The organism is Nocardioides marinus (genome assembly GCF_013408145.1).
In the GTDB taxonomy this organism is placed as follows: Bacteria; Actinomycetota; Actinomycetes; order Propionibacteriales; family Nocardioidaceae; genus Nocardioides; species Nocardioides marinus.
The window spans coordinates 1,969,119-2,024,969 of record NZ_JACBZI010000001.1 but is presented as its reverse complement, the minus strand read 5'-3'; the positions used below and the strand labels follow the sequence as shown (position 1 = coordinate 2,024,969).

Here is a 55,851-nt window from a genome sequence, read left to right as displayed (position 1 = left end):
CGTGACGCTGGTCCGGGCGGCGGAGGTGCGGGCGTGAGCTCCCACCTCGAGTTGCCGCGCACCGACACGGTGCGCCACCCCAGGCGCTACCTCCTCGAGCCGCTGCGACCCGTGGCCCGGTGGATCCTGCGGCGCCGGTACGACGTCGTCGTGCACGGCGCGGAGCGGGTCCCGGCCTCGGGGCCGGTCGTGTTCGCGGCCAACCACACCGGCGTCATCGACGGTCCGCTGCTGGCGATCTTCGCGCCGCGACCGGTCCACGCGCTGACCAAGATCGAGATGTTCAGCGGCCGGCTGGGCACCTTCCTGCTGCACGCCGGGCAGGTGCCGCTGGACCGTTTCCAGACCGACGTCGCCGCGGTGCGGTCCTGCCTGCGGGTGCTGCGCGAGGGACGTGCGATCGGCATCTTCCCCGAGGGCCGTCGCGGCTCGGGGGAGCTCGAGAGGTTCCACCGCGGCGCGGCCTACTTCGCACTGGCCGCCGGCGCCACGGTGGTGCCGGTGAGCTTCTTCGGCACCCGCGAGCCGGGTGCGCCCAGCGGCTCGCTCCCGCCCCGCGGGGCCCGCCTGGACGTGGTGGTCGGCCAGCCCGTCGGCGTACCCGCCCAGGCGTGGCCGCGCACCAGGGAACAGGTCGAGGTCACCTCGCGTTCCCTGTGGGAGCACATGCGCGCGGAGCTCGACGCCGCGCGCCGTCTGACAGGTCGAGACCTGCCGGGGCCGTTGCCCCCGGGCGACCTGGAGCGCGACCCCGCGACCGGGGTCGTCCGCCTTCCCGAAGCACCCGACACAGGAGCACCATGACCGAGCAGTCCGACCAGCCCCTCGACGCGACGCCCGGTGGTGACGCTCGGGTGCCCGTGCTGGCCATCGTGGGACGCCCCAACGTCGGCAAGTCCACCCTGGTCAACCGCATCATCGGCCGCCGGGAGGCGGTCGTGGAGGACGTCCCCGGGGTCACCCGCGACCGGGTGCCCTACGAGGCGTCCTGGAACGGCCGCGCGTTCACCGTCGTCGACACCGGAGGCTGGGACCCCGATGCCCGTGGCATGGCGCAGCGGATCGCCGGCCAGGCCGAGATCGCGATCTCGCTGGCCGACGCGGTGCTCTTCGTCGTCGACGCCGCCGTCGGCATCACCGACGCCGACGAGGCGGTCGTGCGGATCCTGCGCAAGGCCGACAAGCCGGTCGTCCTGGCGGCCAACAAGGTCGACGACGCACGCACCGAGGCCGAGGCCTACTCGCTGTGGAACCTGGGGCTGGGGGAGCCCTACCCCGTCTCGGCCCTGCACGGCCGCGGCTCGGGCGACATGCTCGACGCGATCCTCAAGGCTCTGCCGGAGACGCCGCCGGAGTCCGAGGCGGAGGTCGGCGGGCCGCGCCGCATCGCGATCGTCGGCCGCCCGAACGTCGGCAAGTCCTCGCTGCTGAACAAGCTGGCGGGGGAGGACCGGGTCGTCGTCGACAACGTGGCCGGCACCACCGTCGACCCCGTCGACGAGCTGGTCGAGCTCGGGGGACGCACCTGGCGCTTCATCGACACCGCCGGCATCCGCAAGCGCGTGAAGTCCGCCTCTGGGCACGAGTACTACGCCTCGTTGCGCACGGCCACCGCCATCGACCGCGCCGAGGTGGCGGTGCTGGTGCTGGACGCCCAGCAGAACATCTCCGAGCAGGACGTGCGCATCCTGCAGACCGTGCGCGAGGCCGGGCGGGCGCTGGTGATCGCGTTCAACAAGTGGGACCTCGTCGACGAGGAGCGCCGCCACTACCTCGAGCGCGAGATCGAGCGCGAGCTCGTGCAGGTGCAGTGGGCGCCACGGATCAACGTCACCGCCCGCACCGGCTGGCACATCGACCGGCTCGTGCCGGCGCTGGACCGCGCCCTGGAGGGCTGGGAGACCCGGATCGGCACCGGCGCCCTGAACACCTTCCTGGGGCGTCTGGTGGCCGAGCACCCGCACCCGGTGCGCAGCGGCAAGCAGCCCAAGGTGCTCTTCGGGACGCAGGCCACCACCGCGCCGCCGACGTTCATCCTGTTCACCTCCGGCAAGCTCGACGCGGCCTACGAGAGGTACATCGAGCGTCGTCTGCGCGAGGAGTTCGGCTTCATCGGCACCCCGATCATCCTGCAGCAGCGCCCGCGGGAGAAGCGCAAGCGCTGAGCCCGTGCCCCGATTCCGGGGTCGGGAGCACGCTGTTGTAGTGTTCACGCGCCGCGAGGTCGCGATCCGACCGACCGGCGTTCGGGCTGTGGCGCAGCTTGGTAGCGCACCTGACTGGGGGTCAGGGGGTCGCAGGTTCAAATCCTGTCAGCCCGACCGAACCGAAACAGCGTCTGACCTGCGGAAACGCGGGTCAGACGCTGTTCTGTTTCTGGTTGCGTGCAACAAGCGTGCAACAGTGGAACAGTCGTGAGAGGCATCCGCATCTGGCTCCCCTCTGTGTCAAGACACCTTCGGCAGGGGCGTTCTAGGCTGGTCGGAGACGGGCCCCGGAGTGGCTTGTCCGAAGAGCCGGTGTGGGGGTTGTGAGCCGGTCGCGCTGGAGTCAGAGTCGCTACCTCGTTGCCCTCCCGGGCCCGTCGCCTTCGCTCGCATGGCGTCGTCGAGCATGGTCCGATAGACGATGTTCGAGAGCCGTCGCTTCAGTGCACGCATGGCTTCCATCGAGGTCTTGCCGTCGCGCTTGCGGCGGTCGAAGTAGGCGCGGCCTTCGGTGTCGTTGCGCAGCTGGACGGTGGCCATGATGTGCAGCACCCGGTTGATCTGTCGGTTGCCAGCCCGCGATAGCCGATGCCGGACCTGGTCACCGGAGGAGGCGTCGATGGGTGCGGTGCCGTTCCAGGACGCGAAGTGCTCGCGGTTAGGGAAGCGGGTGATGTCGCCGACCTCGACCAGCAGCCGCGCGGCTCCTGAGGGGCCGATGCCGTGCAGGTCCATCAACGTCGTGCCCGTCGCGGCGAGCAGCTCCTTGAGCTCCTTGTCTGCGGCCTTCTTCCGCGCGTAGACCCGCTCCAGGTCAGCGATGAGTTCGGCGGCGACGCGGCGGCGTGCCTTTCCCACGGTGTCGCGCGGACGGACCTTGGCCAGCAGCGCCTTGGCTTGCGCGGCGGAGAGGTCCTTTTTCGCGCCACCGGGGATCAGCTCCAGCAGCAGCTGGTGGAGCTGGGAGATCATCCGCGTGTGGTCATCGCCCAGTGAGCTGCGGCGGTCGACCAGGAGCCGCAGCACCGCGAGCTGCTCGTCGTGGACCACCGGACGCAGCCCGGCCATCCGGGTGCCGACCAGCGCGACGGAGTGGGCGTCGGTGGCGTCGGTCTTGCGTCCCTGACCGGTGGCGAAGACCCGCGCGCGAGCCGACAGCTTCGGCGGCACGTCGACGACCTCGTGCCCCTCGGCGATCAGCCGCATGGCGACGTGGCGACCGATGCCGTTGCAGCCCTCGATGGCCCAGACCCGGTCTGGCCACCGGGTGACGTACTCCAGCATCGAGGTGAAGCCGGCGGCGTCGGTGCCGAACCGGCCACCGCCGAGGACCTCTTCGTCAGCGGCCATGACCTCGATGGTCACCGACCGCTTGTGCGGGTCCATCCCGATCACGACCCGTGCGTCTCTTGCCTTCACTGGCCCTGTCCTCCTGCTCGATCCCTGACGGTTGTCGAGTCGGGAGGGCAACGCTGCTTCGAGCTAGGCAAACCCCTCTTGAGCCTCTCCTGACCCATTGGCGACGCCCGGGCCGCGCAGGCCAAAAGAGAGCCACACGACCAGCGTGGGCAGCCGATGAGAGAGCGACGGCCCGGACGCCTGAACCGAGCCTCGCCAGGCACCGGTCCTGAGGTCAATGGAACAAGCAGCCGATGAGCGGATGGAATTCTAGGCTTGGCTGGCAGCGTTCTAAGAAGGTGACCTTGCCTCGTCGTTCGCCCATGACGTTCGTCCGAGGGTCGCCGTTGGAGGGACGTCGCTCGCCTGCCCCTCCCTAGTGCAGTTTCGGACCGATCGTCGAGTGCGCCAGCAGCCCTTTGGACGAGCAGCCGCTGGTCCCAGCTAGGAGCTGCGACGAAGGGCTCGGTCGCGAATGTCGCGAGCTAGGTCGGCTGCTTCATCAACTGAGAGGGAGTCGTTGTTCCACCTGATCAGGACAGTGCGAGCAGGCCCCACCCAGGTGCAGGCCACCCACTGCAGCCCCTGAGCGTCTCCAGATCCACAACCCAGGGCGCCGGGCACGGTCGAGTCCGGATAGAACTCCACGTTCGTCACCTGTGCGCCAGCCAGGCCGTTGACGACCGCTTGCTCTGCGTCTTCGGTCTCCGCGCTGTTCCCGTTGATGCCGACGAAAAACACGGGAGTCTGGGGAGCGCTGGCGTGCACATAGAACGCCCCTACCACTGAGTCTGTTGCGCCGTCCGAGCCCCTGATGCCCTCGACCACCCGCTGCACCTCGGCTCGTGTCTGCGTCGTGTCGAGCGTGGTCCACCCTCCGCCGTCCTTCGGGAGGCGCAGCTCAGGGACTTCAACCTCGTCTCCATCGCTACCCGCAATAGGACTGGGGCTACCTGCCGCAGGACTGCTCTCGTCCTGTCGAAGTTCGGGTAGCGATAACGCCAAGGCAAGGACCGCGCCCAGTGTTGGGACGGAAACGATGTGCGCCCACCATGGGACGGGTCTATGGGATGCCCAAGCGACCAGAACCATGAGGGCAGCAGCGCCGAAGCACGGTGCGCTTAGTTCACCCGCGTTGTAGGACAGGTTGCCTTCCAGGTGCGGACCCAAGGCCAACAGGAGCACCACCAGGGTCCCAAAGGCCAGCGCTGCGTTGAGCAAGGCAACTTCGCCGAGCGTGTGCGCGGGGCGTTTCGGCTCGTCGGTGATCTGAGGTGGTGCCTTCCACACCTGGGGGTCCGCTCGCTGCTCTCGCTCCATGTCTATCCCATGAGTTGTCGACGTTGATGGCGAAGCCAAATTACCTAGCGCACCCTTAATGACTAGGTTCACGCCCCACCCATATTGCTGACGTCGTTCGGTAGATGAGTTCGTGGCCACTCACAGGAGAACGTCCGACGCTAAAGAGGACCTGTAGCTCACCCGGCAGGTCGATCTGAGCCCGCTTGACCGTTAGCGCGTGCGCTCTTCTGGCTCCCCTCTGTGTCAAGACACGCGTGGCAGGGGCGTTCTAGGCTGGGGTGTGACGGGCCCCGGAGTGGCTTGTCCGAAGAGCCGGTGTTGGGGTTGTGAGCCGGTCGCGCTGGAGTCAGAGTCGCTACCTCGTTGCCCTCCCGGGCCCGTCACCTCAGCAGCCGCCGATGCTCTGACGGCGTCGTCGAGCATGGCGCGGTAGACGATGTTCGAGAGTCGTCGTTTGAGTGCACGCATGGCTTCCATCGGCGTCTTGCCGTCGGCTCGTCGGCGGTCGTAGTAGCGCCGGCCTTCGGTGTCGTTGCGCAGCTGGACGGTGGCCATGATGTGCAGGGTCCGGTTGATCTGCCGGTTGCCGGCCCGGGACAGTCGGTGCCGCACGTTGTCGCCGGAGGAGGCGTCGATGGGTGCGGTGCCGTTCCAGGAAGCGAAGTGGTCGCGGTTGGGGAACCGGGTGATGTCAGCGACCTCGACCAGCAGCCGCGCAGCGCCGGAAGGTCCAATGCCGTGCAGGTCCAGCAGGCTGGTGCCGGTCGCTGCGACGAGTTCCTTCAGTTCCTTGTCCGCGGCCTTCTTCCGCGCATAGACCCGCTCGAGGTCCGTGATCAGCTCGGCCGCGACCCGGCGTCGGGTCTTGCCCACGACGTCGCGTGGACGCACAGTCGCGAGCAGTGTCTTGGCCTGGGCCGCGGACAGGCTCTTCTTGGCCCCACCGGGGATCAGCTCCAGCAGCAGCGCGTGCAACTGGGAGATCATCCGCGTGTGGTCCTCGCCGAGCGAGCGGCGGCGGTCGACCAGCAGCCGCAACACGGCCAGCTGTTCGTCGTTGACCACCGGCCGCAGCCCCGACATGCGGGTGCCGACCAGGGCCACCGAGTGGGCATCGGTGGCGTCGGTCTTGCGGCCCTGCCCGGTCGAGAACACCCGAGCCCGAGCGGACATCTTCGGTGGGACGTCGATGACCTGCTCACCGGCAGCAAGCAGCCGCATCGCGATGTGGTGACCGATGCCGTTGCAGCCCTCAACCGCCCAGACCCGGTCCTCGATGTCGGGCCGGATCTGGTTGACATAGCGCCTCATCGCGGCGAAACCTGCCAAGTCGGTGTCGAACCGACCCCCACCGATCACCGTCTCATCGCCGGTCATCACCTCGATCGTGGCCGACCGCTTGTGCGGATCCATCCCGATCACGACCCGGCCAGAGGCCGTCCCTGCTTTGCTGTTGCATGCGCTCTCCCGATGCTCGATCCCTGCTAACTGATGGGTCATCGAGTCGGGAAGGGCAACGCTACTTCGAGCTGCGGGCAAACCCCTCTGGAGCCTCTTGCCGACTCTGCGATGGCCGGCCCGCGCATGCCAGATGAGAGCCATACGGACCCGATGAATCGGGTGCGTGGGCAGCCGCATTGCGAGCGACGGACCGGCCACCTGGACCGAGCCTCGCCAGACCCGATCCTGGGGTCAATGCAACAAGTAGCCGCCTGGCGTGCGCGCCATCGCGCGACGGTCCTGTCGCACGCACGTTGCACTTTCTCCGCTCTCCCGGCATTGCCGCTGCTCAGCGGCCGTCCACTGACAGGTCACCGACCTGCCACCTGTTGAGGACCCGTCCTGCGCGGCGACCTTGCAGCCTGTCGGCAGGGCGGGTGCAGCCCGGTCGGAGAGATGCTGAACGCCGACGACCGGGCGCGGCTTCAGGGGCACCACCCCGCGGGGCACTGCTGCGGTGTGGAGTGCTGGTGACACGGCATCCGTGTCGTCAACACTCCACACGAGCGTGGCATCCTGGAGAAGCCGCGGTGGACGCTCAGGCGCTGCCTGGCACGATGAGGACATGGAGCCGGTCGACACCACCTTCGCGAGCGCGTCGCTGCGCGAGCACTACGTGCGCGGGGCGATCGGGCTCCCGCTGGTGCTGGCGGCCTTCGTGCTGCTGCCCTGGGCGGCTCCCTGGTCGCTGCTGCTGCTGGTGCCGGGTGTGGTGGCGCTGCGCGGCTGCCCGACGTGCTGGGCGCTGGGCCTGGGGCAGACCCGCGCGGTGTGCGCCCGGCCCGACGGTGCCTGCGGACGCGCCGACGCACGCCAGGACGTCCGCGCATAGCCTTGCCGGCATGACGACATCTCGGGGTCGCCTCGCGGCCGGCCTGCTCCTGACCTGCGCCCTCGCCACCGGATGCGGTGGCGGGGCCGACGACGAGGCCCAGACCTTCGTCCTCGACGACGCCTTCGCCGACGCGAGCGAGGCGACCAGCTATCGCGTGCAGTCCTTCACCGCCCAGGACCTCTCGTCCTCGCTGCTGGGCGTGGACAGCGAGACCGAGATCGACGAGGACCGGCCGGACCTGACCGCCGAGGTCACGCCCGGGTTGAGCCACATGGCGGTGGACCTCTCCGCCGCGATGGCCCCGCTGTCAGGCGACACCGACCTGGGGTTCGAGCTGTGGGTGACCCCCGAGCGGATCACCCTGGACTCCCGGGACTACGCCGCCCTGAAGGAGGCCGACCCCTCGGCCGACCTCGGTCCGTTCGAGCCGGGCGTCTCCTACCTCGACCTGACCGGGGTCGCCGAGGACAGGCCCGAGATCGTCGAGCTGATGCTCGGGCAGGGCGTGACCGACCTGCGCCAGATGTCGGCCGATCTTCCGGAGGTCCTGGACGACGTCGAGCGGGACGGGCAGACCGTCACCGGCACCGCGCCGTACGCCGAGGTCATGGCCGCGATGGGCACGGACGTCGAGCAGACCTCTCGCAGCGTGGCAGGGGGCCTGGCGCTGAACCTGGGCATCGACGTCGACGAGCTGACCGAGCTCTACGTCGAGTTCTACGAGGCGACGCCGGCCGACGTGGTCATCCGGCTGGACGCCGACGACTCGCTGTCCTCGGTCGAGTTCACCGTCGACCTCTCCGACATCTACGTCTCGATCTTCGACCGCCCCGAGATGTTCGACCCGCGGCCCAGCGAGGAGGAGCTGGCCCAGGTCGAGGACCTGGCCAGCGACACCGAGTGGGTCATCACCGTGCTGCAGCGCTTCGAGATCGACGAGGACCTGCAGGTGGAGCCGGCGCCGGCGACCGACGACGACCGCACCGACCAGTGGGTCGCGTTCCTCGACGGCGCCGGGTTCTGAGGGCCCGCGGCCGGGTCGACCACCGGCCACGGGTTCACTGGGGAGCCCACCGGGAGCCGGTCACCGGGACTCCGTGGCACGGGACAGCGGATCAGGTGTGCCCGCCCGACGCGCGGTCAGCCGCCGCCGGGTCGTGCGCCGCGATGACCCGCAGCCCCGGCTCGGCGCCGACCAGGGCGTTCACCGCCCGGGTCGAGGCGCGCTGCTGCCCGGTGGCGCCCGTGCCGGGGACCCGTTCGGTCGCCAGGAGCGAGGGGTCGTAGGTCAGGTCGCCGACGACGAGCAGTGGGTCGGCGTCGGGCCGGCGCACCAGCAGGCTCTGCGAGCCCCGCGAGTGCCCGGGCGTGGGCAGCAGGACGAGCGTGCCGTCGTCGTACAGGTCGGTGCCGGTGGTGAACGGGCCGACCGGGGTGGACAGCGGGGTGGGACGCACCGGTGTGAAGGTCACCGAGGGCGGGGCGACGTGCTCGGGCAGGACGCCGTGCGCAGCCGGCCGGCTCTCGTCGAGCAGGCTCAGCTCGTCGGCGGAGACCAGCACCCGGGCGTGGGGGAGCAGCCCGACGTTGCCGGCATGGTCCTGGTGGAGGTGGGTGAGGACGACGGTGTCGACATCGGCCGGGGTGAGCCCCAGGCCGGCCAACCGCGCGGCGAGGTCGTCGTCGGCGTCGACCACGAACTCGGCCTGCCGGCGGTACGCCCAGCCGAGCAGTCCGCCCGGGTGGTAGCCCGGCTCCATCGACGCCCGGCTCTGCCCGGTGTCGACCAGCAGGACGCCCCGGTCGTGCTCGACGACCACGACGTTGACCGGCAACCAGCCGGTCCACGCCCGCGAGAACGCCGTCCACCACAGCATCGGCCGCCAGGTCCCGGCGACGTTGTCCGGCCGCACACGGACCCGGCCGACCTGCAGGACGCTGACACGTGAGACCCGGGGCACCTGCTCATCCTGCCCCGGACGTGCCCCCACCCGCCCCCGGAACGGGTACGCCGGCCGACCAGCGCTCCTCGCGCTCGGCGTCGCTCTGCTCCCACCACGGCGTGCCCCGCTCACCCAGCGCGACCTTGGCCGCCTGCACCCCGGCGCGGGCCGCGCCCTCCTCGTCGGTGCCCTTGGTGCGACCGACCTCCCGCCGCCAGGCCATCAGCACGCGGGTCAGCTCGGCGCGGCGCTCCTCGGGGATCGCGGGGTCGGTCGCCCGCCACCGCCGACCGTCGATCACGACGTAGTGGCCGTCCGGCGTCCGCTCGGGATCGGTCACGCCGATCTGCTCACGACGGCCCCGGCCCACGGCGTCGGCCGAGGTTGGCGCGTCGGGTCTGCAGCGCGATGCGCACCAGCATGCCTACCGAGCCCAGCACGGCCAGCACGAAGACCGCCAGTGCCATCTGGCTGGTCAGGGACCCCTCGTCGTCGCTGCTCGCCGCGAGGATCGCGGCGGCGAGGATCATCGAGGCCAGGATGACGGCCGCCGCCAGGACGTTCGCCAGCTTGTGCAGGCCCCGCAGGAACTCGTCCTCGTCGATGGCGTCCACCCGCAGCTCGAAGTGCCCGCGCCCCAGGGCGTCGAAGGCCCGGTTGACCCGGCCGGGCAGCTCCTCGACGAACTCCTTGGTCTCGAGGAGCGTGGCCATCATCGCGGCCGGGGTGGTGCGGACCGAGGACTGCATGATCCGGGTGACGTGCCGCTGCAGCGCTTCCCGGGGCTCGAAGGTCGGGTCGAGGGTGGTCGCCACCTGGTCCAGGTTCAGCAGCGCCTTGCCGAGCAGCGCCAGCTCCGGCTCCATCCGCAGACCCGCCTCACCCGCACGCACGGTGAGCTGGAGGACCAGCGAGCCGATCTCCAGCTCACCCAGGCTCGCGTCGGCCGCCCGCCCCACGAGCTCGGCGACCGCGCGTCCCAGCGCGTGCTCGTCGAAGTCCGGCAGCCGCTGGCCGAGACTGATCGCGACCCGGGTCACCTCCTCGGGGCGGGCGTCGGCCAGCGCCAGCAGCAGCTTGACGAGCCTGTCGCGCACGGAGGGGGCGATCCGGGCGATCATCCCGATGTCGAGCAGGACCAGGCGTCCGTCCGGCGTCAACAGCACGTTGCCGGGGTGCGGGTCGGCGTGGAAGACGCCCTGGTCGAGGACCTGGTCGACGTAGGCGGCGAAGAGCTCGTCAGCCAGCGGGGCGCCGTCCAGCTCCATGCGGCCGAGCGGGCCCAGCGAGGTGACCTTGCGGCCCTCGACGTACTCCATCGTGAGGACCCGGCTGGTCGTGAGGTCGGGCACGGGCTCGGGCACGACGATCCGGGCCCGACCCGCGACCAGCTCGCGCATCCGTGTCAGGTTGTCGGCCTCGCGGCGGTAGTCCAGCTCGTCGACGAGCACCTTGCGGAACTCCTCGAGCAGGTCGGCGAACCCGAAGCGCCGCCCGGCATCGGTGTGCCGGTCCAGGAGGGCGGCGAGGTCCGCCAGCACCTCCATGTCGTCGCGGATGCGTTCGCGCACTCCCGGCCGTTGCACCTTGACGACCACCTCCCGACCGTCGCGCAGGCGCGCGCGGTGGACCTGCCCGAGGGACGCGGCGGCCATCGGGACCGGGTCGAACTCGGCGTACACCGACCGCAGCCGCACCTGCAGCTCGCTGCCCACGATGTCCTCGACCTGCTCGAACTCGAACGGCTCGACGTCGTCCTGCAGCCGGGAGAGCGCCTCGACGTACGCCGGGGAGATGAGGTCCACCCGTGAGGACATCAGCTGGCCGAGCTTCACGAACGTCGGACCCATCGCCTCCAGGTCGGCCGCCAGACGCTCCGCGTCTGCCTCGACGCGCTCGGAGGCCGGCTCGTCCTCCAGGACCTCCGACAGGCCGGAGGAGCGGACGAGGTCGCCGCGGCCGTGGCGCACCAGCAACCCCGCGATCTGCCGGTAGCGGGTGAGGTGGGCGGGGGAGAGGGAGAGCGACATGGCCTGATCACCGTAGGGGGGTCCGCTCCGTCGCCCTTCACCCTCTGGTGTGCGTGGCCGCGGGGGGATCGGGTAGGCGCGGCGTGCGGTGCTCGGGACCGTGCAGACGACACCTCAGCGACCTCAGGAGGAACCGTGACCGACTCCCACGAACGGCGGATGTACCTGCGCTTCGCCGCGATGATCGCCACCTCGACGACCGTGATGTTCGTGCTCACCTACACCAACGCCTTCGCATGGGAGCACGTGCGCTGGAGCGAGGAGCGGTTCTACATGGCGGTGTTGATGGGCGGCGCGATGGCGCTGGTGATGCTCGCCTTCATGCGCTCGATGATGTACCGCAACGGCAGGCTGAACCTGGTCATCGTGGGTGTCGCCCTCGCGCTGATGGCCGGCGGTTACACCCTGTCTCGCTCCCAGGCGCTGGTGGACGACACGGCCTACATGAGGGGCATGATCCCCCACCACTCCATCGCGATCCTGACCAGCGAGCGGGCGGGCATCGAGGACGTCCGCGTCCGTGAGCTGGCCGACGGGATCATCGTCGCGCAGCGCAAGGAGATCAAGGAGATGGACTGGCTGATCGCCGACATCGACGAGCACGGCCCCGCCACCACCCAGGAGGAGGCCGAGCAGCGGCCCGTGCCCGACTTCGAGGGCCGCGCCCTGGCGCTGGAGCGGGTCCGCACCGCGGCGGAGCACGTCCTCGCCCGTGTGCCGCTGCGCCCCGAGGGCTGAGAACCGCCCGGCGGACGACCGGGCTTCCACTACGGTGCCGCGCGTGCCCCGACTCAGTGACCCGCTCACCCTGCCCTCCGGTCTGACGCTGCCGCACCGCATCGCCAAGGCGCCGATGACGGAGAACCTGGCGGACTCCGACCACCAGGCGACACCCGCCCTGGAGGCGGTCTACCGTCGCTGGGCCGCCGGTGCCGCTGGGGGCCTGCTGGTGACGGGGAACCTGATGGTCGACCGGCGCTACCTCGAGCGCAGCCGCAACGTGGTGGCCGACGAGCGCCTCGACGTCGCGCGCCTCACGCGGGTCCGGGAGGCCTCGGGCCGCAGCCCGTTGATCGCGCAGCTGAGCCACCCCGGTCGACAGACCAACCGGTTCATCACCGGCCGCCCGCTGGCGCCCAGCGCCGAGGCCGGCGCGGTGCGGATGGCCGGCCTCTTCGCCAAGCCGCGCGCCCTCGAGGAGGGTGAGATCGAGACGATCGTCGCCGGCTTCGGCGCCTCGGCCCGGCGCTGCGAGGAGGCCGGCTTCGAGGGGGTGCAGGTGCACGCGGCCCACGGCTACCTGCTGGCGCAGTTCCTGTCGCCGTACGTCAACCGCCGCAGCGACCGCTGGGGCGGCGACCTCGAGGGTCGCTCGCGGGCGCTGGTCGAGGCGGTGCGGGCGGTGCGCGCAAGCACCGGCGACGGCTTCACCGTCGCCGTGAAGCTGAACTCCTCCGACTTCCGGCACGGCGGATTCACCGAGGACGACGCCGAGCAGGTCGTGCGGATGCTGGTCGAGGAGGGCGTCGACCTGGTCGAGATCTCTGGCGGCACCTACGAGAACCCGGCGCTCTTCGGCGAGGTCGACGAGCTCTCCGAGGAGCGTGGCCCGGCCGGGCACAAGGAGGCCTACTTCGCCGGGTTCGCCCGGCGCGTGCGGGAGACCGCCGGACGGGTGCCGGTGATGCTCACCGGCGGCATCCGCACCCGCGCCACGATGGAGCAGCTGCTCGAGGACGGCGGGGTCGACCTCATCGGGCTCGGCCGGCCGCTGGCCGTCGACCCGGACCTGACCGGTCGGCTGCTGGCCGGGGAGGACGGTCGCCCACTGCCGCGCTACACCCTGCCCACGGTGGCGGGCCTGGCCGGGGAGTCGGAGTGGTACGAGACCCAGATCGCCCGGATGGGACGCGGCAAGGACCCCGACCCCGGGCTGCACGCCGCCACCGCGGCGACGCGCTTCATCGTCGGCGAGGCCGTGCGTGGTCTGTCCGGGCGGCGCGGCCGCCGGGGCTGAGCGGGTTCAGGCGCCCGGGACGATCCGCAGGTCGCGCACGGCGCCGTCGCCCAGCGCGGTCAGCGCTTCCTGGTAGGCCGTGGAGTCGTGGCAGGCGACCGCGCCCTCGACGCTGTCGAACTCGATGATCACGCAGCGCTCCTCGCGCCCCGCCTCGTACGTCGCCGCCGGCAGGCCACGCGCCAGGAAGCGGCCCCCGGCGCCGATGATGGCCGGACCCGCGAGCTCGGCGTACGCCCGGAGCTTCGCCTCGTCCTTGATCTCGAGGTAGCTGCTGACCCAGTAGGCACTCATGGGCCCATCCTGGCGCAGCCACGGACGGGCCCCGCGGCGGGGTCAGTCCGCCGCGGACGTGGGGGCGGGGAGCAGCCCCAGCACCCCGTCCAGCACCTCGTCGAGGACGTCGGTGGTCGCGTCGGCGGTGTCGGTGAGCACGCCGGTGACCGGGGAGAGGGCACCACCGGTCACGTCGTCGACGGTGCCCGTCAACCCCCCGACGACGGGGTCGAGCAGCAGGGAGGCCAGGCCGGGAGTGCGGGAGGGCGGCGGGTCGGTCGGGGGCGCTGTCGGCGAGGGGGACGGTGTGGGGGACCCGCTCGGGGTGCCGGGACCGGGGCCGGGGCCGGTGGTCGGGCCCGAGGTGGGCTGCGGGACCAGGGGCTCCCCGGCCACCGCCACCGACTGGGGGCTGGGGGCGGTCGTCGGCTCCGCGGGTGCGGCCGACGGGGTGGGCGACGTCAGTCCGGGGGCACGGGGGGAGAGGAAGGGCAGGGCCGCGCCGAGCGGCCCACTGGCCACCTGCACGGCCAGGACCGCGGCGGCGCCGGCGGCCGCGATGGCTCCCGCGCCCAGGGCGGCGCTGCGCCACCGGCTACGGCTCACGCGCTCCGGCTCGTAGGTGACCTCGCCGGGATCGGGCAGCAGGTCGTCGAGCGTCAGCACGGGAGCGGCGCCGGCCAGCTCGGCGGCCGCGACGCCGGCAGCGGCGACCAGGGTCGCGTGGACCCCCCGGTCACGGTAGGACGGGTGGACCAGCAGGTGACGGGTCGTGACCGTGCCCTCGGCAGACCCCTCGGAGGGGGCGAGCACGTCGACGTACCCGACGACGGTGCGGGTGGGCCGCGCCGGATCGACCACCACACCGGACCAGGACGGCCGCTCCCGGTGCAGCCAGGCGCCGGCCCGCACGGTGCCCGCGGCGACCTCGGGGGCGACTGAGGGGTCCTCGGCGACGACGTCCTCCAGCAGTCGCCCCACCAGCCCGCGGTCCGCGGGGCGCGGCGGCTCGACCTGCCAGGTGGCAGGCTGCGCAGGGTCGGCGTCGGGGGAGGACATGACCTGCCCATCATGCCGTGTCCGGGGCCTCCCCGTGGGAGGTTGGTCCCGTGGGGAAGCGTGAGGTCCGGCTCATGGACGACGGGCACGTGGTGCTGCTGGACGGGCGGCCGCAGTCCCACGTCGACCTCGACGACCCGACCCGGCTGGTCTTCGACTACGTGCGCCGGCTCGGTGACGTCGTGGACGCCATCGGGGAGCCCGGGGCACCGCTGCGGGTGGTGCACGTCGGCGGGGCGGGGCTGAGCCTGCCGCGCTACGTCGCCGCCACGCGACCGGGATCGCGCCAGACCGTGCTCGAGCCCGACGAGGAGCTGACCGCGCTGGTGCGACGCGAGCTGCCCCTGCCGCCACGCAGCGGCATCAAGGTGCGCCCCGTGGACGGACGGGCCGGGGTGCGTGCGCTCCCTGACGGCCGCGCCGACCTCCTCGTCCTCGACGCGTACGACGACGGGCTGGTGCCGCCCGAGCTGCTGACCGCTCCGGCGCTGGCCGACGTGGCCCGCGTCCTGGCACCGACCGGCGTGGCGCTGCTCAACGTCGTCGACCGGGCTCCCTTCCCGGTGATCCGGTCGACCGTGGCCGGGCTGCGGGCGGTGCTGCCGCAGCTCGCGGCCGGGATGGAGCCCGCGACCCGGCGCGCGCGGCGCCCCGGGAACGTGCTCCTCCTGGCCGGGACCGGCCCGGTCCCCGTGGACGCCTGGCGCGCCCGCTCGAGCACCGGGCTGTCGCCGTACCAGGTGCTGGACGGCGCGCAGGTCTCGTCCAGCTTCGGCGGGGGGACTCCCGCTGCGGACCCCGACACGGCATGCTGACCCGGGTGAAGACGAATCTGACCCGACGCCTGACCCGCCCCTCTGCCCTCCTCGGCGCCGGGCTGCTCGCCGCCTCCGTGACCCTGAGCGGTTGCAGCGGCTCCGACACCGAGGCCTACTGCGACACCCTCAGTGACGCCAAGTCCGACATCGACGCCCTCGAGGCCGGCGACCCCGGCGCCTTCAGCACCGCCTTCGAGGCCTTCGACACCCTCGCCGACGAGGCGCCCAAGGAGGTCGAGGACGACTGGAAGGTCATGCAGGACGGCGTCCAGAAGATCGAGGACGCGTTCGAGGACGCCGGCCTGGCGATGGACGACCTGTCCGAGGTGATGACCGGCAACATCCCCGAGGGCGTGGACCTGGAGAAGCTGCAGGAGCTCGGCACCACGCTCGAGGAGCTCGACAGCGAGGAGTTCAACGACGCCACCGAGGCGATCTCCGAGCACGCCGACGAGGAGTGCGGGATCACCCTCGGCGAGGAGTGAGCACCAGCCTGGCTCAGGCCAGGTCGGGGTGTGCGCGCCCCGCCACGAGCGGCAGGTCGAGGTAGGTCTGCACGCCGGGCGGGGCCGCCACCACGTAGGGGATCGAGTTCACGCAGTGCACGGCCGTGGCCACGATCCCGGGGTTGCGCAGCAGCCCCTCCTCGACGGTCTCGGGCTGCCAGCCCTTGATCGTCACGAACGCAGGTGGGTCGCCCTGCACCTCGACCTCGAAGCGCTCGCCCTCGGGCCCGAAGGTCCACGGCGGGTCCAGGTGCTCCTCGCCCATCAGCCAGTTCACCGCCACCCGCACCACGCAGGTCTCGCCCACCCAGGCCTCCCAGCAGAACCGCTGACCGGCCACCCGGCCCGGCTCGATCGTCCCGATGGGGGAGTCGATGGGGGCGGTCGCCACCGCCACCTCCTGGGAGGTGCGGATCTCGGCGTCGGGGGAGAAGCCGAGCACGTCGAGGCACATCCGCACCGACTGCTTGAAGCCGCCGCTGAGCAGCCCGAGCATCGGACCGCCGGACGCCTCCTCCGGCGTACCCCCGAACATCATGATGTGGCGCACCACGTCGGGGGCGTCGTAGGTGCGGATGTCGGAGAACTCCTCGCCGCGCACGTAGGTCACCGCCGAGGAGAGCGCCGAGAACACCAACGGGTGCAGCTCGGTGATGCCGCCGGGGTTGAGCCCCGTGCCGTGGAGGGACACCCCGGCCTCCAGGGCGGCGGCCTCGACCACGGCCCGGTCCCGCTGGTGGGGGTAGAACCAGCCCACGGGCGTGACGACGTTCTTGCCCGAGCGCAGGATGGCCGCCACCTCCTCGGGGTCCGGCACGAGGGGTGCGTAGACGACCGCGTCGGCCTCCATCGCCAGCACCGCCTCGCGGTCGGAGCTGGCGGCGACGCCGAGCTCCGGGCCGCCGATGATGGTGCCGACGTCGACACCGTCCTTGGCCGCGGAGTGCACCCAGCACCCGACCAGCTCGAGCTCGGGATGCTTCACGACGGCCTCGATCGCGGCTCGTCCCACGCCGCCGGTCGCCCACTGGATCACACGCATGCGCGGCAGCGTGGCAGAGGACGCACGCGAGCGGTAGGGCTGCGCACCGACGCCCGCTACACTTCGCTGGTCATCTGCTCCTGATCGCAAAGGACCCTGAGCTCCCCCGATGGACGGCTCCCAAAGTCGCCCGCTCTTCCTGACCGTCGCCCCTGAGCGACCGTCCCGGGGAGAGCGATGACCGCCCTGCTGCTCCTGCTCGCAGCCCTCCTGCTCGTCGTGGCCTGCGGTGTCTTCGTCGCGGCCGAGTTCGCGCTGGTCACCGTCGACCGCAACAAGGTCGACCAGCTGGCCGCCGACGGGGACGTCGGCGCGGTCGGTGTGCAGCGCGCGCTGCGCTCGCTCTCGACCCAGCTCTCCGGCGCCCAGGTCGGCATCACGCTGACCAACCTGGGCATCGGCTACCTCGCCGAGCCGGCGATCTCCTCGCTGATCGAGGACCCGCTCGCCACGGCCGGCGTGCCGGACGGCGCCGTGACGCCGATCGCGCTGGCCCTCGGCCTGATCATCAGCACGATCCTCACGATGCTCTTCGGCGAGCTGGTGCCCAAGAACTTCGCCATCGCGCTGCCGCTGGCGACCGCGCGCGCCACCCAGCGGCCGATGCGGCTGTTCACCGCGGTCAACACCTACCCCATCCGTTTCCTCAACGGCGCTGCCAACGCGCTCGTACGCCGACTGGGCATCGAGCCGCAGGAGGAGCTGCGCTCCGCGCGCAGCTCGACCGAGCTGGCCTCGTTGATCGCCCGCTCCGCCGACGAGGGCACCCTGGACGCCGACACGGCCGAGCTGATGGAGCGCTCCGTGGAGTTCGGCACCCGCACCGCGGGCGAGATCATGACCCCGCGGATGCGCACCCTCTCCCTGGAGCTCAACGACCGTGCCCAGGCGGTGATCGACCTGACCCGTTCCAGCGGCCACTCGCGGTTCCCGGTGCTCGACGAGGACGACAACGTCGCGGGCACGGTCCACGTCAAGCACGCGGTGGCGCTGCCGGTGCACGAGCGCACCACGACCAAGGTCAAGCACCTGATGGTGCGCCCCATCGTCGTCCCCGACTCCTTGCGCCTCGACCCGCTCCTGCAGCTGCTGCGCGAGGACGGGTTCCAGATGGCCGTGGTGCTCGACGAGTACGGCGGCCACGCGGGCATCGTGACCCTCGAGGACGTCATCGAGGAGATCGTCGGCGACATCTCCGACGAGCACGACCGGCTCGGCTCCCGCGGCCGTCAGCGCCGCGACGGCAGCTGGGTCCTCTCCGGCATGCTCCGCCCCGACGAGGTCGAGGACCTCACCGGCATCGAGCTGCCCGAGGACGAGTCCTACGACACCGTCGGCGGCCTGGTCATGCGCTCGTTGGGCAAGGTGCCCGAGACCGGCGACATCGCGGAGGTCCCCGTGCCCGATCGCAGCGACCCCGACGAGCCGCGCGAGCAGCTCGCGGTGCTGGCCGTCGAGCACATGGACGGCCTGCGGGTCGACCGGGTCTCCCTGCGACTGCTCGACACCCCGACCGGGGGTGAGGACTCATGAGCGACGCCACCGCCCTGGTCATCGCCGTGCTGCTGCTGGCGGCCAACGCCTTCTTCGTGGGCGCCGAGTTCGCCCTCGTCTCCGCCCGCCGCTCCCAGATCGAGCCGCTGGCGCAGTCCGGTTCCCGGATGGCCCGCACCACCTTGACGGCCATGGAGAACGTCTCGCTCATGATGGCCGGCGCCCAGCTGGGCATCACCATCTGCTCGGTCGGACTCGGTGCCGTCGGTGAGCCGGCGGTGGCCCACCTGCTCGAGCCGTTGTTCGAGCGCGCCGGGGTCCCCGAGGCCCTGCTGCACCCGGTGGCCTTCGTGGTCGCGCTGGCGATCGTGGTCTGCGCGCACGTCGTGCTGGGGGAGATGGTCCCCAAGAACATCGCGATCGCCGGACCGGACCGCGCGGCCCTCGTCCTGGGCCCACCGATGCTCGGCGTGGTCACCGTGCTGCGCCCGATCATCGTCGCGCTCAACGCCATCGCCAACGGCACGCTGCGGCTGCTCAAGGTCGAGCCGAAGGACGAGCTGTCCTCGGCCTACACCCGCGAGGAGGTCGCCGCGCTCGTGGAGGAGTCGCGTGGGGAGGGGCTGCTCGAGGACGACGAGTACGACCGGTTGGCCGGGGCGCTCGGCTTCACCGAGAAGACCGTCGCCGCCGTCCTGCTCTCGCCCGACTCGCTCACCACCGTCTCGCGCGGCTCGAGCGCCGCGGACGTCGAGGCGCTGTGCTCGGCCACGGGCTACAGCCGCTTCCCGGTGGCCGCCGACGACGGCGAGCTGCTCGGCTACCTGCACATCAAGGACGTCCTGGAGCCCGACGAGGAGCGGCGCAGCCGCCCGGTGGAGGACAAGTGGGTCCGGCCGTTCGCCCCCGTGGGGCCCGAGGACCTGCTGCACGACGTGCTCGAGCAGCTTCAGCGCCGCGGCGCGCACATGGCCCGGGTCGTGACCCCGGACGGCACCACCGTCGGGCTCGCCACGCTGGAGGACGTCATCGAGGAGCTGGTCGGCGAGATCCGCGACGCGGCGCACCACGACGAGCCGTCCGACGTCGTACCACCTGTGATTGGCTAGGGTCCTGCGCGTGATCGAGCGAGCGACGGCAGGGGTGGACGCCGGGGTGTGGACCCTGCCCAACCTGCTGAGCGCGATCCGGCTCGCCGGGGTGCCGGTCTTCCTGTGGCTGGTGCTGGGACCCGAGGCGGACGGCTGGGCGCTGGCCCTGCTGGTCGTCTCCGGCATCACCGACTGGCTCGACGGCTGGCTGGCCCGCCGGTGGGGGCAGACCTCGGCGCTGGGGCAGGTGCTCGACCCGGTCGCGGACCGCCTCTACATCCTGGCCGTCGTGGTCGGCCTGGCGCTGCGCGACGTCATCCCGTGGTGGCTGGCGGTGTCGCTGCCGCTGCGCGACGCGCTGATGTGGCTGCTGGTGCCGCTGCTGCGCACCCGCGGCTACAGCGCGCTGCCGGTGCACTTCCTCGGCAAGGCCGCCACCTTCAACCTGCTCTACGCCTTCCCGCTGCTGCTGCTCGGCGACGGCGAGGGCACCGTGGCGGCCCTGGCGCAGGTCTTCGGCTGGGCGTACGCGTTCTGGGGCGTCGGCCTCTACTGGTGGGCCGGGCTCCTGTACGCCTGGCAGGTGCGCAAGCTGCTGCGCACCACCGAGCGGCGTCCCCGGAGCACGCGCTCGGCCGGGACAGCGGGCACGGCGGGCTGACCCGTGGTCGACCTCGAGCACCCGACCGCGCCGGACCCGCGTGCGCGCGCGGCGACCCCGCTGCTCTCGCTCATCACCGCCCAGTCCATGGACGAGGACTACGCCCACGTGGCCCGCCGCCGGGCTGCGGCGGGGGAGCCGGCCGTGCGACGCGGCGCCCCGCACCGCACCGCCGCGATCGTGGTCGCGGTCTTCGGGGTGCTGGTGGCCACGGCGGCCGTGCAGACGGCGCAGGGCGCCGACGAGGCCCAGTCCAGCCGCACCGTCCTGGTGGCCCGCGTCGTGGAGCGCCGCGAGACCGTCGAGCAGCTCCAGGACCGCATCCTGGCACTGCGCTCGGAGGTGGAGGAGTCCGAGCGGCTGCTCGCCGCGACCACCGCCAACCAGGTCACGGCCCAGAGCCGGCTGCGACGCCTGCAGATCCGCACCGGCTTCATCGCGGTGCGCGGGGAGGGCGTGCGGATCACCATGAGCGACGCCCCGCCCGGCGGAGAGCTCATCCGCGACACCGACCTGCAGCTGCTGGTCAACGGGCTGTGGCAGGCCGGCGCCGAGGCGATCAGCATCAGCGGCCAGCGGCTCACCGTCCGCACGGCCATCGAGAACTCCGGCACGGTCGTCAACGTCAACAGCCAGCCGCTGCGCTCGCCCTACGTCGTGAACGCGGTGGGGGACCGGCGTACCCTCCAGGCAGACCTGCTGGCCAGCGACAGCGGCATCGGGGTCGCGGACCTGGTGACACGGTTCGGGTTCGGCTTCGAGATGGTCAACGTCGAGGAGCTCGTCCTCCCGGCCGCTGCCCCCAGGACGCTGCGCCACGCCGAGCCGCTGCCCGCTGACGACGGACCCCGAGACCCCGAGGAGAGCACCCCGTGATCGCCGCCCTGGGCCTGCTGGTCGGGATCGTCCTCGGTCTCGTGCTCCAGCCCGACGTGCCGCTCTCCCTCGAGCCCTACCTCCCGATCGCGGTGGTGGCCGCGCTCGACGCAGTCTTCGGTGGCCTGCGGGCCTACCTCGACGGGATCTTCGACGACAAGGTCTTCGTCGTCTCCTTCGTCTCCAACGTCGTCATCGCCGCGGCGATCGTGTGGCTGGGCGACCAGCTCGGCGTGGGCGGGCAGCTCTCGACCGGCGTCATCGTCGTCCTGGGCATCCGCATCTTCTCCAACGTGGCAGCCATCCGACGTCACCTCTTCCACGCGTGAGCCGACCCCTGATGTCCGAGCACGAGCAGCCCGTCGAGCAGCAGCCCCCGCCCCCCGCGCCCGCGGGCGAGGAGGACACCGGTCGTCGCCGGCTGCGCCAGGCGCTGCTGCACCCCGGCCGCAGCCAGGTCGTGGTGGCGGTGCTGCTGGCGGTGGTGGCCTTCGCCGCGATCGTGCAGGTCCAGACCGCCGAGGACGACGCCACCTACGCCGGCTACCGCGAGCAGGACCTCGTCAACGTCCTCTCCGGCCTCGCCGGGGCCTCGCGCCGGGCCCGCGCCGAGATCACGCGCCTGGAGGAGGCCCGCGACGAGCTGGTCTCCGACACCAACGCCGAGCGGGTCGCGCTGCAGCAGGCGACCAACGAGGCCGACACCCTCAGCGTGCTGGCCGGGCTCGTCCCGGTCACCGGCCCCGGCATCCGCATCACGATCACCGAGGTCACCGGGCGCGTGCGTGCCGACACCATGCTCAACATGGTCCAGGGGCTGCGCATCGCCTCCGCGGAGGCCATGCAGCTCAACGGTCAGGTCCGGCTCGTGGCGCAGAGCTCGTTCACCAGCGCCGAGGGCGGGCTGGTCGTCGACGGTGAGCTGCTCAGCTCGCCGTACGTCGTGGACGTGATCGGGGACCCCAGCGCGCTGGCCGGGGCGATGTCGATCCTGGAGGGCCCGCGCGTGGACCTCGCCGAGGACGGGGCCGAGGTCGAGGTCACGACGCTGGCCTCGCTGGACATCGAGTCGGTCCGTGCGGCCGTCGAGCCCGAGTACGCACAGCCCGAGGACGCGCAGTAGCCTGCCGACACCCGACCCCAGGAGAGACTCTTGTACCCCGACGACCTGCAGTACACCGCGGAGCACGAGTGGGTCCGCACCCCGGGCGAGCACGAGGGCGCGGTGCGCATCGGCATCACCCACTACGCCCAGGACGCCCTCGGTGACATCGTCTACGTCTCCCTGCCCGAGGTGGGGGAGAGCGTCGAGGCCGGCAGCACGTGCGGCGAGCTGGAGTCGACCAAGTCGGTCTCCGACGTCTACGCCCCCGTCACCGGTGAGGTCGTGGCCCGCAACGAGTCGCTCGACGCGACCCCCGAGCTGGTCAACAACGACCCGTACGGCGGCGGCTGGCTCTTCGAGGTCCGACCGACCGGCTCGGCCGCCGAGGGCCTGATGGACGCCGCGACCTACGAGGCCTCGCTCGAGGGCTGAGCGCCCCCGGCGGGCTCCTCGTCAGCCCGGTGCCGGTCGTCCCCGTTCGGAGTTGAACGGGACGGCTCGGCTGATAGGTTCTCCCACACCATCACCCTCCACTCGGGGGTGAGGGTTGGGAAGCGTCCCGCGACGCGAGTCCACCACCCGAGGAGACCCCGATGCCGTTCTGCACCGCCTGTGGTCGGCAGAACCCCGACGACGCCCGTTTCTGCTCCCAGTGCGGCACCCGTCTGGTCACGCCGGACGCCCCTGACGAGCCCTCGCGGGGCGAGACGACCGCGACCATCTCCATCGCCGCCGGCGACCCGCGGGTGGAGACCTCGGACCGCCAGCTGAACCCGGTGGACGCCGCGGCCGTCGACGCCCTGCCCGTGGGTCACGCCCTGCTCGTGGTGCAGCGCGGTCCCGGGTCGGGCAACCGGTTCCTCCTCGACACCGACAAGGTGACCGCGGGCCGTCACCCCGACAGCGAGATCTTCCTCGACGACGTCACCGTCTCGCGCCGGCACGCGGTCTTCGACCGGCAGGGTGCGACGTTCACGGTCTCCGACGTGGGCAGCCTCAACGGCACCTACGTCAACCGCGACCGCATCGACACCGTCCAGCTCAAGGACGGGGACGAGGTCCAGGTCGGCAAGTACCGCCTGGTCTTCTTCTCCGGCCACGAGGGCGCCTGAGCCGTGACCACCGGCTCCGCCTCCTCCTCGGGAGCCCACTCCTCCGGCTCGGCCCGGATGAACATCGGGCAGGTGCTCGAGCAGCTGCGCCCGGACTTCCCCGGTGTCACGATCCCCAAGATCCGCTTCCTGGAGGACAAGGGGCTGATCAAGCCCGAGCGCACCCCCGCGGGCTACCGCAAGTTCTCCGCCGAGGACGTCACCCGACTGCGCTACGTGCTGCGGATGCAGCGCGACCACTACCTGCCGCTGAAGGTGATCGGTGAGCACCTCGACGCCATCGACCGGGGGCTGGAGCCGCCCCCGATCGAGCCGGTCGTGCCCACGGTGCCGACCGTCGCGCTGGCCGCCGACGGCATGCCGAGCCCGGAGTCGTTCCGTCGCCGCGACGACCTGCGGCTCTCGCGCAAGGAGCTGCTGAAGGTGGCCGAGGTCTCCGAGGAGCTGCTCGAGCAGCTCGAGCAGTTCGGCCTGCTCTCCCCGCGCCCGGGGACCGGCCACTACGACACCGACGCCCTCGTGGTCGCCCGCACCGCGCGCGAGCTCGCCGACTTCGGCATCGAGCCGCGCCACCTGCGTGCCTTCAAGGCCGCCGCCGACCGCGAGGTCGGCCTGGTCCAGCAGGTCGTGGCCCCGCTGGAGCGTGGCCGCGACGCGGCGGCCAGCGCGCGCGCCGCCGATGCAGCCTCCGAGATCGCCGCGTTGTCGGTCCGGCTGCACGCGACGCTGGTCAAGACCGGTCTCTCGCGCTGACCCTCCCTGTGGTGCTGCCGGTCGGCGCGTAGGCTGGGCGACATGCGTGAGGTGGACGTCATGGGAGTCCGGGTCGAGATGCCCTCGAACCAGCCGATCGTCCTGCTGCGCGAGGTGGCGGGCGACCGCTACCTGCCGATCTGGATCGGCGCGGTCGAGGCCACGGCCATCGCCTTCGCCCAGCAGGGGGTGACGCCGCCGCGGCCGCTGACCCACGACCTGCTCAAGGACGTGCTCGAGGCGACCGACAACGCGTTGGAGGAGGTCCGGATCACCGACGTCAAGGACGGGGTGTTCTTCGCGACGCTGGTCCTGGCCTCCGGTGCCGAGGTCTCCGCCCGTCCCTCGGACTCCATCGCCCTCGCCCTGCGCACGGGGTCACGCATCGTGTGCGCCGAGGAGGTGCTCGACGAGGCCGGCCTGGCCGTCCCGGCCGAGCAGGAGGACGAGGTGGAGAAGTTCCGCGAGTTCCTCGACCACGTCACGCCCGAGGACTTCGAGGCCCCCTCGGACTGAGGCGCCTCCACGCCGAGCCGGCGCGTCCTCCCGGACGTCTGCGCCGGTTCGACCCGTTGCGTACGCCGAGCCGGCGTATCAATACGCCGGTTCGACCCGTTGCGTACGCCGAGCCGGCGTATCAATACGCCGGTTCGGCGGGAAGTCTCAGTCTCAGGTTGAGGGTTCGACACGCCGCGAGAGTCTTTGACCCTGTCGGTGGGCGGGCTTACGGTGAACCGTCTCTGTTGTAACTCCACCGTTGTGGTCCTCCCGCCCGGGAACGCCTGCGACGTCTTCCCCCTGGGAGTTACGGTGAACGGAGTAGACACCGGAGGACCCGCGTGAACGAGCACGAGCAGGAGCTGCGCACAGGCGTCGACGTCGCACGCGCGGCCGAGGCAGCCGACGAGCAGGGACTCCTCTTCACCGACGACGTCTCGCCGCTGCCCAGCGACCTCGGCTACCGCGGGCCCACGGCCTGCAACGCCGCGGGCATCACCTACCGCCAGCTCGACTACTGGGCCCGCACCGGCCTGGTCGAGCCCACCGTGCGCGGCGCCAAGGGCTCGGGCTCCCAGCGCCTCTACTCCTTCCGCGACATCTTGATCCTCAAGGTGATCAAGCGACTGCTCGACGCCGGCATCTCGCTGCAGCAGATCCGCACCGCGGTCTCGCACCTGCGCGAGCGCGGCACCGACGACCTCACCCGCGTGACGTTGATGAGCGACGGGGCCTCGGTCTACGAGTGCACCTCCAACGACGAGGTCATCGACCTGCTCCAGGGCGGACAGGGCGTCTTCGGCATCGCCATCGGCGGTGTGTGGCGCGAGATCGAGGGCACCCTCGCCGAGCTGCCCTCCGAGCGCACCGCCGAGGACGACGCCGCGGCGAGCACCGCCGGCGACGAGCTCGCGGCCCGGCGCGCGGCACGCAGCGCGGGCTGAGCCCGCACCCTCGCGGGGGCTGGTAGATTCCTCCCCGCTGCACATCCCGCACGGGAGAGTCCCTCTGCCACCGCAGGGGGCGCCGAAGGGGCAATTCCTCCCCGGAACCTCTCAGGCCACCGGACCGCGTGGGCCAGGCAACTCTGGAGCGACCCCGTCCGGTGACGGACGGACGTGACAGAGGGGGAGGCACCCGGACGTCCACCGCCCCGAGGAGCCCCGACCCCGTGTCATCCGTGCCGTTCGCCGATCGCCACATCGGCCCCCGTCCCGCCGACGTCGAGGCCATGCTGGCCCGCCTCGGATTCGACTCCCTCGAGGCCCTGATGTCGGCCGCGGTGCCCGGCGGCATCCGTTCGGCTGCCTCGCTGGGCCTCCCCGAGCCCGCCACCGAGGCCCGAGTGGCCCAGGAGCTGCGCGAGCTCGCCGCCCGCAACCGGCCGGCCGAGCCGATGATCGGGCTGGGCTACCACGGCACGATCACCCCGCCGGTGATCCGGCGCAACGTGCTCGAGGACCCCAGCTGGTACACCGCGTACACGCCGTACCAGCCCGAGATCTCCCAGGGCCGGCTCGAGGCGCTGATCAACTTCCAGACTGTGATCGGCGACCTGACCGGCCTGCCGACCGCCAACGCCTCGCTGCTGGACGAGGGCACTGCCGCCGCCGAGGCGATGACGCTGGTGCGGCGGGCCAACCGTAAGGCCGCCGGACCCTTCGTCGTCGACGCCGACGCGCTGCCGCAGACCATCGAGGTGGTCCGCACCCGCGCCGAGGCGATGGGCATCGAGGTCGTCGTCGCCGACGTCTCCGCCGGTCTCCCGGCAGAGCTGGAGCAGGTGTGCGGCGTGCTGGTGCAGTACCCGGGCGCCTCCGGGGCGGTCCGCGACCCCCGCCCGGCCATCGAGGCCGTGCACGAGCGCGGCGGGCTCGCGGTCGTCGCCGCCGACCTGCTCGCGCTGACCCTGCTGGAGTCGCCGGGCGAGCTCGGCGCCGACATCGCGGTCGGCTCCTCGCAGCGTTTCGGGGTCCCGCTGTTCCACGGTGGTCCCCACGCCGGGTTCATGTCGGTCAAGGAGGGCCTGGAGCGGCACCTGCCCGGCCGCCTGGTCGGGGTCTCGGTCGACGCCGAGGGTCGCCCGGCGTACCGCCTGGCGCTGCAGACCCGTGAGCAGCACATCCGCCGTGACAAGGCGACCTCCAACATCTGCACCGCCCAGGTGCTGCTGGCCGTCGTCGCCGGGATGTACGCCGTCTACCACGGTCCCAACGGGCTGCGCGCGATCGCGCAGCGCACCCACGGCCTCGCCGCGCGCGCGGCCGCCTCGCTGCGCCGCGCCGGGCTCGAGGTGCTCACTGAGCAGTTCTTCGACACGATCCGGGTCGCGGTGCCCGGCCGGGCCGACGAGGTGGTGGCTGCCGCACGCGCCGAGGACCTGCACCTGCTGCGGGTCGACGCCGACACGGTGGGCCTGTCGTTCTCCGAGGTCAGCACGGCCGGCACCCTGCGCGCGCTGCACGCCGCGTTCGGCGTCACGCCCGGCGAGGTCGAGCCCGTCGACGCGCTGCCGGCGGAGCTGGCGCGGACCACCGAGTACCTCACGCACGAGACCTTCCACGGGCACCGTTCCGAGACCCAGATGCTGCGCTACCTGCGCCGGCTCTCGGGGCGCGACTACGCCCTGGACCGCGGGATGATCCCGCTCGGGTCGTGCACGATGAAGCTCAACGCCACCACCGAGATGGAGCCGGTCTCCCTGCCCGGCTTCGCCGATCTGCACCCGTTCGTCCCGGCCAAGGACGCCGAGGGCTACCACGAGCTGGTCTCCACCCTCGAAGGCTGGCTGGCCGAGGTGACCGGCTATGACCGCGTCTCGATCCAGCCGAACGCCGGCTCCCAGGGCGAGCTCGCCGGCCTGCTGGCGATCCGCGGGTACCACCTCGGCAACGGCGACTCCCAGCGCGACGTCTGCCTGATCCCGAGCTCGGCCCACGGGACGAACGCCGCCTCCGCGGTGATGGCCGGGATGCGCGTCGTCGTCGTCAAGTCGACCGACGACGGCTCGGTCGACCTCGACGACCTGCGCGCGCAGTGCGAGAAGCACGCCGAGACGCTGGCCGCGATCATGGTGACCTACCCCTCGACGCACGGCGCCTACGAGGAGGGGATCACCGAGCTGTGCAAGATCGTCCACGACCACGGGGGGCAGGTGTACGTCGACGGCGCCAACCTCAACGCGCTGCTCGGGTACGCCCGACCCGGTGAGTTCGGCGGTGACGTCTCGCACCTGAACCTGCACAAGACCTTCTGCATCCCCCACGGCGGCGGCGGCCCGGGTGTCGGCCCGGTGGCCGTGCGCGCCCACCTGGCGCCGTACCTCCCCTCGCACGGGATGCACCCCGACCCCGAGCGTCGCAGCGGCATCGGCCCGATCTCGGCCGCGCCCTACGGCTCGGCGGGGATCCTGCCGATCTCGTGGGCCTACGTGCGGATGATGGGTGCCGAGGGCCTGACCCGGGCCACCGCGACGGCGGTGCTGGCGGCCAACTACGTCGCCGCGCGGCTCGACGAGCACTTCCCGGTGCTCTACCGAGGGCACAACGGGCTGGTGGCCCACGAGTGCATCCTCGACGTCCGCGGCATCACCAAGGACACCGGTGTCACCGTCGACGACGTGGCCAAGCGCCTGGTCGACTACGGCTTCCACGCGCCGACGATGTCCTTCCCGGTCGCCGGCACGCTGATGGTCGAGCCCACCGAGTCCGAGGACCTCGGGGAGATCGACCGGTTCTGCGACGCGATGATCGCGATCAAGGGCGAGGTCGACCGGGTGGCCGCGGGGGAGTGGAGTGCGGAGGACTCGCCGCTGAGACGAGCCCCCCACACCTCCCGCGCCCTCGTCGGGGAGTGGGACCGGCCCTACTCCCGTGAGCTGGCGGTCTTCCCGACCGGCATCGACCCGGACAAGTACTGGCCGCCCGTGGCCCGCATCGACCAGGCCTACGGCGACCGGAACCTCGTGTGCGCCTGCCCGCCGCTGGAGGCCTTCGCCGACTGAGGTCCCGGTCGACGGGTCACTCGACGGGGGTCTTCTCCACCGTCAGGTCGTAACGGAAGGCGGTGTCGCAGCTCAGCGGCACCGTCTTCTTGCGCCACGTCATGGTGAGCGTGGCGTCGAGGCGCTTGTGGAAGCCGTCCACGACGACGTGCTGGCCGGCGTCGTCGAACTCCTCGTGCACCGCGATCCGCTTGCCGAACCGCTCGGCCGTCCCGGTGAGGCGCGCCCGGCGGCCGTCGAGCCGGACCCAGGCGGCGACCTCGCCGTCCTCGATCATCGGGGTCGTGGGGCGGCGGGTGGCGCCGACCTCGTCGCCGTCGTCACCGACGTGGACGAAGACCTCGTGGCCGAACTCGCTGTTCTCGTAGACGGAGGCGAAGACCGGCCGGGTGCGCCAGGTGCCGGTGCACTCCAGCACGTGGCCGCGCTCGTGGGTCGTGGTGGTGGTCTGCGTCGGCTCGGCCGTGACCGCGGCCGCGCCGGCGGCCAGGCTGCCGGTGAGCAGGCCGGCGCCGAGCAGGGTGGTGGTGAGCAGGGTGGTGGCCGCGTGGCCGGGGACGGTGCGCATGCTGGGCTTCTCCTGGTGAGATGTGATGTCGACAGGAGTACGCCGCAGCGTCCGGTGCGGTTGCACCGGCGCGTGAAGATCTTCAGCGGGCCTGGGAGACGCTGGACATGTTGAAGTCCGGCACCCGCAGCGCCGGGGTGGCGGTGCGGCTGAAGTAGTCGTCGCCCCACTCGCGGCTGAAGCTGGGCACGGTCGACGAGGCGTGGGAGAAGCGGCGCAGCAGGTCGACCGGGCTCTCGTTCCACCGGAAGTTGTTGACCAGGCCCGTGATCTCGCCGTCCTCCACGAGGTAGACCCCGTCGCGGGTCAGCCCGGTCAGCAGCAACGACTGCGGGTCGACCTCGCGGATGTACCACAGGCAGGTCACCAGCAGACCACGCTCGGTGCCCCGCACGAGGTCCATGACGTCGCCGGTGCCGCCGTCGACCTCGAGCACCAGGTTGTCGACGTACGGCGTGACCGGCTGGCCGGTCATCGCGGCCGTCTGCCGGGTCTGCACCAGCGAGGTCAGCTCGCCGTCGCGGATCCAGTCGGTCGAGCCGAGGGCCAGCCCGTTGTCGAAGACAGAGCGCTCGTCGTCGGAGGAGCCGGTGGCCGCGAAGGGCATGCACCCGAGCCCGGGGTGGGCGGGATCGGAGAAGAGCCGGACTCCGGGGGCGGCGAGACGCTCGCCCAGCCGGGTCCCGCCGCCGCGGCGCGAGTAGACCGATTGCCCCTCGTGGGCGGCTCGCGCCCCGGCGTACCAGTAGGCGTCGATCATCAGGTCCGCCACGGCGCTGGGCGGCAGGATCGTGTCGTAGCGACCGGCGGGCAGGTCGACGCGCCGCTCGCCCCAGCCGAGGCGCTGCTCGAGCTCGGCCTCCATCGCCAGCGCGTCGACGTCGCTGAAGTCGCGGGTGGCACCGCCGACCCACGCCGACTGGGTGAGGGCGGAGTCCTTGCCGGTACAGCCGTAGTGGCCGGTGGGCTGGACGTGGCGCAGCCGCAGCCCGGTGGTGGAGCCGAGGTAGGTCGTGGTGATCTCGTGGCTGACGAAGCCGTAGAGCACCCGGTCGGCGGCCGTCGACCGGCCGAACGCCTCCCCGAGGGCGGGGGCGAAGACGTCGTAGACGTGGATGTCGGTGGGGACGGGGGACTCGTCCCAGTCGGGGCTGACCCGGTCGCGCACCAGGTCGGCGGCGTCCTCGGCAGGGGAGGCCGCGCGCGCGGCCGCGTCGGCGGCCCGCACCAGCTCGGTGACCTGCGCCTGGGAGGCGGCGCTGCCCGAGACGGTGCCGACCTGCACGCCCTGGCTGCCGCGCACGAAGGAGACCACCGAGACGTCCATGCCGTGCATGACGCCGTTGGTGGTCAGCGTGTTGTTGGCCCAGCGCAGGTTGGCGCTGGTCGAGTCGCGGACGATCACCGTGCAGTCGTCGGAGACCGTGGCGTGCAGTCCCTGCTCGACCAGGCTCTGCGGGGTGACCTGCTGGCTGCTCACTGGCCGCCCTCCTGGGTGGTGTTGAGGATGTTCACGCCGCGGAACAGCGCGGTCGGGCAGCCGTGGCTGACGGCGGCCACCTGGCCGGGCTGGGCCTTGCCGCAGTTGAAGGCACCGCCGAGCACCCAGGTCTGCGGCCCGCCGACGGCCTCCATCGAGCCCCAGAAGTCGGTGGTGGTCGCCTGGTAGGCCACGTCGCGCACCTGCCCGGTCAGCTCGCCGTCGCGGATCGCGTAGAACCGCTGCCCGGTGAACTGGAAGTTGAAGCGCTGCATGTCGATGCTCCACGACTTGTCGCCCACGACGTAGAGACCGCGCTCGACCCGGCCGATGAGCTCGTCGGTGCCGGGACCGTCGGCGGCCGGCTGCAGGGAGACGTTGGCCATCCGCTGGATCGGGATGTGGCCGGGGGAGTCGGCGTACGCGCAGCCGTTGGAGCGGCCCTGCGGGTGGTCGGGTCCGGCGAGCTCGGGCTTCATCGCGGCCATCGGCCGGTCGAGCTGGTAGCCGACGAGCACCCCGTCGCGGACGATGTCCCACGACTGGGCCTCCACACCCTCGTCGTCGTAGCCGACGGTGGCCAGGCCGTGCGGGTGAGTGCGGTCACCGGTGACGTTCATGACCGGGGTGCCGTACTGCAGGGAGCCGAGCTTGTCGTAGGTGGCGAAGGAGGTGCCGGCGTAGTTGGCCTCGTAGCCCAGCGCGCGGTCGAGCTCGGTGGCGTGACCGATCGACTCGTGGATGGTCAGCCACAGGTTGGAGGGGTGGATGACCAGGTCGTAGGAGCCGGGCTCGACGCTGGGGGCCTTGAGCTTCTCGGCGAGCAGCTCGGGGACCTCGGCGAGCTCGGCGTCCCAGTCCCAGGCGCCCTGGGCGGTGCTGCCGGCGACGTACTCCCAGCCCCGGCCCACGGGCGGGGCGATCGAGGCCATCGAGTCGAAGGTGTCGGCACCGGTGCCCATCGCCTCGAAGCCCGGCTGCATGCGCACCCGCTGCTGGGTGGTGGAGGTGCCGGCGGTGTCGACGTAGTACTTGTTCTCCTGCACGGCCATCACGAAGGCGGTGGCGTGGTCGACGGCGGCGCCGGTGCGCAGCCGACGGGTCCAGTCGGTGAGGACCGCGGCCTTGTCGGCGGTGGCGACCTCGAGCGGGTTCACGTCGTACGCCGAGACCCAGGTGACATCGGCGTGGACCGGCTCGGGGGCGATCTCGACCGGCGTGGTCGTCATCGTCGCGGCGACCTCGGCGACGGCGATCGCGGTCTCCGCGACCCGGCGGGCCTCGTCTGGACTGAGCACGACGCCGGAGGCGAACCCCCAGGCGCCGCAGTGGATGACGCGGACCGCGAAGCCGAGGTCCTCGACGTCGGAGGCGGACTGCAGGACCTCGTCGCGGGCGCGCAGGTGCTGGTAGCGCACGCGCTCGAAGCGGAAGTCGGCGTGGGTGGCGCCCAGCTCCGTGGCCCGGGCGAGGGCGACCTCGCCGAGGTGGCGGAAGGGGAGCGCGAGGAAGGTCGGATCGACCTCGGGGCGGCTCATGGCCGCAACCTACACGCCGCGTGAGAGCCGCACGCTCGACCCGCTGCGGCCCTTGGTGACGTGCAGCTGGACGGGGATCCGGTCGCGCATCTCGCTCACGTGGCTGACCACGCCGACCACGCGTCCGCCCTCGCGCAGGGAGTCGAGGGTGTCCATGACGTCCTCGAGGGTCTCGGGGTCCAGCGACCCGAAGCCCTCGTCGACGAAGAGGGTGTCGAGCTCCGTGCCGCCTGCCTCCTGAGCGATGACGTCGGCCAGGCCCAGCGCCAGCGCCAGCGAGACGACGAACGTCTCCCCACCCGACAGCGTGACCGGGTCGCGGCTCTCGCCGGACCAGTCGTCACGCACCAGCAGGCTCAGCCCGCCGCGGGTCTCGCCGGCGCCGCGGCGGCCGGTGTGCTCGAGGGAGTAGCGCTGGTCGCTCATCCGGGCGAGTCGCTCGTTGGCGGCGGCGACCACCTGGGAGAGCCGCCAGGCCAGGACGTAGGCCGACAGACGCATCTGCAGCGGGTTGTCCGCGGAGCGGCCGTCGACGAACGACGAGACCGAGGTCGCCAGGCGCAGCTGCTCCTGCACCGGTGCCCACTCCTCCAGCGCAGCGGTCAGCTCGGTCACCAGCGCCCCGAGCCGCTCGGCCCGCACCCGCAGCGTCGTGGCGCGGGTATGGGCCGCACCCAGCAGCTCCTGGGCGCTCGCGTGCTGGGCGGTCAGGGTGTCGAGGTCGGGCAGGGGCTCCTCGGAGTCGGGGTCGGGGGCGTCGGAGAGGACCTCGCTCACCGCTGCCAGCCGCGTGCGGTGCGCCTCGACCGCGGTCGCGAGCCGCTCCTGCTCCTCGGCGGGAACGGCGGCGGCCAGCGCGGCGTCGAGGTCGTCGAAGCCGGCCTCGGAGACGGCCTCCTCGCACCCGGCCCATGCCTCGCGGACGGCGGTCTCGGCGGCGGCGTGCTCGTGGGTGAGGTCGCGCAGCGTGCGCACGACGGTCAACCGGCGGGTCAGCGCCGGCTCCAGCGCGCCCAGGTCGGGACGTCCGTCCAGCGGCAGCTCGGGCTCGGCCGGGTCGAGGTCGTCGGGGTCGCCACCGGCCAGGGCGTGTCGGGCCAGGCTGCCGGCGGCGGCTACCTCGGCCTCCAGCCGGTCGGCGTCACGTACGGCGGTGGCGTGCTGCTGCTCGACCTCGACGAGGTGGGCCCGGGCCCGGTCGAGCGCGGCGCCGGCGTCGGCGGCGGCCTGCTCGGCGCGGGTGAGCGCCGCGGCGGCGCGGGGGGCCTGCTCGGCGGCCGCTCGGCTCCGGCGGCAGGCGGTCTCGAGCCGGGTCAGCTCGTCCCCGGAGCGGTCGGGGTCGGTGTCGCCGGCCCGGTCGCGCAGCAGGGCCAGCCTGGTCTCGAGGTCGCGCACGTGCTCGGCGCGCAGGTGCTCCTCGGTCTTGGCGTCGTCGAGCCGGCGCTGGGCGTCCTTCTCGGCGGCGGCGTCGGTGGCATCGGGCCCGGGCTGCGCCTTGGCGGGGTGCTCGTGGGAGCCGCACACGGGGCAGCAGCCGCCCACGGCCAGCGCCCCCGCCAGCTCGGAGGCCATCGACTCGATCCGCGCCTCGCGCACCGCGAGCAGGCGCTCGTGCGTCGCGACCGTGACCTCGCGGGCGGCGAGGTGCTCGGCCCGGGCGGAAGCCAGCTCGGCCTCGACGGACCGGGCCTCGACGGCGGCGGCGATCGCCTCGCGCACCGAAACGAGGCCGGCCTCGTGGGCGGGCAGAGCAGCGGCCTCTGCCTGGACGGCGAGGAGCCGGTCGCGGGCCGCGCGCAGCCGGTCGGGTGCCTCGGCGACGTCGGCAGCGCAGGCCTCCACCCGGGCGCGGGCCTGCCGGCGGGCGTCGGCCTGCTCGGGGAGGCGCCCCTCGATCTCCTCGAGCTCCGCGAGGCGGGGGAGTGCCTCACGCACCCTGCCCGCAGCGAGCAGCAGGGCCTCCTCGTGCGGTGCGAGCTGCTCGTCGGGCAGGGCCACCGGCAGCTCCGCGCGCAGGGTCGTGACCCGGCGCGCGAGCCGGTCGAGCGCCGCGCCCGCCTCGCGGTGCCGGCGGTCGGCGAGCACGACGGGGACCGCCCGCCGGGCGTCGGCGAGCGCCGTCTCCTGGCGTGCGTGCTCGTCGCCGCGAGCAAGCAGCGCGGCACGCTCGGTGCGGGCGCGGGACCAGCGCCGGTGCTGGTCGTGGGCGGCGCGGGCGCGCTCCAGCGCCTCGCGTGCCCGGGCCTCGCCGGTCTCCGCGGTGGCGCGCTGGGAGGCGGAGTGATCACGGTCGGTGACGGCGGTGGTGTGGAGCCCGCCGGCCCAGGCCAGCAGGGAGTCCTCCCAGGAGTCGGGCTCGGGGGGCTGGGCGTCCGCGGTCTCGCTGACCCGGCTGACGAGGTCGGCCACCACCTGCTGGAGCCGGGTGGACTCGCGGCGCAGACCGGAGCGGTGCTCGCGCAGCCAGGCCTCGACGTCCTCGAAGCGACCGGTGCGGAAGAGCTGCTGCAGGAGCTTGTGGCGGTCCTCGGACTTGGCGCGCAGGAAGGCCTGGAAGCGTCCCTGCGGCAGCATCGCGACCTGGGTGAACTGGGTCAGCGTCATCCCGAGCAGGTCGCCGACGAGGTGGCCGGTCTCGTCGAGCCGGGTCGAGAGCGTGCGCCACTCCCCGTCGGGCAGTCGCTCGGCCAGCACGACGGAGGCCTGCTCGGTGGTCGTGCCGGTGCCGCGGAGCTTCTCGCGCTCCCAGGCCGGGGTGCGGACCAGCCGCAGTCGTCGACCGGCCACGCTCAGCTCGAGCTCGACGCGGGGCCGGACGCCGGGGGCCGCCTGGTCGGCCCGCAGCCGCTTGGCCGACCCCCGGTCGCCCGGGACGTCGCCGTACAGGGCGAAGCAGACGGCGTCGAGGACGCTGGTCTTGCCCGCGCCTGTCGGGCCGGTGAGCAGGAAGAGCCCGGCGTCGGAGAGCGCGTCGAGGTCGACCTCCACCGTCTCGGGGAACGGGCCGAAGGCGGTGACCTCCAGGCGGTGCAGCCTCATCGCGCCGCTCCTGCGGAGGTGGTGCGCTGCTCGCGGGCGAGGTCGTCGTCCTCGCAGCACGCGTCGACGGCCCGACGCAGCAGCGCGGACTCGTCGTCGGCCGGCGGGCGCCCGCGCAGGGTGGCGAAGAACTCCGTCACCACGTCGTGGTCGCTGCGACCGGACGTGCGCGTGGCGGGCAGGCCGCCGACGCTCGGCAGCGGCGCGTCGAAGCCCAGCACCAGGGTGTGCGGGAAGCGCCGGCGCAGCCGCTCCATGGCCTGGGCCGGTCGGTCGGTGTCGGTGAGGGTGACCTGGAGCCAGGAGTCCTCGTGCTCGGCGTGCCTGGCCTCGGTGAGGAGCTCCTCCAGGCTGCCCCGCAGCCGCGCCAGCCGACGGGGCACCGGGGCCTCGACGAACTCGGTGCGCACCGAGCCGTCGGCGGCCAGGTCGACCAGCCACGAGCCCTTGCGGTGGTCGGCCTCGGAGAACGAGTAGGCCAGGGGGGACCCCGAGTAGTGCACGCGCTCGCTGAGCACGTGGCGCCCGTGCAGGTGCCCCAGGGCGACGTAGTCGACGCCGTCGAAGACCGGCACCGGCACCAGCGAGACGCCACCCACGGAGATGTCGCGCTCGGAGTCGCTCTCCTCGGGGCGGGCGCCCCCGCCGACGAACGCGTGCGCCATCACGACCGAGCGGGTGCCGCGGCGGGTGTCGAGGTCGGCGCGGACCCGTCGCATGGCCTCGGTGAGCGTCGCCTCGTGGCTGCGCTCGGTCAGCGCCCACGGCTCGCGGAGCGACTCGGGGTCGAGGTAGGGCAGGCCGTGGATCGCGACGGGACCGTGCTGGTCCTCCAGCAGGACCGGGGTGCCGACGCCGGCCGGGTCAGTGCGCAGGTGGACCCCGGCGCTATCGATGAGTCGGGCGCTGAACCCGAGCCGGCGAGCGGAGTCGTGGTTGCCGCTGGTCACCACGACGCGTGCGCGGGACGCGGCGAGCCGGGCGAGGGCCTCGTCGGCCAGGGCCACGGCGTCGACCGGCGGCAACGCCCGGTCGTAGACGTCGCCGGCCACCAGCACCACGTCGACGCACTCACGCTCGACGACCTCGAGCAGGTGGTCGACGTACGCCGCCTGGTGCGCCAGCATCCCCTCCCGGTGGAACGACCGGCCCAGGTGCCAGTCGGAGGTGTGGAGCAGGCGCATGCCACGACCGTAGGAGCGAGCACCGACAACAGGGTGGACCCACGCCGTCACCGACCTGCCAGGCTCGTCACGTGGAGTCTCCTCGCCTGCCCGTGATGATCGTCGGCGCCGGGATCTCCGGCGTCGCCTGCGCCCGTGTGCTCACCGCGGCGGGCATCCCCGTCGAGCTGGTCGACCGGGGCCGCCGGGCGGGCGGGCGGATGGCCTCGCGCCGTCACGAGGGTCGGCCGGCCGACATCGGGGCGTCGTACTTCACCGTCTCCGACCCGGCCTTCGAGCAGGTCGTGGCGGGGTGGGCCGAGGCGGGGCTGGCGCGGGAGTGGACCGACACCTTCGGGGTCGTGTCCGGTCGCGGCGATGACCGATCGACGACGACCGGCCCGGTGCGCTGGGGCACGCCCGGCGGCATCCGCTCGCTGGTCGAGGCACTGGCCGTGGACCTGCCGGTGCGCGGGACCACCGAGGTGCAGCGGGTCTCGGCCGAGGACGGCCTGCCCACCGTGGACGGTCGTCCGGCGCGGGCGGTGGTGCTGGCGATGCCGGACCCGCAGGCGGCCCGGCTCGTCGACCACGCGGCCCACCCGGCCGCGGCCGCGGGCCTGACGGCGGCGTACGAGGCGGTGCTGGCACTGACCGCGGTCTACCCCGAGCGTTGCTGGGAGGAGCTGCCGGACGGGCTGTTCGTCAACGACTACCCGGTGCTGGGCTGGATCGCCGACGACGGGCGCCGGCGCTGCGACGCCGCGCCGGTCCTGGTCGCCCACTCCACCGACGCGCACGCGCAGCCGCACCTCGCCGACCCACCGGGCGGCGGCCCGGCGATGCTCGAGGCCCTGACCCGGTACGTCGGCCCCACGCTCGACCCGGTCCACACCACCGTCCACCGCTGGACCTTCGCCAAGCCCGTCACCGGGCGACCCGAGCGCTACCTCCTCACCGACACCGGCGTCGCCGCGTGCGGGGACTCGTGGTCCGAGAAGCCCCGCGTCGAGGGCGCCTGGCTGTCGGGCACCGCGCTGGGGCACGCGCTGGTCGAGCGCCTGGACTGACCGGTCACCCGATGCTCAGGTGGCAGATCAGAGCGCCGCGCAGGGTGAAGGCGTACTCGAGGTCGGCCACCCCACCGGGGAAGTCCCCCTCGAGTCGCTGGGTGAGCACCCACCTGTCCGCGCTCCCGCGGGCGGCGAGCAGCTGGGTGGTGTAGGTGAACTCGCTGCCTGCGGAGCCCAGGAAGTGCCGCACACGGTCGGTGCCCGTGTAGACGTCCCCCTGGTCGGTGACGACTGCATCCACGGTGAACGTCGCGAGAGCCGCCCCGACGTCGCGGGCGGCATGAGCGGTCAGGAAGGTCTGCAGCGTGGTCGGGAGGTCGGTCAGGTCGGGTCGCCCGGTCATGGTGTCCATGTCGGGGAGCCTCTTGGGTGCGCACGGGGGAGAAACAAGCGCTGGACCCTCCCCCTGGGAGAGGGTGCACGATGACGAGGTGCAGGCCCGGATGAGCATCGGCGACTTCTCGCGCGCGACCCACCTCAGCGTCCGCACCCTGCGGCGCTACCACGAGGCCGGCCTGCTCGAACCGGAGACCGTGGACGAGCACACGGGCTACCGCTGGTACGGCCCGGGACAGATACCCACGGCTCAGGTCATCCACCGGCTGCGTGACCTCGACGTGCCGCTGCCCGAGGTCCGCCGCATCCTCGCCACCGAGGACCTGGAGGTCCGTGCCGGCCTGGTCGCCGGTCACCTGCGCCGGCTGGAGGTGGAGCTGGAGCGGACCCGCGCGGCGGTGTCCTCGCTGCGTCGGCTCCTGGCGCCCGAGCCGGCGCGGGTCGAGGTGACGGTGCGCTCGGTGCCGTCGATGGTCGTCGCCGCGGTGGAGGCCGAGGTGGCGCACGACGAGGTCCTCGGCTGGTACGCCGGTGCGATGGCCGAGCTCGACGCGGTGCTCGGGCCCCGTGACCGCGCGGAGGGACCCCCGGGCGGTGTCTACGACCACGACCTGTTCACCGCCGAGCGGGGCCACGTCCTGGTCCATCGCCCGCTGCCGGTGCCGCGGCCCCTCGGCAGGGTCAGACCCGTGGAGCTCCCGTCGGTGGAGCTGGCCATCGCCACCCACGTCGGGGACCACGACGACATCGACGTCACCTACGGCGAGCTGGGCGCCTGGGTGGCGACGAGCTCGTGGTCGGTGGCCGGGCCGGTCCGCGAGTCCTACCTCGTGGGTCCGCGTGACACCGACGACCCGACGGCATGGCGCACGGAGATCGGTTGGCCGGTGTTCCCCCTCACCGCGTCGTGACGAGCAACCTGGTCAGTCGATGACGACGTCGCGGCCCTCGCGCCGCAGGGTGGCGAGGTTGTCCAGCATCGTCTGCAGGACCTCCGGCGGGTGCGGCTCCCAGTCGTCGACCTCGCCGACCACCCGCAGACCGTCGGTCGAGCGGTAGGACTCGGTGGGGTTGCCGGGGAACCTCTTGTCGGTGACGTTCGGGTCGTCCTCGAAGGCGCCCAGCGGCTCCACGACGTACACCCGGCCCGGACCGCCCGTGCCGAGGGCGGACGCCAGCTCGGCTCCCCACACGGCCGTCTCCAGGCGGGCGGCGAAGTAGACGTGCCTCAGCGGCTGGTCGGGACGGAAGTGGGAGCGTCGACCGGCCTCCAGGACGTCGCCTGCCGCCAGGTCCGCGGCGGTGCCGTGGAAGAACGGGCCCGTCACGTGGTCGTGGTCGGCCAGCGTCACCGGACGCCGGGCGGGGACCCCGCTCACCGCAGTCGCTCCCCGAAGAAGTCCAGCACCCGGTCCACCGCGACCTGGGAGCGCTGCTCGGTCACGACCGAGTGGCCCTTGCCGGGGAGGTCCACTCGCAGGAACGCCTCGCCGAGCTCGCGGTCCAGGGTGTCGAACCGGGAGCCGGTCATCGGGTCGGAGGCGTACTGGATGCCCAGGACGGCGCAGCCGCCCGCCGCACGCTGCTTGACCGCGGCCAGGTCGTCGGGGGAGAGGTTGAGGTCGGCCGCACGGCGCCTGCCGACCGCGAACGGCACCGACGGCTGGCACAGCACCGGAGCCGCGACCGCGTCGTCGACCATCATCGCCAGCGCGAACCCGCCGGTGAAGCACATCCCCAGTGCACCCACGCCGGGGCCGCCGAGCTCGGCGTGCAGGTCGCGCGCCAGCGAGCGCAGCCACCCCGCGATCGGCGTCGTGACCCCCGTCGCGAGCTTGGTGAACTCCGCGCTGACGCACACCTGCCGCATCGAGCGCGCCACCGCCCCGGCGGACATCGGCGCCTCGGCCCGCCCGAACAGGTGCGGCATCACCACCGTGTAGCCGGCCTCGACCAGCTCCTCGCCGAAGCCGATGACGCTCGGGGTGGGGCCGGGGATCTCGTGGATGACCACGACACCGGGGCCGGTGCCCTTGCGGTACGTCGGGTGGCTGGTGCCGCCGTGGGTGTGGGAGCCGGAGGTCCAGGTGTCGAGGAGCGCCATGGCCCGACCCTAGGGGTGACCGGGCACCTCGCGCGCCTGCCTAGGCTCGCCAGGTGGCCCCCACCCGCGTCCGGCTCGTCCTGCCGCACCAGCTCTTCGAGCAGCACCTCTCGGCGGTCGAGGGCACCGTGTTCGTGCTGGTCGAGCACGACCTGCTGTTCCGGCAGTACCGCTTCCACACCCAGAAGCTCGTCCTGCACCGGGCGTCGATGCGCCGTTTCGGCAGCAGTCTCGAGGAGGCCGGGTACGCCGTGGAGCGGGTCGACACCGACGGGCGCACCACCTCCCGTGCCGCCCTCGACCGGGTCCTCGCGGGGCTGACCGGCTCCGGGGAGGTGCACGTGTCGGCGTACGACGTGGTGGACGACTGGCTGGAGCGAGACCTCGACCCCCTGGTCGACGAGTGGTTGGAGTCGCCGAACTTCCTGTGCACCCGCGCCGACCTCGCCGAGCACTTCGACGGCAGCGCCGGTCCACGGGGCCGCCGGGCGCGGATGCAGCACTTCTACTCCTGGCAGCGCACGCGCCTCGACGTGCTGATGACCGACTCCGGCGAGCCGGTCGGGGGCAAGTGGTCCTTCGACGAGGACAACCGCAAGAAGCTGCCGAAGGGGCACCCGGTGCCCACCGTCGAGCGCCCGGGCCCTGGCTCCCGGCACCCCGAGGTGGAGGACGCGATCGCGTGGGTGAAGCGGACGTTCCCCGACAACCCCGGCGACGCCGACGCCTTCGCCTGGCCGACGTCGCACGCCGAGGCGCGGGCGGGGCTGCGGCAGTTCCTGGCGGAGCGCTTCGCCGAGTTCGGTCCCTACGAGGACGCCATCTCCGCGGAGCACCCCTTCGTCTTCCACGCGCTGCTCACGCCGGGGCTCAACATCGGCCTGCTCGACCCGCGCGACGTGCTGGCCGACGCGCTCGACGCCGGCGAGGAGGTGCCGCTGGCCAGTCTCGAGGGCTTCGTGCGCCAGCTGATCGGGTGGCGGGAGTACGTGCGCGCCACCTACGTGCTGTGGGGCCGGCGGATGCGCAGCCGCAACCACCTCGGCCACACCCGCCCGCTGGCCGACGGCTGGTGGACCGCGGAGACCGGGCTGGACCCCGTCGACCTGGTGCTGCGGCGGGTGCTGGAGAACGGCTACGCCCACCACATCGAGCGGCTGATGGTGCTGGGCAACGCGATGTGCCTGCTGCGGACCGAGCCGGAAGCGGCGTACGAGTGGTTCATGGAGATGTTCGTCGACGCGTACGACTGGGTGATGGTGCCCAACGTCTACGCCATGAGCCAGTTCGCGGCGGGGGAGTCGGTCACCACCAAGCCCTACGTCTCGGGCAGCAACTACCTCAAGAAGATGAGCGACCTGCCGCGCGGCGACTGGGAGGCCGACTGGGACGGCCTCTACTGGACCTTCGTCCGTGACCACCGCGCGGTCTTCGAGCGCAACCCACGCTCCGGCTTCGCCGTCCGGACGTACGACGGCTTCGTCCCGGCCAAGAAGGCCGAGCACACCCGGCGTGCGAGCGCGTGGCTGGGAGACTGACGCGCATGCCGAAGCTGCACGCCCTCGAGCTGGTGCCCGACGACGACGGCCGCGCCCGCGTCCGCGAGCTGTGGAGTGCGTTGCAGGAGGCGGGGCTGCCCAGCCAGGCCGACCACACGAAGACGAGCAACCAGCCGCACGTCACCGTCGTGGAGGCTCCCGAGATCCCCGACGCCGCCATCGACGTCGCCCGAGCCCGGCTGCGCGGCATGCTGCCGGTCACCGCGACCGCGCGCGGCGTCCTGTTGCTGGGCGGCGACCGGGTCACGATCGCCCTCGGGGTCGACCTGCACGACGACGTCGTACGCCGGGTCCTCGCCGTGCGGGTCCAGGTGCCCGACCGCGCGCACCGGGGCTGGCTGCCACACGTGACGCTGGCCCGCCGGGTGCCGCGGGCCGACCTCGGCCGGGCGCTCGACATCGTGGGGGCGCCCGAGATCGAGCTCCGGCTCACCGAGGTGCGGCGCTGGGACCCCGACAAGGGCCACGTCACCACGCTCTGAGTCGCGACCTAGGCTCGTCGGCGTGCCCGACCTCGACCTCCAGCTGAGCCCGACCGAGCAGCGGATCCTCGGGAGCCTGCTGGAGAAGCAGGTCACCGTCCCCGCGTCGTACCCGCTGACGCTCGGCGGGCTGCGCTCCGCCTGCAACCAGACCTCCAGCCGCGAGCCGGTGACGGACCTCGACGAGCAGACCATCGAGAGCGCCACCAAGGTGCTCAAGGACAAGGGCGCGCTGCGCATCGTCTGGTCCGACACCGGGCGACGGACGCTGAAGTACCACCAGGTCCTCACCGACCTGCTCGACCTCGAGGACGACGAGCGCGCCCTGCTGACGGTCCTGCTGCTGCGTGGACCGCAGTCCCCGGGCGAGCTGCGCCCCCGCACCGAGCGCCTGCACCGCTTCGACGGTCGTGACGACGCCGAGTCGTGCTTGGTGGGGATGGCCGAGCGGGGGTTCGTGCGCCGGCTCGACAAGCGCCCGGGGGACCGCGACCACCGGTGGGTGCACCTGCTCGGCGCTGTCGACACGGGGGAGCCGACGCCGGTCGCCGCAGTCGACCGGGAGAGCCCGATCGCGGACTCGCCCGAGGCGCGCGATGACCGGGTGCGCGCGACCTACGGGGCGGTGGCCGAGGCCTACGCCGAGCACCTCACGGCCGAGCTGGACGACCTGCCGTTCGAGCGCTGGCTTCTCGAGCGGATCGCGAGCGAGACGACCGGCCCCGTGGTCGAGGTCGGCAGCGGACCGGGCCACGTGACGGCGTACCTGCACGCGGCCGGCGCCGACGCACGCGGCCTGGACCTGACCCCCGAGATGGTCGAGGTGGCTCGCTCCCGCTTCCCCGGCGTCCGGTACGACGTGGGCGACCTGCGTCGGCTGATGCGACCGGAGTCCGCGGCCGGCTGGGGTGCGGTGCTGGCGTGGTACTCCCTCATCCATCTCGCCGCCTCCGAACTGCCTGCGGCCCTTGAGTCGCTGGTGCGGCCCTTGGCTCCGGGTGGTCTGCTGGTGGTCGCGCTCCAGGCGGGCGACGACGTCGCCCACCTGGACGAGTGGTTCGGCGTCGAGGGACTGGCCCTGGACTTCGTCCGCCACGACCCGGAGTCGATCGTGGGGCTCGTCGAGGCCGCGGGACTGACCGACGTCGAGTGGTACCTCCGCGGGCCGGTCACCGCACGCGGCGAGCAGACCCGCCGCCTCTACGTCCTCGCCCGTCGCCCCTGAGCCCGCGGGACGTCATACGTTCCGCAGCAGGGGACGTCCTGTTCGTATGACCTCCCCCGGAGGACCCGTGGGGACGTCATACGTGCCGCGGCAGCGGACGTCCTGTCCGTATGACGTCCGCAGCCGCTCAGGCCAGGTCGACCCAGCAGTCGGCGAGCACGGGGGAGCCGTCGCGAGGACCGCCGGCGACGGTGGCCGAGGCGACGAGGCGCCCGTCCTCGTGCCAGCCCTGCACGCGGATCGTCTCGCCCGGGAAGACCACGCCGGCGAAGCGGGCGCCGAACCCGGTGACCCGGGTGGCGTCGCCGCCGAGCAGTGCGTCGGTCAGCTCGCGCAGCACGATGCCGTAGGAGCACAGCCCGTGCAGGATCGGCGCGGGGAAGCCGGCGGCCTTCGCGAAGTCGGGGTCGGCGTGCAGCGGGTTGCGGTCGCCGCACAGCCGGTAGAGCAGCGCCTGCTGCGGTGTCACGTCGTAGGCGACGTCGCAGTCGGCCGCACGGTCGGGGATCTCCACGGCCTGCGAGGAGCCGCGGTCACCGCCCCAGCCGCCCTCGCCCTTGACGAAGATCGACGAGCGCACCCGCCACAGCTCCTCGCCCGCCGGCGAGGTGGCGACGCCCTCCTGCCAGATGACCGCGGCCTTGCCCTTGTCCCAGACATCGGTCAGCGTCGTGCGGATCGTGGCCGAGCCCGAGGTCGGCAACGGAGCGGAGACCGAGATCGCCTGCGAGCCGTGCACGACCTGGGCCAGGTTGATGTCGCAGCCGGGCAGGTCGAGCGGCGGCGGGTCGGTCATGTGGAAGGTGGGGGCGACCACGCCGAAGGACGGCAGCACCTGCAGGGCCGGGCCGTCGAGGGTGTAGCGCAGCGCGTCGGGGGAGAGGTTGTCGCCCTCGCGGGAGCCGGCCCCGATGCCGAGGTGGTAGAGCAGCACGTCGCTCTGGTTCCACGAGAACTCGACCTCCCCGACGGGGGAGCCGATGGCGACGGTGGGGTCGATGGGCATCAGACGGTCTCGCTCTCGGGGTTCGGGTGTGGTCTCGACGCCCGCTCCTCGCTGGCGCTCGTCGCTGCTCGACCACCGGTCTGACCGGCGATGTCGTCGGCGGCCAGGTAGCCGAAGACCAACGCCGGACCGATGGTGCCGCCCGGGCCGGGGTAGGTGTGGCCCATGACCGCGGACGAGGCGTTGCCGGCGGCGTACAGGCCCTCGATCGGTGAGCCGTCGGGGCGCAGCACTCGGGCGCGCTCGTCGGTGACCAGCCCGCCCTTGGTGCCGAGGTCGCCGGGCACGATCTTCACCGCGTAGAAGGGGCCCTGGTCGATGACGCCGAGCGAGGGGTTCGGCTTGACCGTCGGGTCGGAGTAGTACTTGTCGTACGCCGACTCCCCGCGGGAGAAGTCCTCGTCGACGCCGCTGCGGGCGAAGCCGTTGAAGCGCTGGACCGTGGCCTCCAGCGCCGCGGCGGGCACGCCGATCTCCTCGGCCAGCCCCGCGATCGTCGAGGCCCGCTTGATGGTGCCGTACTTGTACCAGCGGCCCGGGAAGGGCTGGCGCGGGAACAGCCCGGCGAAGAGGTAGCGGTTGCGGTAGCGGGTGTCGATGACCATCCAGCTCGGCACGTGGCCCACCCCGGTGGCCTCGCCCTCGTAGATCTTGTGGGTGGCCTCGACGTAGGGCAGCGCCTCGTTCATGTAGCGCTCGCCGGCCTGGTTGACGATGATCGAGCCGGGCAGGTTGCGCTCGGCCAGGCAGAACCACGGGCCGCTGGGCAGCGGGATGGTCGGGCCCCACCACGAGTCGTCCATCAGCGCGACCTCGGCGCCGGCCGTGATGCCCGCCGAGATGCCGCCGCCGGTGTTGAACTGCGAGCCGGTCGTCCAGTCCACCGAGGTCGGCTTGGGCTGGTACTTCTCGCGCATCTCCAGGTTGCGCTCGAACCCGCCGGAGCCGATGACGACGCCACGGCGCGCCCGGACGACGTGCTCGGTGCCGTCGCGGCGCACCTTCACACCGACGACGCGACCCTCGGAGAGCAGCAGCTCGCTCAGCTCGGCCTCGTGGACCACCGGCACGCCGGCGTCCATGAGCGCCTTGCGCAGCCCGATGGCGATCGCGTTGCCCATGGCGTAGAGACGCTGGCGGCGCAGGCCGGCGAGGGTACGCCGCAGCAGCACCCGCAGCATCGTGAGCGGTCCGCCGAGGGTGCGCAGGCCGAGGCTGATCTTCCGGAAGTCGCGCTGCAGCACCACCATGTTGGCCGGTGCCTTGGTGTACTGCGGGTGCAGCCGCTCGAGCTCGGCGCCGATGATGCGCCCGTCGATCGGGTCCGGCTCCACCGAGCGGCCGCGGGCACGCCCGCCGGGCTGCTCGGGCTGGTAGTCGGCGTACTCCGGCACCCAGCGGAAGCGCACGGGGGAGTGGTCGCGGATGAAGTCCATGACCTCGGGCCCGCGCTCGAGGTAGGTGTCGCGGCGGACCTTGGGCACCACGTCGCCCACGATCGCGTCGAGGTAGGTCTTGGCGGCCTCGATGCCGTCGGACTCCCCGGCCGCGCGCAGCGCGTAGTTGTCGGGGATCCAGACCCCGCCGCCGCTGCGGGCCGTTGACCCGCCGAAGTACTCGCTCTTCTCGAGCAGCACCGTCTCGAGGCCGAGGGAGGCAGCGCGCAGCGCCGCACTCATGCCGGCCGCACCGGCTCCCACGACGACGACATCCACCTCTGCCGGCAACGCGCCGGTCGGACCACCCGTCATGGCGCGAAACTGTAACAGGTTCTAGTATTCAGGGGTGACGTCCGACGACGCGATCCGCGCTGCCAGCCAGCGCTTGATCCGAGCCCAGGAGACCGGGGAGCCGTGTGCTCCCGTGCGCGACCTCATCGGCACCGACGACCTGGCTGCGGCGTACGCCGTGCAGATGGGTGTCGTGGAGCGGCGACTGGCCGCCGGCGCGACCGTGGTCGGCCGCAAGATCGGGGCGACGTCCAAGGCGGTCCAGGACCAGCTCGGCGTCGACCAGCCCGACTTCGGCTACCTCCTCCACGACATGGACGTCAGCCACGGCGGCCCGATCTCGATGGCCGGGCTGCTCCAGCCGCGCGTCGAGGCCGAGGTGGCCTTCGTGCTCTCGCACGACGTCGATCCCGGGGACCCCGACGACATCACCCTCGACGCGGTCCGCGAGGCGGTGGAGGTCGCCCTGCCGGCCCTCGAGATCGTCGACTCCCGCATCGCCGGCTGGGACATCGGCTTCACCGACACCGTCGCCGACTGCGCCTCCAGCGGGCTCTTCGTCGTCGGTGCCGACGCCCGCCCCCTCACCGAGCTCGAGCCCCGTGACGTCGACATGACGTTGACGATCAACGGCGAGGTCCGCTCCAGCGGCAACGGCGCCGCCTGCCTGGGCGACCCGCTCGAGGCGCTGCGCTGGCTGGCGGTGCAGGCCGCCCGCTTCGGCGACCCGCTGCGCAAGGGCCACCTGGTCCTCTCCGGCGCCCTGGGGCCCTTCGTGCCCTTCGCACCCGGCGACGAGGTCCTCGCGTCCATCAGCGGCTTCGCCCCGCTGCGCGCCACCTTCACCGACTGACCACCGCCAGCACCAGCACCAGTACCAGCACCGAACCGCGCGAGGAACCAGGGAGACCCATGAGCAAGCTGACCGCAGCGATCGTCGGGCCAGGCAACATCGGCACCGACCTGATGTACAAGCTGCTGCGCTCCGACGTGATCGAGCCGCGCTGGATGATCGGCGTCGACCCCAGCAGCGAGGGCCTCAAGCTGGCCGCCGAGAAGGGGTTGGTGTCGACCCACGAGGGTGTGGACTGGCTGCTGAAGCAGGACGAGCTGCCGGACCTCATCTTCGAGGCCACCTCGGCCTACGTGCACCGCGAGTACGCCCCGCGCTACGAGGAGGCCGGGATCCGGGCGATCGACCTGACGCCGGCCGCCATCGGCCCCGCGGTCATCCCGCCGGTCAACGGCGAGACCCACGTGGACGCGATGAACGTCAACATGATCACCTGCGGCGGACAGGCCACCATCCCCATGGTCGCCGCGGTCTCCCGCGTCGCACCGGTGTCCTACGCCGAGATCGTCGCCTCGGTCTCGAGCATGTCGGCCGGCCCCGGCACCCGCGCCAACATCGACGAGTTCACCCGCACCACCAGCAACGGGGTGCGTGAGATCGGCGGGGCCACCGAGGGCAAGGCGATCATCATCCTCAATCCGGCAGAGCCGCCGATGATCATGCGCGACACCATCTTCTGCGCTGCCGACCACGATGCCGACCGGGACGCGATCGTCGCGTCGGTCTTCGCGATGGAGAAGGCCGTCCAGGAGTACGTCCCCGGCTACCGGCTGCTGCAGGAGCCGCAGCTCGACGAGCCCTCGCCCGCCACCCGCGGAGCCCTCAAGGTCTCGATCTTCGTCGAGGTGGAGGGCGCGGGCGACTTCCTCCCGCCGTACGCCGGCAACCTCGACATCATGACCGCCGCCGCCACGCAGGTCGGCCAGAACATCGCCCGCAGCCTGCTGGTCGAGCAGTGAGGCCGGCCACGGCCGAACGTCGTCGAGACCCCCGCACCCGAGAGGCAACCTCATGACCGACCTGAACACCCTCACCCGCACCTGGTCCGGCACCCACGGCACCGAGCCGTTCGGTGAGCTGGACCTGCGCCTGACCGACACCTGCCTGCGCGACGGCTCGCACCACAAGCGGCACCAGTTCACCGCGACCGAGGTCCATGACATCGTCGAGGCCCTGGACTCCTCGGGCATCCCGGTCATCGAGGTCACCCACGGCGACGGCCTGGGCGGCTCGTCGTTCAACTACGGCTTCTCCCGCACCCCCGAGCAGGAGCTGATCCGGATCGCGGCGGAGACCGCGAAGCGCGCCAAGATCGCCTTCCTGATGCTCCCGGGCGTCGGCACCAAGGACGACATCCGCGCCGCGCAGGACAACGGCGGGCAGATCTGCCGGATCGCCACCCACTGCACCGAGGCCGACACTTCCATCCAGCACTTCGGGCTGGCCCGCGAGCTCGGCCTGGAGACGGTCGGGTTCCTGATGATGAGCCACACCCAGCTCCCCGAGGTGCTGGCCAAGCAGGCACGGATCATGGTCGACGCAGGCTGCCAGTGCGTCTACGTCGTGGACTCCGCCGGTGCGCTCATCATGGAGCAGACCTCCGACCGGGTCGCCGCCGTCGTGGCCGAGATCGGCGACGTCGCCGACGTCGGGTTCCACGGCCACGAGAACCTCGCCCTCGGGGTCGCCAACACCGTCGCCGCCGCGCGGGCCGGCGCCACCCAGATCGACGGGTCGGTCCGCCGGTTCGGTGCCGGTGCCGGCAACACGCCGCTCGAGGCGTTTATCGGCGTGTGCGACAAGCTCGGCTGGCGCACCGGGGTCGACTTCCTCCAGATCGTCGACGCCTCCGAGGACGTCATCAAGCCCGCCATGCCCGAGGAGTGCGAGCTCAACAGGATGACGCTGATGATGGGGTACGCCGGCGTCTACTCCTCCTTCCTCAAGCACGCGGGCAACGCCGCGGACCGCTACGGCGTCTCCGGCGCCAAGATCCTGCTCGAGGCCGGCCGTCGCAAGCTGATCGGCGGCCAGGAGGACCAGCTGATCGACATCGCGCTGATGCTCAAGGCCGAGCAGGACAAGCAGGCGGCCAACGCCTGAGCAGGGCGCTGAGACGACTCTCACCCACGGGTGCTGGTCCAAAACTGAAACGTGTTCTAGTCTTGCCAGTAACACGTTCTACCGACAGGAGTTTGTGCGATGTCCCAGGCTGTTCTCGACGGCGTCCGCGACCTGCTCCCCACCTTCAGGGAGCGCGCCGAGGAGACCGAGGCGCTGCGCGTCGTCCCGGAGGCGAGCATCAAGGAGCTGGAGGAGACCGGCTTCTTCAAGCTCCTCCAGCCCAAGCGGTTCGACGGCCACGAGGCCGACCCCGTCGCCTTCTACACCGCCGTGCGTGACATCGCCTCGGCCTGCGGCTCCACCGGCTGGGTCTCCAGCGTCGTGGGGGTGCACCCGTGGCAGGTCGCCCTGTTCGCCGACGAGGCGCAGCAGGCGGTGTGGGGCGAGGACACCAACGTCCGGCTCTCCTCCTCCTACGCCCCGACCGGCAAGGCGACGGTGACCGACGGCGGCTACATCCTCTCGGGCAAGTGGAGCTTCTCCTCCGGCTGCGACCACTGCTCGTGGGTGCTGCTGGGCGGGCTCGTGTTCACCGAGGAGGGGCAGATCGTCGACTTCAAGACGTTCATGGTCCCGCGCGAGAAGTACACCATCGTCGACGTGTGGAACATGGTCGGCCTGGCCGGCACCGGCTCCAACGACATCGTGGTCGAGGACGTGTTCATCCCCGAGGCCTTCACCCTCTCCATGGGCGAGACCGGTCAGTGCCGCGGCCCGGGTCAGGAGCAGAACACCTCCGACCTCTACAAGCTGCCCTTCCACTCGATCTTCACCGGCACCATCACCACGCCGATCATCGGGATGGCCATGGGGGCCTACGAGGAGCACGTGGAGATGCAGCAGAAGCGCACCCGTGCGGCCTACCTCGGCGAGAAGGCCAGCCTCGACCCGTTCTCGGCCGTGCGCATCGCGCGGGCCTCCAGCGAGATCGACGCCGCCTGGGCGCTGCTGGTCAACAACATCCGTGAGGAGCAGGACTACGTCGCCAAGGGCGAGAAGATCCCGCTCAAGACGCGGCTGAAGGTCCGGCGTGACCAGGTCCTGGGCTCCCAGCGCGCCATCGACGCCATCGACGCGCTGTTCGAGGCCTCCGGTGGTCGGGCCCTGACCAAGGGCACCTACCTGCAGCGGGCCTGGCGCGACGCCCACGCGGGCCGCGTCCACGCCGCCAACGACCCCGAGCGGGCGCTGCAGATGTTCGGCGCGCACGAGTTCGGCCACAAGATCGACCCGGGGATGTACTGAGCGTGACGATGACCAAGCAGGACGCCCAGGCCTTCGTCCGGGTCAGGACCGAGGCGGCCGGCGAGATCGACCTGGCCTACTACGAGGCCGACAGTCGCGCCGAGGAGAAGTCCGAGCGGCTGCCGCTGGTCATGCTCCACGGCGGCGGGCCGGGCGCCTCGTCGTGGTCGAACTTCGGGCCGGCGCTGCCCGGCTTCGCCGAGGAGTTCCGCACGATCCTGGTCGACCAGCCGGGCTTCGGGGCCTCCGACAAGCCGTCGGTGGTGGGCAACTACTACCGGTTCGCCTCCGACGCCGTGGTCGCCCTGCTCGACCAGCTGGGCATCGAGCGGGTGCACCTGCTCGGCAACAGCCTGGGCGGCGGTACGGCGATGCGCCTGGCGCTCTCGCACCCCGACCGGGTCGGGCGGCTGATCATGATGGGCCCCGGTGGCCTGTCGCTGAACCTCTTCCACGCCGACCCCACCGAGGGTGTCCAGCGGCTCATGGACTTCGGTGCGAACCCGTCGCGCGAGACGCTCCGCGCGTTCATCTCGACGATGGTGGTCGACCAGTCGCTGGTGACCGACGAGCTGGTCGAGGCCCGTTTCGCCGACGCCACCGCGCCGGGCGCCCAGGACGCCATGCGCTCGATGGGGATGTCCTTCTGGAACCCCGAGACCGCCGAGGACGGCATGCTCTGGCGCGAGGCGCACCGGCTGCGCAAGCACACGCTGCTCACCTGGGGCCGCGAGGACCGGGTCAACCCGCTCGACGGTGCGATGGCCGCCCTCAAGCTCATCCCGAAGGCCCAGCTCCACGTCTTCCCGAACTGCGGCCACTGGGCCCAGATCGAGGCCGCCGAGGAGTTCTGCGAGGTGGCCACGGCCTTCCTCGCCCGCCACGTCGAACGGAAGCGCTGACATGACGATCGACATCAGGTCCATGGGCTACGTCCGGGTCTCCAGCACCGACCCGGAGCAGTGGCGCACCTTCGCCGGCAAGGTCCTCGGCCTGGCCGAGGGGCGCGGCCCCCACCCCGACCACCAGTACTGGCGCATCGACGAGGTCTCGGCCCGTCTGGTCGTCGTGCCCGGTGAGGTCGACCAGCTCGACTGCGTCGGCTGGGAGGTCGCCGACCACCGCGCCCTGCAGGAGGTGCGCGAGCACCTGCAGAAGGCCGGTGTCGCGTTCACCGAGGCCACCAAGGAGGAGCTCGACGAGCGCCGGGTCCAGGAGATGATCCGGTTCAGCGACCCCTTCGACAACGTCTTCGAGATCTTCCACGGGATCACCTACGAGTCCCGCCCGATCGTCACGCCGTACGCCGCCAGGTTCGTCACCGGCGACCAGGGCATGGGCCACGTCGTGCTCCCGGTCACCGACGACGTCGAGGCGCTGCGCTTCTACGACGACGTGCTGGGCTTCCGGCTGCGCGACTCGATGAGCATGCCCGGCGAGTTCGTCGGCAAGGAGCCGGGCTCCAAGGTCTGGCTGCGCTTCCTTGGGGTCAACCCGCGGCACCACTCGCTGGCCTTCCTGCCGATGCCCAACGCCAGCAAGTGCGTCCACATCATGCTGGAGGTCGACGAGCTCGACGACGTGGGGCGCGCCCTGGAGCGGGTGCGCAAGCACAAGGCCCCGCTGTCGGCGACGCTCGGTCGGCACATGAACGACGAGATGGTCTCCTTCTACGTCAAGAGCCCGGCGGGCTTCGACGTCGAGTTCGGCACCGACGGGCTGCGCGTGGAGGACCGCACCTGGGTCGCCCGGGAGTCCACGGCGGTCTCGTACTGGGGTCACGACTTCGGCGGCGGGCAGTAGGCGGGCCCGACGTGCTCGAAGGCATGGAGGTCCCTAGGGTGGCTCGCATGACGCACGACGATGTCCCTGACGGGATGCGGACCGACGCGCGCGCCACCTGGCCGAGCCCGGAGCTCATCGAGTCCTGGCTCGGCGACTCGATCTTCGACCTGCGCCCCGGCGAGGAGGTCGAGGTCCCGGCCGACGACGAGGAGGCTGTCTCGGCCGCGCGGCGCTTCCGCGACGTGCTCTCGCAGTTCGCCTCGGGCGTCACGGTCGTGACCACCATGAGCGGTGGCGAGCCGGTCGGCATGACCTGCCAGTCCTTCTCCAGCGTGTCGCTGGACCCGCCGCTGGTGATGTTCATCCCCGCGAAGACCTCACGGGCCTGGCCGTTGATCCAGCGGTCCGGGAAGTTCTGCGTCAACATCCTCGCCGAGGACCAGGCGTGGCTGTCCAACCAGATGGCCAGCCGGGGCGCGGACAAGTTCGCGGGCGTGGACTGGACGCCGGCTCCGGCGACCGGCACCCCGCTGCTGCGCGGCACGATCGCGCACCTGGAGTGCAGCATCCACGCCGTCCACGAGGCCGGTGACCACTACGTCGTCATCGGCCGGGTGCTCGGTCTGGAGGTCGGCGACGTGGACGACCCGCTGCTGTTCTTCCGTGGCCGCTACGCGACGACGGAGCCGGCAGTCGACTGACCCGGCCGTGGACTGACCCGGCCGTGGACTGACCCGGCCGTGGACTGACGCGCGGGCTCAGATCGCGCGGGGTCAGACGCGGGTGCGTCGCGGGTTCGCGACCATGCCGATCCCGGCGACGGGTCGCACCTCGGTGCCCGCGGGCGACGAGGTGGCGCTGCTGGTCGTGGTGCTGGAGGTCGTGTTCATGACTCGACGCTAGGCCCGCCGCACCCACGCCCGGTCCTCACCGGGGACACCGTTCGGCAACGGGTCGGTGACCCCGTCGTGGGACGCCGCGGACGGTGGCGACCGGGACGACGCTCAGGGCAGGGTGAGCGCTGCGCGGTGCACGTGCGGCGCACCGAAGAGCTGGCCCAGCGCGTGCGCCCGCTTGAACACCAGGTGGGCGTCGTGCTCCCAGGTGATCGCGATCCCGCCGTGGATCTGCACCGTCTCAGCGGCCACCTGGGCCAGGGCGTCACCGACGTACGACTTCGCCGCGTGCACCAGCGCAGGCGCGTCGGGGGCGCCGGAGGCGACGGCGTACGCCGCGGCCCACGAGGCCGAGCGCGACATCTCCAGCAGCACCAGCATGTCGGCCATCCGGTGCTTGAGCGCCTGGAAGGAGCCGATGGGGCGACCGAACTGCACACGGTCCTTGGCGTAGGCCACCGTCATGTCCAGGCCGCGCTGGGCACAGCCGACCGACAGGGCGACAGCCCCGAGGGCACCGACCAGCGAGGCGCGCTCGACGGCCGGCGCGGCCGAGCCGATCCGGGTCGCGGTGGAGACGTCGACGCGGAGCCTGCCCAGGCGCAGGGTCTGGTCCATCGACGGGGTCCACGAGACCTCCGCGGATGTCGGATCGACCTCGTAGAGGTGCTCACCGTCGGCCACCACCAGCACGTCGGCCAGGTCGGCGTCGAGGACGGCCGTCGCCTCGCCTCCCGCCAGCACGGCGAAGGCCCCGACCTCGCCGGCGGCCAGCCGGGGGAGCAGGCGCGCCGTGGCGTCGGTGTCGGCACCGGCCAGGACCGCTTCGGCGGTCACCAGCGACGACAGGGCGGGCACGGGCGCCAGGGCGCGGCCGAGCTCCTCCAGGACGAGCACCGACTCCACGAGCGAGGCACCCACGCCGTCGTGCTCCTCGGGGACGGCCAGCGAGGCCACCCCGATCTGCTCGCACAGCACCTGCCACAGCCCGGCGTCGACGCCGGCGTCGGAGGCGATCGCGGCCCGCACCGCGGCGCTGTCGCTGCGCTTGGCCAGCAGCGACCGCACGGTCGCGACCAGCTCGGTCTGCTCCTCGGAGAGGGAGAGGTCCATCGTCGTCCTCAGTCCAGGCCCAGCTGCTGAGCCAGCCGGCCGCGGTGGAAGTCGGGCGTGCCCCAGGCGGTGACCAGGGCGCGGATCTTGGTCAGCCACACCGACAGGTCGAACTCGGCGGTGTAGCCGATGGCGCCGTGCACCTGCAGACCGACCCGGGAGGCGAGGTACGCCGCGTCCCCGGCCGCCAGCTTGGCCGCGGAGACGTCGATCTCGTCCAGCGCTGCTCCGAGGACCAGCGGGCGGGCGAAGTCGAGCGCGATGCGCACGTCGGCGAGCGCGTGCTTGATCGCCTGGTAGGAGCCGATCGGGCGACCGAACTGGGTGCGCTGCTTGACGTACTCGACCGAGTCGGCGAGCACCCGCTCGCCGGCGCCGAGCAGCTGGGCGGCGGTGGCCAGGACGGCCAGGTCGATCGCCTCCCGGTGCGGCTCACCGGTGCCCTCGACACGGAAGAGCCGTCGCGTCCGGTCCACGGACGTGACCTGCTCACCGACACGCGTGGCGGGCGTCGCTCCGACGTACACCTCGTCGGCGACATCGGCGTCCAGGGCGAACGGCACGTGCGGCGGCAGCGCGACCGTGGCCACGCCCTCGACCTCGCGGCCGAGCGCGATCGGCAGGTACGCCGCCGACTCCACCCACGGGCCGGGGACGGCGTGCCGTCCCAGCGCCTCGAGCGCGATCGCGACCTCGACCGGCGAGGCCTCGGTGGCCAGCGACAGGACCCCGAGGTCGGCCAGCCGCTTCCACAGGCCCAGGCCCGGCGCGTGGTCGCCGTCGGCCCACGCTCGGGCGGCGGCCACCGTGCCGGCGCCGGAGAGCAGGGACTCCAGGGCGGCGGCGAAGTCGCGCTGGTCCTCGTCGAGCTCGAACCTCACTTGGCTGCCTCCTTCGGCTGGCCCTTGGGCTCGCGGGGAAGGCCCAGGATCCGCTCCGCCACGATGTTGCGCTGGATCTCGTTGGTGCCGGCGTAGATCGGGCCGGACAGCGAGAAGGTGTAGCCGTCGAGCCAGGGCGACTCGACCTCCGCCTCGGCGCCGAGGATGTCGAGCGCGGTCTCGTGCAGGGCCACGTCGAGCTCGGACCACCACACCTTGTTGACCGAGCCCGCGGCACCCATGTCGCCCCCGGCGGCGAGCCGGGTGACGGTGCCCCAGGTGTAGAGGCGGTAGGCCTGCGCCCGCACCCACGCGTCGACGACGCGGTCGGTGACCTGCCCCCGGGGTCTCGACGCCCGCTCCTCGCTGGCGCTCGTCGCTGCTCGACCACCGGGGGTGGCCCGCTCCTCGCTGGCGCTCGTCGCTGCTCGACCACCGGCGTTGTGCAGGTCGATGAGGCGGTCCACGGCGGCGGTGAAGCGGCCGGGGGAGCGCAGCGAGAGGCCGCGCTCGTTGCCGGCGGTGCTCATCGCGACCCGCCACCCGTCACCGACGCCACCGAGGACGTCGGCGTCGGGGACGAAGACGTCCTCGAAGAAGACCTCGGCGAAACCGGCCTCGCCGTCGAGCTGGGCGATCGGGCGCACCGTGATGCCCTCGGCGTCCAGCGGGAAGAGGAAGTAGGTCAGCCCCGCGTGCTTCTGCGCCTGCGGGTCGGACCGGAAGAGCCCGAAGCCCCAGTGGGCCAGTGCGGCGCGCGACGACCAGGTCTTCTGGCCGTTGAGGACCCACCCGCCGCGCTCGTCGTCGCGCCGGGCGGTCGAGCGGAGCGAGGCCAGGTCGGAGCCGGCCTCCGGCTCGGACCAGCACTGCGCCCAGATCCGCTCGCCGGTGGCCATCGAGGGCAGGAAGCGCTGCTGCTGCTCGGGGGTGCCGTGCTCGAAGATGATCGGCGCGAGCAGGAAGATGCCGTTCTGGGAGACGCGACCGGGCGCACCGGCGTGGTAGTACTCCTCCTCGAAGACGACCCACTCCACCAGCGAGGCCTCGCGCCCGCCGAACTCCCGCGGCCAGGAGACGACGGAGTAGCGGGCGTCGGCGAGCCGCTTCTCCCACTCCTGGTGC

Annotated in this window: 55 protein-coding genes, 1 tRNA gene and 1 riboswitch (2 of these 57 running past the window's edge); of the genes, 34 read left to right on the top strand and 22 right to left on the bottom strand. The window is 72.3% G+C overall.

Annotated features, from left to right (window positions below):
• From cmk to BKA05_RS09630, 4 genes are all read left to right on the top strand, one after another.
• On the top strand, window positions 1-37 hold the 3' end of the coding sequence (cmk, locus tag BKA05_RS09645) for a (d)CMP kinase (RefSeq protein ID WP_343045593.1). 680 nt of this gene lie to the left of the window's left edge; 37 of the gene's 717 nt are visible here — the last part of the coding sequence; its start codon lies beyond the left edge, outside the window; it ends in the stop codon at window positions 35-37.
• Entirely contained in the window at window positions 34-804 is a 771-nt protein-coding gene (locus tag BKA05_RS09640) for a 1-acyl-sn-glycerol-3-phosphate acyltransferase (protein WP_179531246.1), read from the top strand. The genes cmk and BKA05_RS09640 overlap by 4 nt, the downstream gene beginning before the upstream one ends.
• Entirely contained in the window at window positions 801-2,165 is a 1,365-nt protein-coding gene (gene der, locus BKA05_RS09635; RefSeq protein WP_179531245.1) for a ribosome biogenesis GTPase Der, read from the top strand. Before BKA05_RS09640 ends, der begins: the two co-directional genes overlap by 4 nt.
• Before the next feature lie 82 nt (window positions 2,166-2,247).
• Window positions 2,248-2,321, top strand: a tRNA-Pro gene (locus tag BKA05_RS09630).
• Window positions 2,322-2,447: 126 nt separating this feature from the next.
• On the opposite strand, the gene BKA05_RS09625 is transcribed toward BKA05_RS09630, so the two are convergent.
• The 3 genes from BKA05_RS09625 to BKA05_RS09615 form a co-directional block, all read right to left on the bottom strand.
• Complete coding sequence (locus BKA05_RS09625) at window positions 2,448-3,626, bottom strand: IS110 family RNA-guided transposase (RefSeq protein WP_218842385.1); 1,179 nt, start codon at window positions 3,624-3,626, stop codon at window positions 2,448-2,450.
• 423 nt (window positions 3,627-4,049) lie between these two features.
• Window positions 4,050-4,925 (bottom strand): hypothetical protein, encoded by an 876-nt coding sequence (locus tag BKA05_RS09620; RefSeq protein WP_179531244.1) that lies wholly within the window; start codon window positions 4,923-4,925, stop codon window positions 4,050-4,052.
• A 225-nt stretch (window positions 4,926-5,150) separates the two neighbouring features.
• Window positions 5,151-6,320 carry an IS110 family RNA-guided transposase gene (locus BKA05_RS09615; protein ID WP_179531243.1) on the bottom strand — a complete coding sequence of 390 codons (1,170 nt, stop codon included), beginning with the start codon at window positions 6,318-6,320 and terminating at the stop codon, window positions 5,151-5,153.
• Window positions 6,321-6,972: 652 nt separating this feature from the next.
• On the opposite strand from BKA05_RS09615, the gene BKA05_RS09610 reads away from it, so the two are divergent.
• Both BKA05_RS09610 and BKA05_RS09605 read left to right on the top strand, forming a co-directional pair.
• Window positions 6,973-7,239 (top strand): hypothetical protein, encoded by a 267-nt coding sequence (locus tag BKA05_RS09610; RefSeq protein ID WP_179531242.1) that lies wholly within the window; start codon window positions 6,973-6,975, stop codon window positions 7,237-7,239.
• A 10-nt stretch (window positions 7,240-7,249) separates the two neighbouring features.
• Complete coding sequence (locus tag BKA05_RS09605; protein WP_179531241.1) at window positions 7,250-8,266, top strand: hypothetical protein; 1,017 nt, start codon at window positions 7,250-7,252, stop codon at window positions 8,264-8,266.
• Window positions 8,267-8,357: 91 nt separating this feature from the next.
• On the opposite strand, the gene BKA05_RS09600 is transcribed toward BKA05_RS09605, so the two are convergent.
• The 3 genes from BKA05_RS09600 to BKA05_RS09590 are packed head-to-tail and all read right to left on the bottom strand — an operon-like array spanning window position 8,358 to window position 11,215.
• Window positions 8,358-9,203 carry an MBL fold metallo-hydrolase gene (locus BKA05_RS09600; protein WP_179531240.1) on the bottom strand — a complete coding sequence of 282 codons (846 nt, stop codon included), beginning with the start codon at window positions 9,201-9,203 and terminating at the stop codon, window positions 8,358-8,360.
• Window positions 9,204-9,207: 4 nt separating this feature from the next.
• Window positions 9,208-9,525, bottom strand: coding sequence for a hypothetical protein (locus BKA05_RS09595; RefSeq protein ID WP_179531239.1), 318 nt, complete (start codon window positions 9,523-9,525; stop codon window positions 9,208-9,210).
• Between the two features lie 10 nt (window positions 9,526-9,535).
• Window positions 9,536-11,215 (bottom strand): ABC1 kinase family protein, encoded by a 1,680-nt coding sequence (locus BKA05_RS09590; RefSeq protein ID WP_179531238.1) that lies wholly within the window; start codon window positions 11,213-11,215, stop codon window positions 9,536-9,538.
• Between the two features lie 135 nt (window positions 11,216-11,350).
• Between BKA05_RS09590 and BKA05_RS09585 the strand changes: the two genes are divergently transcribed.
• Both BKA05_RS09585 and BKA05_RS09580 read left to right on the top strand, forming a co-directional pair.
• On the top strand, window positions 11,351-11,953 hold the full coding sequence (locus tag BKA05_RS09585) for a DUF305 domain-containing protein (RefSeq protein WP_343045592.1): 603 nt from the start codon (window positions 11,351-11,353) through the stop codon (window positions 11,951-11,953).
• A gap of 43 nt (window positions 11,954-11,996) precedes the next feature.
• Window positions 11,997-13,232: an oxidoreductase gene (locus tag BKA05_RS09580; protein WP_179531237.1), complete on the top strand. Its 1,236-nt coding sequence runs from the start codon at window positions 11,997-11,999 to the stop codon at window positions 13,230-13,232.
• A gap of 6 nt (window positions 13,233-13,238) precedes the next feature.
• Here BKA05_RS09580 and BKA05_RS09575 read toward each other — a convergent pair whose 3' ends face one another.
• The gene (locus tag BKA05_RS09575; protein WP_179531236.1) at window positions 13,239-13,526 is read right to left on the bottom strand and encodes a DUF1330 domain-containing protein; all 288 of its coding nucleotides are present in this window, start codon (window positions 13,524-13,526) and stop codon (window positions 13,239-13,241) included.
• A gap of 42 nt (window positions 13,527-13,568) precedes the next feature.
• Window positions 13,569-14,567 carry a hypothetical protein gene (locus tag BKA05_RS09570; protein ID WP_179531235.1) on the bottom strand — a complete coding sequence of 333 codons (999 nt, stop codon included), beginning with the start codon at window positions 14,565-14,567 and terminating at the stop codon, window positions 13,569-13,571.
• Window positions 14,568-14,617: 50 nt separating this feature from the next.
• Here BKA05_RS09570 and BKA05_RS09565 point away from each other — a divergent pair, with 50 nt between their 5' ends.
• Together BKA05_RS09565 and BKA05_RS09560 are read left to right on the top strand one after the other, a co-directional pair.
• Window positions 14,618-15,382: a spermidine synthase gene (locus BKA05_RS09565; protein ID WP_343045591.1), complete on the top strand. Its 765-nt coding sequence runs from the start codon at window positions 14,618-14,620 to the stop codon at window positions 15,380-15,382.
• Between the two features lie 5 nt (window positions 15,383-15,387).
• On the top strand, window positions 15,388-15,870 hold the full coding sequence (locus BKA05_RS09560) for a hypothetical protein (protein ID WP_179531234.1): 483 nt from the start codon (window positions 15,388-15,390) through the stop codon (window positions 15,868-15,870).
• 13 nt (window positions 15,871-15,883) lie between these two features.
• Here BKA05_RS09560 and BKA05_RS09555 read toward each other — a convergent pair whose 3' ends face one another.
• A complete protein-coding gene (locus BKA05_RS09555; RefSeq protein WP_179531233.1) occupies window positions 15,884-16,933 on the bottom strand; it encodes an NAD(P)H-dependent amine dehydrogenase family protein in 1,050 nt (349 codons plus the stop codon).
• Window positions 16,934-17,110: 177 nt separating this feature from the next.
• On the opposite strand from BKA05_RS09555, the gene BKA05_RS09550 reads away from it, so the two are divergent.
• The 12 genes from BKA05_RS09550 to gcvP all read left to right on the top strand — a co-directional run bounded on the left by BKA05_RS09550 (window position 17,111) and on the right by gcvP (window position 28,526).
• Window positions 17,111-18,466: a hemolysin family protein gene (locus BKA05_RS09550; RefSeq protein WP_179531232.1), complete on the top strand. Its 1,356-nt coding sequence runs from the start codon at window positions 17,111-17,113 to the stop codon at window positions 18,464-18,466.
• Window positions 18,463-19,536, top strand: coding sequence for a hemolysin family protein (locus BKA05_RS09545; RefSeq protein ID WP_179531231.1), 1,074 nt, complete (start codon window positions 18,463-18,465; stop codon window positions 19,534-19,536). Before BKA05_RS09550 ends, BKA05_RS09545 begins: the two co-directional genes overlap by 4 nt.
• 10 nt (window positions 19,537-19,546) lie before the next feature.
• Window positions 19,547-20,179, top strand: coding sequence for a cardiolipin synthase ClsA (gene clsA / locus BKA05_RS09540; protein WP_343045590.1), 633 nt, complete (start codon window positions 19,547-19,549; stop codon window positions 20,177-20,179).
• 3 nt (window positions 20,180-20,182) lie between these two features.
• The gene (locus tag BKA05_RS09535; protein WP_179531230.1) at window positions 20,183-21,055 is read left to right on the top strand and encodes a DUF881 domain-containing protein; all 873 of its coding nucleotides are present in this window, start codon (window positions 20,183-20,185) and stop codon (window positions 21,053-21,055) included.
• Complete coding sequence (locus tag BKA05_RS09530) at window positions 21,052-21,384, top strand: small basic family protein (RefSeq protein WP_179531229.1); 333 nt, start codon at window positions 21,052-21,054, stop codon at window positions 21,382-21,384. Before BKA05_RS09535 ends, BKA05_RS09530 begins: the two co-directional genes overlap by 4 nt.
• Window positions 21,381-22,178, top strand: a complete 798-nt coding sequence (locus tag BKA05_RS09525) for a DUF881 domain-containing protein (protein ID WP_343045589.1) — start codon at window positions 21,381-21,383, stop codon at window positions 22,176-22,178. Before BKA05_RS09530 ends, BKA05_RS09525 begins: the two co-directional genes overlap by 4 nt.
• A gap of 30 nt (window positions 22,179-22,208) precedes the next feature.
• Window positions 22,209-22,592, top strand: coding sequence for a glycine cleavage system protein GcvH (gcvH, locus tag BKA05_RS09520; protein WP_179531228.1), 384 nt, complete (start codon window positions 22,209-22,211; stop codon window positions 22,590-22,592).
• A gap of 161 nt (window positions 22,593-22,753) precedes the next feature.
• The gene (locus BKA05_RS09515) at window positions 22,754-23,272 is read left to right on the top strand and encodes an FHA domain-containing protein (RefSeq protein ID WP_179531227.1); all 519 of its coding nucleotides are present in this window, start codon (window positions 22,754-22,756) and stop codon (window positions 23,270-23,272) included.
• Window positions 23,273-23,329: 57 nt separating this feature from the next.
• A complete protein-coding gene (ftsR, locus tag BKA05_RS09510; protein ID WP_179533094.1) occupies window positions 23,330-24,025 on the top strand; it encodes a transcriptional regulator FtsR in 696 nt (231 codons plus the stop codon).
• A gap of 42 nt (window positions 24,026-24,067) precedes the next feature.
• Complete coding sequence (locus tag BKA05_RS09505) at window positions 24,068-24,541, top strand: bifunctional nuclease family protein (protein WP_179531226.1); 474 nt, start codon at window positions 24,068-24,070, stop codon at window positions 24,539-24,541.
• Between the two features lie 344 nt (window positions 24,542-24,885).
• Window positions 24,886-25,467, top strand: a complete 582-nt coding sequence (locus tag BKA05_RS09500) for a MerR family transcriptional regulator (protein ID WP_218842796.1) — start codon at window positions 24,886-24,888, stop codon at window positions 25,465-25,467.
• A 41-nt stretch (window positions 25,468-25,508) separates the two neighbouring features.
• Window positions 25,509-25,604: riboswitch (glycine riboswitch) on the top strand.
• A gap of 150 nt (window positions 25,605-25,754) precedes the next feature.
• Window positions 25,755-28,526 (top strand): aminomethyl-transferring glycine dehydrogenase, encoded by a 2,772-nt coding sequence (gene gcvP / locus BKA05_RS09495; protein WP_246290162.1) that lies wholly within the window; start codon window positions 25,755-25,757, stop codon window positions 28,524-28,526.
• Window positions 28,527-28,542: 16 nt separating this feature from the next.
• Here gcvP and BKA05_RS09490 read toward each other — a convergent pair whose 3' ends face one another.
• The 5 genes from BKA05_RS09490 to BKA05_RS09470 all read right to left on the bottom strand — a co-directional run bounded on the left by BKA05_RS09490 (window position 28,543) and on the right by BKA05_RS09470 (window position 36,335).
• A complete protein-coding gene (locus BKA05_RS09490) occupies window positions 28,543-29,094 on the bottom strand; it encodes a hypothetical protein (RefSeq protein ID WP_179531223.1) in 552 nt (183 codons plus the stop codon).
• Window positions 29,095-29,176: 82 nt separating this feature from the next.
• A complete protein-coding gene (locus BKA05_RS09485; RefSeq protein ID WP_179531222.1) occupies window positions 29,177-30,574 on the bottom strand; it encodes a metallopeptidase TldD-related protein in 1,398 nt (465 codons plus the stop codon).
• Complete coding sequence (locus BKA05_RS09480; protein WP_179531221.1) at window positions 30,571-32,112, bottom strand: TldD/PmbA family protein; 1,542 nt, start codon at window positions 32,110-32,112, stop codon at window positions 30,571-30,573. Before BKA05_RS09480 ends, BKA05_RS09485 begins: the two co-directional genes overlap by 4 nt.
• Before the next feature lie 9 nt (window positions 32,113-32,121).
• Window positions 32,122-35,151 carry an AAA family ATPase gene (locus BKA05_RS09475; protein ID WP_179531220.1) on the bottom strand — a complete coding sequence of 1,010 codons (3,030 nt, stop codon included), beginning with the start codon at window positions 35,149-35,151 and terminating at the stop codon, window positions 32,122-32,124.
• Window positions 35,148-36,335, bottom strand: coding sequence for an exonuclease SbcCD subunit D (locus BKA05_RS09470; RefSeq protein WP_179531219.1), 1,188 nt, complete (start codon window positions 36,333-36,335; stop codon window positions 35,148-35,150). Before BKA05_RS09470 ends, BKA05_RS09475 begins: the two co-directional genes overlap by 4 nt.
• 71 nt (window positions 36,336-36,406) lie before the next feature.
• On the opposite strand from BKA05_RS09470, the gene BKA05_RS09465 reads away from it, so the two are divergent.
• Entirely contained in the window at window positions 36,407-37,384 is a 978-nt protein-coding gene (locus BKA05_RS09465; protein ID WP_218842382.1) for an FAD-dependent oxidoreductase, read from the top strand.
• A 4-nt stretch (window positions 37,385-37,388) separates the two neighbouring features.
• On the opposite strand, the gene BKA05_RS09460 is transcribed toward BKA05_RS09465, so the two are convergent.
• A complete protein-coding gene (locus tag BKA05_RS09460) occupies window positions 37,389-37,739 on the bottom strand; it encodes a nuclear transport factor 2 family protein (RefSeq protein WP_246289780.1) in 351 nt (116 codons plus the stop codon).
• Window positions 37,740-37,830: 91 nt separating this feature from the next.
• Here BKA05_RS09460 and BKA05_RS09455 point away from each other — a divergent pair, with 91 nt between their 5' ends.
• Entirely contained in the window at window positions 37,831-38,634 is an 804-nt protein-coding gene (locus BKA05_RS09455) for a MerR family transcriptional regulator (protein WP_179531218.1), read from the top strand.
• A 12-nt stretch (window positions 38,635-38,646) separates the two neighbouring features.
• Here BKA05_RS09455 and arr read toward each other — a convergent pair whose 3' ends face one another.
• Window positions 38,647-39,069 carry an NAD(+)--rifampin ADP-ribosyltransferase gene (arr, locus tag BKA05_RS09450; RefSeq protein ID WP_218842793.1) on the bottom strand — a complete coding sequence of 141 codons (423 nt, stop codon included), beginning with the start codon at window positions 39,067-39,069 and terminating at the stop codon, window positions 38,647-38,649.
• Window positions 39,070-39,098: 29 nt separating this feature from the next.
• Entirely contained in the window at window positions 39,099-39,827 is a 729-nt protein-coding gene (locus tag BKA05_RS09445; protein WP_179531216.1) for a dienelactone hydrolase family protein, read from the bottom strand.
• 53 nt (window positions 39,828-39,880) lie between these two features.
• Between BKA05_RS09445 and BKA05_RS09440 the strand changes: the two genes are divergently transcribed.
• From BKA05_RS09440 to BKA05_RS09430, 3 genes are read left to right on the top strand one after another with little or no spacing between them, the layout of a single operon-like run.
• Window positions 39,881-41,365, top strand: coding sequence for a cryptochrome/photolyase family protein (locus tag BKA05_RS09440; protein WP_179531215.1), 1,485 nt, complete (start codon window positions 39,881-39,883; stop codon window positions 41,363-41,365).
• A 5-nt stretch (window positions 41,366-41,370) separates the two neighbouring features.
• Complete coding sequence (locus BKA05_RS09435) at window positions 41,371-41,868, top strand: 2'-5' RNA ligase family protein (protein ID WP_179531214.1); 498 nt, start codon at window positions 41,371-41,373, stop codon at window positions 41,866-41,868.
• A 22-nt stretch (window positions 41,869-41,890) separates the two neighbouring features.
• Entirely contained in the window at window positions 41,891-43,093 is a 1,203-nt protein-coding gene (locus tag BKA05_RS09430) for a DUF480 domain-containing protein (protein ID WP_179531213.1), read from the top strand.
• Window positions 43,094-43,220: 127 nt separating this feature from the next.
• Here the strand turns inward: BKA05_RS09430 and BKA05_RS09425 are convergent, their stop codons facing one another.
• Window positions 43,221-44,099, bottom strand: coding sequence for a MaoC/PaaZ C-terminal domain-containing protein (locus tag BKA05_RS09425; RefSeq protein WP_179531212.1), 879 nt, complete (start codon window positions 44,097-44,099; stop codon window positions 43,221-43,223).
• Window positions 44,099-45,850 (bottom strand): 3-oxosteroid 1-dehydrogenase, encoded by a 1,752-nt coding sequence (kstD, locus tag BKA05_RS09420; protein WP_179531211.1) that lies wholly within the window; start codon window positions 45,848-45,850, stop codon window positions 44,099-44,101. Before kstD ends, BKA05_RS09425 begins: the two co-directional genes overlap by 1 nt.
• A 34-nt stretch (window positions 45,851-45,884) precedes the next feature.
• Here kstD and BKA05_RS09415 point away from each other — a divergent pair, with 34 nt between their 5' ends.
• From BKA05_RS09415 to BKA05_RS09385, 7 genes are all read left to right on the top strand, one after another.
• Window positions 45,885-46,682 carry a fumarylacetoacetate hydrolase family protein gene (locus BKA05_RS09415; RefSeq protein WP_179531210.1) on the top strand — a complete coding sequence of 266 codons (798 nt, stop codon included), beginning with the start codon at window positions 45,885-45,887 and terminating at the stop codon, window positions 46,680-46,682.
• A gap of 59 nt (window positions 46,683-46,741) precedes the next feature.
• Complete coding sequence (locus BKA05_RS09410; RefSeq protein ID WP_179531209.1) at window positions 46,742-47,641, top strand: acetaldehyde dehydrogenase (acetylating); 900 nt, start codon at window positions 46,742-46,744, stop codon at window positions 47,639-47,641.
• Between the two features lie 52 nt (window positions 47,642-47,693).
• The gene (dmpG, locus tag BKA05_RS09405) at window positions 47,694-48,785 is read left to right on the top strand and encodes a 4-hydroxy-2-oxovalerate aldolase (protein WP_179531208.1); all 1,092 of its coding nucleotides are present in this window, start codon (window positions 47,694-47,696) and stop codon (window positions 48,783-48,785) included.
• A gap of 99 nt (window positions 48,786-48,884) precedes the next feature.
• Window positions 48,885-50,051 carry a 3-hydroxy-9,10-secoandrosta-1,3,5(10)-triene-9,17-dione monooxygenase oxygenase subunit gene (gene hsaA / locus BKA05_RS09400; RefSeq protein WP_179531207.1) on the top strand — a complete coding sequence of 389 codons (1,167 nt, stop codon included), beginning with the start codon at window positions 48,885-48,887 and terminating at the stop codon, window positions 50,049-50,051.
• Between the two features lie 8 nt (window positions 50,052-50,059).
• Window positions 50,060-50,953, top strand: coding sequence for a 4,5:9,10-diseco-3-hydroxy-5,9,17-trioxoandrosta-1(10),2-diene-4-oate hydrolase (hsaD, locus tag BKA05_RS09395; protein ID WP_179531206.1), 894 nt, complete (start codon window positions 50,060-50,062; stop codon window positions 50,951-50,953).
• A 1-nt stretch (window position 50,954) separates the two neighbouring features.
• A complete protein-coding gene (gene hsaC, locus BKA05_RS09390; RefSeq protein WP_218842381.1) occupies window positions 50,955-51,854 on the top strand; it encodes an iron-dependent extradiol dioxygenase HsaC in 900 nt (299 codons plus the stop codon).
• A 47-nt stretch (window positions 51,855-51,901) separates the two neighbouring features.
• Entirely contained in the window at window positions 51,902-52,537 is a 636-nt protein-coding gene (locus BKA05_RS09385) for a flavin reductase family protein (protein ID WP_246289779.1), read from the top strand.
• Between the two features lie 303 nt (window positions 52,538-52,840).
• Here BKA05_RS09385 and BKA05_RS09380 read toward each other — a convergent pair whose 3' ends face one another.
• The 3 genes in view from BKA05_RS09380 to BKA05_RS09370 are tightly spaced (at most 8 nt apart) and all read right to left on the bottom strand, a layout consistent with a single transcriptional unit that may run on beyond the window.
• On the bottom strand, window positions 52,841-53,845 hold the full coding sequence (locus BKA05_RS09380; RefSeq protein ID WP_179531205.1) for an acyl-CoA dehydrogenase family protein: 1,005 nt from the start codon (window positions 53,843-53,845) through the stop codon (window positions 52,841-52,843).
• An 8-nt stretch (window positions 53,846-53,853) separates the two neighbouring features.
• Window positions 53,854-54,726 (bottom strand): acyl-CoA dehydrogenase family protein, encoded by an 873-nt coding sequence (locus tag BKA05_RS09375; protein ID WP_179531204.1) that lies wholly within the window; start codon window positions 54,724-54,726, stop codon window positions 53,854-53,856.
• Window positions 54,723-55,851, bottom strand: partial view of an acyl-CoA dehydrogenase family protein gene (locus tag BKA05_RS09370; protein ID WP_179531203.1) — the 3' portion only. Its footprint extends 119 nt past the window's final position; the window shows 1,129 of its 1,248 coding nt (coding positions 120-1,248); its start codon lies beyond the right edge, outside the window; it ends in the stop codon at window positions 54,723-54,725. The genes BKA05_RS09375 and BKA05_RS09370 overlap by 4 nt, the downstream gene beginning before the upstream one ends.

Excerpts from the sequence above, each read along its gene's own strand:
- BKA05_RS09425 (WP_179531212.1), bottom strand. The coding sequence starts at position 44,099 with ATGCCCATCGACCCCACCGTCGCCATCGGCTCCCCCGTCGGGGAGGTC.
- BKA05_RS09570 (WP_179531235.1), bottom strand. The coding sequence starts at position 14,567 with ATGTCCTCCCCCGACGCCGACCCTGCGCAGCCTGCCACCTGGCAGGTC.
- hsaC (WP_218842381.1), top strand. The coding sequence starts at position 50,955 with ATGACGATCGACATCAGGTCCATGGGCTACGTCCGGGTCTCCAGCACC.
- BKA05_RS09460 (WP_246289780.1), bottom strand. The coding sequence starts at position 37,739 with ATGGACACCATGACCGGGCGACCCGACCTGACCGACCTCCCGACCACG.
- BKA05_RS09545 (WP_179531231.1), top strand. The coding sequence starts at position 18,463 with ATGAGCGACGCCACCGCCCTGGTCATCGCCGTGCTGCTGCTGGCGGCC.
- BKA05_RS09620 (WP_179531244.1), bottom strand. The coding sequence starts at position 4,925 with ATGGAGCGAGAGCAGCGAGCGGACCCCCAGGTGTGGAAGGCACCACCT.
- BKA05_RS09445 (WP_179531216.1), bottom strand. The coding sequence starts at position 39,827 with ATGGCGCTCCTCGACACCTGGACCTCCGGCTCCCACACCCACGGCGGC.
- hsaA (WP_179531207.1), top strand. The coding sequence starts at position 48,885 with ATGTCCCAGGCTGTTCTCGACGGCGTCCGCGACCTGCTCCCCACCTTC.
- der (WP_179531245.1), top strand. The coding sequence starts at position 801 with ATGACCGAGCAGTCCGACCAGCCCCTCGACGCGACGCCCGGTGGTGAC.
- BKA05_RS09410 (WP_179531209.1), top strand. The coding sequence starts at position 46,742 with ATGAGCAAGCTGACCGCAGCGATCGTCGGGCCAGGCAACATCGGCACC.
- BKA05_RS09550 (WP_179531232.1), top strand. The coding sequence starts at position 17,111 with ATGACCGCCCTGCTGCTCCTGCTCGCAGCCCTCCTGCTCGTCGTGGCC.
- BKA05_RS09610 (WP_179531242.1), top strand. The coding sequence starts at position 6,973 with ATGGAGCCGGTCGACACCACCTTCGCGAGCGCGTCGCTGCGCGAGCAC.
- BKA05_RS09435 (WP_179531214.1), top strand. The coding sequence starts at position 41,371 with ATGCCGAAGCTGCACGCCCTCGAGCTGGTGCCCGACGACGACGGCCGC.
- gcvP (WP_246290162.1), top strand. The coding sequence starts at position 25,755 with ATGCTGGCCCGCCTCGGATTCGACTCCCTCGAGGCCCTGATGTCGGCC.
- BKA05_RS09505 (WP_179531226.1), top strand. The coding sequence starts at position 24,068 with ATGCGTGAGGTGGACGTCATGGGAGTCCGGGTCGAGATGCCCTCGAAC.
- BKA05_RS09555 (WP_179531233.1), bottom strand. The coding sequence starts at position 16,933 with ATGCGTGTGATCCAGTGGGCGACCGGCGGCGTGGGACGAGCCGCGATC.
- BKA05_RS09385 (WP_246289779.1), top strand. The coding sequence starts at position 51,902 with ATGACGCACGACGATGTCCCTGACGGGATGCGGACCGACGCGCGCGCC.
- BKA05_RS09515 (WP_179531227.1), top strand. The coding sequence starts at position 22,754 with ATGCCGTTCTGCACCGCCTGTGGTCGGCAGAACCCCGACGACGCCCGT.
- BKA05_RS09475 (WP_179531220.1), bottom strand. The coding sequence starts at position 35,151 with ATGAGGCTGCACCGCCTGGAGGTCACCGCCTTCGGCCCGTTCCCCGAG.
- hsaD (WP_179531206.1), top strand. The coding sequence starts at position 50,060 with ATGACCAAGCAGGACGCCCAGGCCTTCGTCCGGGTCAGGACCGAGGCG.
- BKA05_RS09480 (WP_179531221.1), bottom strand. The coding sequence starts at position 32,112 with ATGAGCCGCCCCGAGGTCGATCCGACCTTCCTCGCGCTCCCCTTCCGC.
- dmpG (WP_179531208.1), top strand. The coding sequence starts at position 47,694 with ATGACCGACCTGAACACCCTCACCCGCACCTGGTCCGGCACCCACGGC.
- BKA05_RS09455 (WP_179531218.1), top strand. The coding sequence starts at position 37,831 with ATGAGCATCGGCGACTTCTCGCGCGCGACCCACCTCAGCGTCCGCACC.
- BKA05_RS09605 (WP_179531241.1), top strand. The coding sequence starts at position 7,250 with ATGACGACATCTCGGGGTCGCCTCGCGGCCGGCCTGCTCCTGACCTGC.
- BKA05_RS09615 (WP_179531243.1), bottom strand. The coding sequence starts at position 6,320 with ATGGATCCGCACAAGCGGTCGGCCACGATCGAGGTGATGACCGGCGAT.
- BKA05_RS09380 (WP_179531205.1), bottom strand. The coding sequence starts at position 53,845 with ATGGACCTCTCCCTCTCCGAGGAGCAGACCGAGCTGGTCGCGACCGTG.
- BKA05_RS09490 (WP_179531223.1), bottom strand. The coding sequence starts at position 29,094 with ATGCGCACCGTCCCCGGCCACGCGGCCACCACCCTGCTCACCACCACC.
- kstD (WP_179531211.1), bottom strand. The coding sequence starts at position 45,850 with ATGACGGGTGGTCCGACCGGCGCGTTGCCGGCAGAGGTGGATGTCGTC.
- BKA05_RS09470 (WP_179531219.1), bottom strand. The coding sequence starts at position 36,335 with ATGCGCCTGCTCCACACCTCCGACTGGCACCTGGGCCGGTCGTTCCAC.
- BKA05_RS09590 (WP_179531238.1), bottom strand. The coding sequence starts at position 11,215 with ATGTCGCTCTCCCTCTCCCCCGCCCACCTCACCCGCTACCGGCAGATC.
- BKA05_RS09575 (WP_179531236.1), bottom strand. The coding sequence starts at position 13,526 with ATGAGTGCCTACTGGGTCAGCAGCTACCTCGAGATCAAGGACGAGGCG.
- ftsR (WP_179533094.1), top strand. The coding sequence starts at position 23,330 with ATGAACATCGGGCAGGTGCTCGAGCAGCTGCGCCCGGACTTCCCCGGT.